Below are 57,130 nucleotides of genomic sequence, written 5' to 3' on the forward strand. Positions count from 1 at the left end.
GCCGTGAAGCGAAGCCTCAAGCAGATCCAGTACCGACCACACCTCGTCGACGGATGCCTCGCAGGAACCGGTCTGATCATGGACGACTGACCACGATCAACCCGACATCACCCAATCAAGTTCAGTAGCCACGTCTTCCGGCCATGGCTCCGGGTCCATCTGGTGCAGCTCCTTGACAATTCGAGGACTACGCCAATGACATTCAGGCCCGCCAAGTAAAGGGACGGAGCGTCGCACCGCCTGAACTCGGGGCACTCCACAGATGAAATTCAGCCATGATCACCAACCTCTCCGCGGCCTGGCATTCGCACCACTTCGCCAGAGATCCATTACATAGAAAGACTAGCCGCGCTGGAACCTTCACTTCGAAGACCCCCCTATCAGCCCTCCATCGATTCAATGGCCGGAAGTCGCGAACCCAGGCTTCGTTCCTCACGTCGAAGGTCGCACCCCGGGTCAACCTTCAGAAACGAGGCACGGGTGGGGTTTACCCTTTCGGTGCGTGCGCCGGGTTGCCGGAAATTCGCGACATTGGTCGACAAGCGGTCGATTCAATGACCTCGTATGCGACAGACCGTCATGTTAGCGTTCCAAGCGTTGATCATTCGTTATGACGACAAAGCGGCGAGTACAGGTACCGGCGGATCCACCACTTCCCCCGAGACTGGGTTTCCCGGACTGGTGCCCCAACAATGGAACCAGCCGTTCCGCCATGCGCGCCCTCATCCGCACTCGCCATCGCCGACGCATGGCCGAGCGGAACGCCATCAACCTTTTCCTCGATCTCGCCCAGCGTGCACCGTGGCAGCCCGACGGCGGAAAGCGCTGATCGTTTCATCTTCCAAAGAATCCGGACCTCGCATCCAGTTGACCCGTCACGGCGGTGACACAGAGGAGAATCGCATGGACTTTCGCCAGTCGAAAAAGCTCGACGACGTCTGCTACGAGATCCGAGGACCGGTCGTCGAGCGCGCCAACGCGTTGGAGGAGGCCGGCCACAGGGTGCTCCGGCTGAACACCGGCAACCCTGCACTGTTCGGCTTCGAGGCTCCTGAAGAAGTCGTTCAGGACGTGATCCGGATGCTGCCGCTCTCGCACGGCTACAGCGACTCGCGAGGAATTCTTTCCGCCCGCCGTGCGGTTGCTCAGCACTACCAGCAGCGGGGCTTCCTGGATATCGACGTGGACGACGTCTTCCTCGGCAACGGCGTCTCCGAGCTGGTGTCGATGGCGGTTCAGGCTCTTCTGGACGACGGTGACGAGGTGCTGATCCCAGCTCCTGACTTCCCGCTGTGGACGGCGGTCACCACGCTCGCCGGCGGCACGCCGGTCCACTACGTCTGCGACGAGCACGCCGACTGGCTCCCCGACCTCGCCGACATGGAATCGAAGATCACGGATCGCACCAAGGCGGTGGTGATCATCAATCCGAACAATCCCACCGGCGCCGTATACCCGCCGGACATTCTCGAGGGAATCCTCGAACTCGCCCGTCGCCACCACCTGATGGTGTTCGTCGACGAGATCTACGACAAGATCCTCTATGACGGCCTGGAACACACGAGCGCGGCGACGCTGGCGCCAGATGTGGTGTGTCTGACGTTCAGCGGTCTGTCCAAGGCATACCGAGTCGCAGGATTCCGGTCCGGATGGCTCGTCGTTTCCGGCCCCCGAGAGCACGCGAAGGGCTACCTCGAGGGTCTCTTCACTCTTGCCTCGATGCGACTGTGCCCCAACGTACCGGGCCAGCACGCCATCCAAGCCTCACTCGGGGGGCGCCAGAGCATCCAGGATCTCGTTCTGCCCGGCGGTCGCCTCCACGAACAACGCAACCGCGCATGGGAGAAGCTCAACGAGATTCCCGGCGTCTCCTGCGTCAAGCCCAAGGGGGCGCTCTACGCTTTCCCGCGCCTCGATCCCAAGGTGCACAAGATCCACGATGACGAGAAGTTCGTGCTCGACCTGCTGCTCCAGGAAAAGATTCAGGTCGTGCAGGGCAGCGGGTTCAACTTGGGCCGAACCGACCACTTTCGCATCCTCACGCTCCCCCGCGCCGATGTCCTCGAGGATGCGATCAGCCGCATCGGCCACTTCCTGGACGGATACCGTCAATGACCTTGAACTACGGCAGCACGACGTCGAGTTGGCACCGGTGACGGTGGTTCCTGAAGCAAGGAGGAGTGCGAACACTTTGTCCATGCGAATTGTGATCTTGTGCGGTGGAGAAAGCGCGGAGCGCGAAGTGTCGCTGGCCTCGGGGGGTTCGGTCGCCCGGGCCCTGTTGGAGCGCGGACACGAGGTGGTCCTGGTGGACCCCGCCGCCAGGTGCGGCGGGCGTCCGCTTCACCGGCGCGGGCAGCTCGGCCTGCGCGGCGGCCGGGCGCCGGCGGGGTCCCGGAGGAGGTGCGGCGGCTGGTGGCCGCGGGACCGGTGGTGACGAAGCCGGTGGCGGACGGGTCGAGCGTGTCGGTGACGCGGGTCGACTCCCCCGCCGAGCTGGCCCGCATGGCCGCCGGGGCGGGACCGGGCGGGGTCGAGCTCCTGGTGGAGCCGTTCCTGCCGGGGCGGGAGTTCACCGTCGCCGTGGTGGGTGACCAGGTGCTCCCCGTCGTTGAGATCGAGCTGACCACACCGCTGTTCGACTACACGGCCAAGTACCAGCCCGAGGCCGTGAGCGAGGTGTGTCCGGCGCGGGTTCCGGCCGATTCGCGTCCCGGCTGCAGGATCTGGCGCTGCGCGCGCACGAGGCGCTCGGCTTCGGGAGCGGCACCTACTCGCGTACCGACTTCCGCTGCGACGCCGCCGGCGAACCGATGTGCCTGGAGGTCAACGCGCTTCCGGGCCTGACGACGACGAGTCTGCTGCCCCTGGCGGCAGCCGGCGCGGAGTGGACCTACCCGGATCTGATCGAGCGCCTCGTGGAGCTCGCGGCGGCGAGCTGACGCACGGCGGCCGGGGGCGTCAGTCGTGGTCCCGGCACCCCCCATGGGCTTGTCCGACGGCAGGGCCCGCCCGGACCGGGGTGGCGGCCGGTCAGGTGTGCTCGGTCGGGACGCACAGGACCGGGACCGGGGAGAGGTGCAGGAGTTTGTGCGGGGTGGATCCGAGCAGGGCGCCGCGGATCGGGCTGTCGCCCCAGCTCCCCACGATGATCACCCGGGCACCGTGCCGCTCGGCGGCGTCGAGCAGCGCCTGGGCCGGTTTCGCGTCGGCCACCTCGACCGTGGACGGCACTCCCGCCTCGTCGGCGGCCTCCACCGCGCGGGAGAGCGCGCTGCGGCCGGCCTCCCGTACGGCCTCCCGGTGCGCGCGGTACTCCTCGCCGGTGGGGCCCGGGGCGGCGGCCCCGTAGACGAGGACGAGCGGCTCGCCGAAGGCGGCGGCCACCTCCAGGGCCACGCGCAGGGCGCGCTCGGCGCCGGGCGACTCGTCGTACCCGAGGACGACGGACATCGGGGCTCCTCTCCGGCTTCCGGTCAGCGCTGGGGACTACGGGACTGCGGGACTGCGGGACTGCGGGATCAGGGCTTCGGCTCTTCCGGCGTTCGGGGCTTCTTCGCCGCGTGGACGAGCGCCGGGTCGGCGACACCGCGCCGCTCCTGCCAGAAGCGGCCGTCCCTGATCCGCCAGAAGCACATGACGAGCACGCCGACGACGCCGATGCCGATGCCGATGACGAGCGGCGGGCCGAGGCCGAACCAGGAGACGCCGCTCGCCGAGTTCTCCGGGTCGGACATGTCGTCGACCGACTGCACGAGCAGCCAGGCCAGCAGGCCGGCGCCGAGGACCGGACCGAGGCCGATCAGCAGGAAGTTGTGGACGCTCTCCAGCAGGTGGCGGCGGTAGTAGACGGCGCAGGCCAGGCCGGTGAGCGCGTAGTAGAAGGAGATCAGCAGGGAGAGGGCGGTCAGGGAGTCCAGGAGGGCGTTCTCGCTGATCTGGTTGACGGCGAGGTACCAGGCGATGGCGATGCCGGCCACCCACCAGGTGCTCACGTCCGGGGTGCGGAACCGGGGGTGGATGTGCGAGAGGTTCGGCGGCAGCGCGTGCCGGCGGGCCATGGACAGGGCGGTTCGGGAGGCGGGGATGATCGTGGTCTGGGTGGACGCGAGCGCGGAGGTGCAGACGGCGAGCAGGACGACCCAGTCCCAGCCGCCCATGACCTCGTGCGCGAGGACCGCGAAGACGGCCTCCTCCTCCGCGGCGTTCTCGGAGAGGAACTTCGTCCCGGCGTAGCCGACGACCGCGAAGCCGACGGACAGGTACGTCACCAGCAGGACGACGGTGGACCAGATGCCGGCCTTGCCCGGTGCGGTGGCCGAGTTCTCGACCTCCTCGGTGAGGTTGACCGCCGACTCCCAGCCCCAGTAGATGAACACGCCGAGCAGCAGTCCGCCGGTGAGGGCGGCGCCGCCGGCGCCGAAGGGGTTGAGCCACTCGAGCGCCGGTCTGGTGCCGTCGAGGCTGCTGGTGCCGGCGTAGACGCGGTAGAGGGCGACGACGGCGAACACCAGGAGGAAGAAGACCTGGGCGAGGATCAGGACGTCCTGGAGCCGGGCCGACATCTCGGTGCCGATGACGCAGACGGCCGTCATGGCCAGGATCACGACGACGGTCAGGCTCTGGCGCAGTGCCTCGTTCGCCGCCCAGCTGTCGAGTCCGGCGGCGAGCAGCCCGAAGTGGACGGCCACGTCGGCCAGCGAGCCGATGACGAGGACGCCGGTCATCGCGATGGCCCAGCCGCCGAGCCAGCCCGCCCAGGGGCCCATGGCGCGCGTCACCCAGGAGAAGGTGGTTCCGCAGTCCTGGTCGACCTTGTTGAGGTAGTAGAAGGCGGCGGCGATCAGCAGCATCGGGACGAAGGAGGCGAGCATGACGCCGGGTGCGTAAATGCCGGCGAGCGCGACGATCGGCCCGATGACCGCGGCCAGGGAGTAGGCGGGCGACGTCGAGTTCAGGCCGATGACGAGCGCGTCGAGGAAGCCGATCGCGTTGGCCTTGAGCCCTGGTTCGGCGGCGGTGCCGGTGCCGGCCGGGTCCGTGACGGCCCTCGCTCCCGGTTTCGGCCCCGGAACGGGTTCCGGGGGCTCAGGGGGCACGCCGTCCGAGCCATGGTGGGCCATGTACGCATCGTCACGCAGACGGGGCCCGCGCGCGAGGCGGGAGCGTCACGGGAGCCTCAGGGGCGGGTGTTCCAGCCCGCGACGACGGGCAGGCCGTGCTCCGTGGACAGCATGCTGAAGGTGCCCGTACGGAGCAGGAAGAGGCGTCCGGCCTCGGGCGGCAGACCGAGGTAGCGGGCGGTCAGTACGCGCAGCAGGTGCGCGTGGGCCACCAGGACGACATTGCCCCGGTCGGCGCGCAGCACCTCGGCCGCCCGGGCGAGCACCCGGTCCGCGCGGGCGCCGACCTGGGCGGCGTTCTCGCCGGGGTGCTCCTCGTCGCCGGGCGGTACCCCGTCGGTCCACAGGGACCAGCCGGGTCGCTCGCGCAGGATCTCGGCGGTGGTGATGCCCTCGTAGCCGCCGTAGTCCCACTCGTACAGGTCGGGGTCGGTGACCGCGCCGGTCAGGCCGGCGAGCTCGGCGGTGGCGGCGGCCCTGCGCAGCGGGCTGGTCAGGACCAGGGCGGGGCTGCGGTCGCGGAAGTACGGGAAGAGCGAGATGGCCTCCTCGACACCGCGCGGGGCCAGCGGGACGTCGGTGCGCCCGGTGTGCCGTCCGGTCGCGCTCCACGCGGTCTCGCCGTGCCTCACCAGCAGCAGATCGCTCACTCTCCGGACCCTAGTCGCTGCGGCACCGGGCCGCAGGCCGGCGGTCCCTGCGGCGCTTCGGGGCCGGGGAGACCGTCAGGAAATCGATGCGCAAGCGGTGCAAGTTGGCCGGAGGGGCCGCCCTCGCGAGGCTCGGGGCATGGACGACCAGGACGACACCCGGCTGGCGGCGGGTTTCACGGCGGGCGACGAGGACTGCGTGGCAGCGGTCTACCGGCGCTGGCGGCCGCTGGTTCACGCGCTCGCGAGGCGCGCGCTCGGTGACGAGCGGGAGGCCGAGGACGTGACCCAGCAGGTCTTCCTCGCCGCGTGGCGGGGCCGCGCCGGGTACCGGCCCGGGCCGGGCGGCCTCGGGGCCTGGCTGACCGGCATCACCCGGCACAAGGTGGCCGACGCCCTGGAGGCCCGCACCCGGCGGGCCCGGGTGGTCGAGGCGGCCGCGCGCGTCTGCGCCCAGGGCCGGCCGGAACCGGAGCCGGGACCGGAGCGGGCCGTGGAACGGGTGGTGCTACTCGGCGAGTTGGCGCGGCTGCCGTCGGCGCAGCAGCGGGTGCTGCGGCTCGCGTTCTACGCGGACCTGACCCAGGCGCAGATCGCGGAACGCACCGGGCTCCCGCTCGGTACCGTCAAGAGCCACATGCGGCGGGCGCTGCACCTCCTGCGGCAGTCCCTGGAGCAGCCCCTGAAGCAGTCCTCGGAGCAGTCCTTGGAGCAGTCCTTGGAGCGCGGAGTGCCACAACCGATTCGATGACGGCCAGCCCCGAGCGGAGCCCGAACAGCCGCTCGGCGCGGGCGGGCGGGACCGCGGCTCCGGCGCCCCAGCCGGGCCCGGCGAGCAGCAGCGCCGAGTGGCCGCGGGCGCCGCGCGGGCCCCACTCGATGCCCGCCACCGACCTGGCGAGCGCGGCGTCGGCGGTCGTACGGGACTGCGCCCACAGGACGACGGCCCGCGGCCCCGTCCGCCGGACGGCCTCGCACAGCGCGTCGGCGGTCAGGGCCGCTCCGAACATCCGCACCGGCAGGGCCCGTTCGCCGAGGGCGGCGGCCAGCGCCTCCATCGGCAGGCTGTGCTGCTCCCCGGGTGCGCAGGCCAGCAGCACGGGCGGGGCCGGGATCGGCTCCGGGGCGGGCCGGATCCGGTGCAGGGCCGCGGAGACGTACCAGGACAGGAGGTGTTCGACCTCGACGTAACGCTCCCCGGCCGAGGCCCACTTGCGGCCCACCGCGTGCAGGGTCGGCGCGATGACCTCTTCCCAGGCGGTGACCGGGCCCAGCTCCGCGAGCACATTCGCCAGCAGGTCCTCCACGGCCGGCGCGTCCAGCCGTACGGCGGCCCGCGCGAGCCCCCTGCACTCCGGGCGGACGTCCCCGAGGTGCAGCGCGCGGGGCCCGCCGGGGGTCGCGGCCGCGGTGGGAGCCGCCGCGGCCGGGGTGTCCCTGGCGGCGCCCCGGGCCACCCGGGCGGCCTCGGACGGCGGTGCGCCCTGGGCGGTGAGCCGGCACATCAGCTCCAGCCGTGCGATGTCCCCGGGGGTCCAGCGCCGGTGCCGGCCCGCTTCGCGGCGGGCCGGGCCGATGGCGTAGCGGCGCTCCCAGGAGCGGAGCGTGGTCGGCGAGACCCCGAGGCGCCGGGCGACGGCGCCGGTGCCGAGCGCGACGGGCGGGGGCTGCGGGGGTTCGGGCTCCACCTCTCCACCGTACGGCGAGGCGGGCCGGCGGGCGGTCACCCGGATCCCCGGCCCGCCTCGCGGCCCCTGCGGAAGCGGTCGAGGCCGTCGGCGAGGCCGACCACCGGGTCGGGGTAGTCGTAGCGCGCCCGTTCCAGGCCGGGGAGCCGCCAGGGCTCGTGCACGCGTGGTGCGGGGAGTCCGGCCAGTTCGGGAACCCAGCGGTGGACGTATCCGCCGTCGGGGTCGTAACGCAGGCCCTGGCGCACCGGGTTGAGGACCCGGTTGGGGCGGGTGTCGGTGCCGGTGCCCGCCGCCCACTGCCAGTTGAGCTGGTTGTTGGCGAGGTCTCCGTCGACGAGGAGCTCCATGAAGTGGCGTGCTCCGACGCGCCAGTCGACGTCCAGGGTCTTGGTGAGGAAGCTCGCGGCCAGCAGCCGGCCGCGGTTGTGCATCCAGCCCTCGTGGGCCAGTTGGCGCATGGCCGCGTCGACGACCGGGTAGCCGGTGCGGCCCTCCTTCCAGGCCCGGGTCTCCTCCTCGGCGGCGGGGCCGGTGCGCCAGCGGTCGCCCCGGTCCCGGTAGTCCGCGGCGGCGGCCCCGGGCCTGGCCGCGAGCACCTGGTGGTGGAAGTCGCGCCAGCACAACTGCCGTACGAAGGCTTCCGCGCCGGGGCCGCCGGCGGCGCGGGCGCGGTGTACGGCCTCGGTGGGCGAGAGCGTGCCGAAGTGCAGGTGCGGGGAGAGCCGGGAGGTGGCGTCGCCGGCCAGGTCGTCGTGGGTCTCGGGGTAGCGGTCGATGCCGGAGCGCAGCCACCGGGCCGGCAGCCGGCGCGCCTCGGGCTCCCCGCCCGGGGCGAGGCCCGGGGAGGTGCCGGTGACGGCGGCGCGCTCGGGCAGGGGCTCGGAGCGGATCGCGTCGGGCACCGGGACGGCGCGGGGCGCGGGGGCGGCGGCCCGCAGGGGGTGCTCCGACCAGTGGCGGTGGTACGGGGTGAAGACGGCGAAGTGGTCGGACCCGGTGGCCCCGGAGGGAGTGACGGCCCCGGGGGCGACCGCGGTGATCACCGCGTCGTGGACGTGGAACCGCCGACCCTCGGCTTCGAGGGCCTCGCGCAGCCGTTCCTCCCGGGCGTGCGCGTAGGCGCTGACTCCGGCCGCCATGTGCACCTCGTCGGCGTCTGCCTCCCGTACGAGGGCCATGGTCGCGGCGACCGGATCGCCGGACCGTACGACGAGGCGGCCGCCGCGGGAGCGCAGCCCGGCGTCGAGGCCGGCGAGGCAGTCGGCGAGGAAGGCGAGCCGGTTGGGCGGGGCGGCGACGGCCGGGTCGCGCACGAAGAGCGGCACCACCTGCTCGGAGGAGGACAGGGCGGCCCGCAGCGGCGGATGGTCGTGCAGCCGGAGGTCGGAGGTGTAGAGGACCACCGCGACGTTCATGGGGTTCGCTCCGCGTGGGTGGGGATGTGGGGACGGGTGTCGTGAGGTACTTCGCCGCCGGACCCGCTCCCGGATGCGGGGGCGCTGCCGCGCGGGTGACGAAGCCCGTCCGAGACCCGCCCGAGACCCGCCCGACGGCCCGCCTGACGGCCTGGCCGACGGCCCGGCCGGGACGGCGGGCGCAGCCGGGTCGGATGGTCGAGTAGCCGGTAACTGGCCGGAACGGAATGGAATATGACATTCCGTCACAAACCTGTGACACGGAACGGACGCATCCATGCCATCCGCTTCCTAGATTCGTCACAGCAGCCCGCCCGGACTCGTGGCCCCGCACCGAGCACGCGGCATGCGGCCCTTTCCTTCCCAACAGGCCCACTAGGCCGTCCCCACTCCACGGAGTCGCTCATGTCCTTCCGCACGTCCGGCCGCACCTTCCTCCGCACCACCGCCGTCACCACCGCCCTCGCCGCAGCCGTACTCGCCCCGGCCGCCTCCGCCTCCGCCGACAGCACGTCGTCCCCTTCGAAGTGCGTGGTGGTCAAGGAAGCCTGGATCGGCGCCGGTACCGACGCGGTGATGACCATCGCCCCCTCCGGGCCGTCCGTCTCCTTCAAGGACGCGGGAAGCGGCAAGGCACTCTCCGAGCGGCTCGACCGCACGCACCCGAAGCTCCCCGCGAACGCCGGATTCCTCGCCGAGATCCTCGACCCGAACGGCCCCGCCCCGAAGCTCCGCACCAACATGGAGGGCGGCGGCCACAAGGCGAGCGTCAAGGACTTCCCCAAGCTCCCCAAGGGCTGCACCTTCAACTACGGCAAGGGCACGGGCCAGACCAAGGACGTGCCCAAGGGCGGCGTCGCCGCCGGAGCCGAATACGGGCAGGGCACCGACCCGGCGCTGATCGCGGCGGGCGGCGCACTGGCCGCGGTGGCCGCCGCGGGTCTGGGCTTCGCCGTCAAGCGCCGCCGGGCGGCACCGGCCGGCCGCTGATCCCCCGGCCACGGGGCTACGCCGCACCCTCGTCGGCATCGCCCGCGCGCTCCGCCGCGCGGGCGATGTTGCGTGCCATGCCGCCGAAGACGACGGCGTGGAACGGTGACACGCTCCACCAGTACAGATGGCCGAGCAGGCCGTGCGGATGGAACAGGGCCCGCTGGCGGTAGCGGGATCCGGCCTCCCCCGGGGACGGCGGATCGGCGTGCAGCTCCAGCCAGGCCAGCCCGGGCAGCCGCATTTCCGCGCGCAGCCGCAGCAGCCGGCCCGGTTCGATCTCCTCCACCCGCCAGAAGTCCAGCGAGTCCCCCACCCGCAGCCGGGCCGCGTCCCGGCGGCCGCGCCGGATGCCGACTCCGCCGACGAGCCGGTCCAGCCAGCCCCGTACGGCCCAGGCACGTGGGAAGGAGTACCAGCCGTTCTCCCCGCCGATGCCCTCCACCACCCGCCACAGCGCCTCGGCCGGGGCCTCGACGGTCAGCTCCCGGCGGTCGGTGTAGAGGCTGCCGCCCGCCCAGTCGGGGTCGGTGGGCAGCGGGTCGCTCGGCGCGCCCGGGACGGCGGCGGAGGACCAGCGGGTGGTCACCTTGGCCTCGCGGATCCGCCGCAGGGCCAGCGCGAGGGCCTCGTCGAAGCCGACGGGCGCGCCCGGCGGGTCCGGGACGTGGTCGGCGATGTCGTGCTCCGCGCACACCACCTCGTGCCGCAGGGATTCGGCGAGCGGCCGGGCCAGTGCCCTCGGCACGGGGGTGACCAGGCCGATCCAGTGGCTGGACAGCCTCGGGGTGAGCATCGGGACCCGCAGGATGAGCCGGGCGGGCAGCCGCGCGACGGCGGCGTAGCGGCGCATCATCTCCTCGTACGTGAGCACGTCGGGCCCGCCGATGTCGAAGGCCCGGTTCACCTCGGACGGCATGCCGGCGCTGCCGACGAGGTAGCGCAGCACGTCGCGGACGGCGATGGGCTGGCAGCGGGTGCCGACCCAGCTCGGGGTGACCATGACGGGCAGCCGTTCGGTCAGGTAGCGCAGCATCTCGAAGGAGGCGGACCCGGACCCGATGACGACGGCGGCGCGCAGCACCGTCGCCGGAACGGCCCCGGCGAGGAAGATCTCCCCGACTTCGGCGCGGGAGCGCAGGTGGGGCGAGAGGGACCGGACGGGGATGTCCCCGGGGGTGAGGCCGCCGAGGTAGACGATGCGGCGGACCCCGGCGGCGCGGGCCTCTTCCGCGAACGCCCGAGCGGCCTCCCGGTCGCGTTCCTCGAAGCCGGATCCGGTGCCGAGGGAGTGCACGAGGTAGTAGGCGACGTCGATGCCGGTCATCGCCCCGGCGAGGGACGAGGGGGCGGTGACGTCTCCCCGGACGATCTCGGCATCCCCGGCCCAGGGATGGTCGCGCAGTTTCTCCGGGGCGCGGGCCAGGCAGCGGACCCGGTGCCCGGCGTCCAGGAGTTCGGGTACGAGGCGTCCGCCGATGTATCCGGTGGCCCCGGTGACCAGGCAGTTCTTGCCCGTCATGGTTGTCTCCGCTCTTCGCGCCCTGTTCCTCGGTACCCCCACCCCCTCCCTCCCTCCGATTCTCCGCGGCGCGCCGGATCGGATGCGGGATTCCCCCGTACGGCACATCCAAGACCCCCCTCGGCTCCGAAGTAGGGGGTGACGGGGGCGCCCAGGGGCGACGGCTGCCCCGGGCGACGGAGTGCCCCGGGCTGCGGGGTGACGAGGGAGGAACACGATGACCGAGCGAGGGGCGCCGCGCCCGCGGACGGCCGTGATCGGCGGGGGCGTGTCGGGACTGACGGCGGCGTACGTCCTGGCGCGCTCGCACGAGGTGACCCTGTACGAGGCGGACGACCGGCTGGGCGGGCACGCGCACACCCACGAGCTGAAGGGGCCGGACGGGGTGGTGCGGGCGGTGGATTCGGGTTTCATCGTCCACAACGACCGTACCTACCCCCAACTGCCGCGCCTCTTCGACGAGTTGGGAGTGACCACTCGGCCGACGACGATGAGCCTGTCGGTCCGCTGCGAGGGATGCGGGCTGGAGTACGCGGGGGCGCGGGGGCCGGGCGGGCTCTTCGCCCGGCGCCGGTCCGCCGTGAACCCGCAGTACTTGCGGATGCTGGCACGGATCCCGGCGTTCCACCGGCGGGCCAGGCGGCTGCTGGCCGCTGCCGGCGCCGAGGGCGACACCCACGCGGACACTCGCGCCGGTACCCACGCAGACGCAGACGCCGCCGGGATCACCTTGGCCGAGTTCCTGGAACGGGGCCGCTTCGGGGCCTACTTCACCGCGCACTTCGCGATCCCGCTGGTGGCTTCGGTGTGGTCCTGCCCGCCGGACACGGCGCTCGGATACCCGGCCCGGTACCTGTTCCGGTTCCTGGAGCACCACGGCATGCTGTCGGTGGGCGGCTCGCCGCGCTGGCGTACGGTCGAGGGCGGCTCGGCCCGCTACGTGGAGCGGCTCCGCGAACGGCTGGACACCGTGTACCTGGCCGCTCCGGTACGGGCGCTCGCGCGCACCCCGCAGGGCGTGTCGGTCACCACCGCCGGCGGGGCCACCGCCCTCTACGACGCGGTGGTCGTCGCCGTCCACGCCGATCAGGCGCTGCGCCTGCTGGCCGATCCCACGGACGCGGAACGCACCGCGCTCGGCGCCTTCCGCTACTCCCGCAACCGGACCGTGCTGCACACCGACACCTCGGTGCTGCCGCGCACGCCGGGCGCCCGCGGCTGCTGGAACTACCGCCTGTCGGGGTGCCGGCCGGCCGACGCGGACGTACGGGTCAGCTACGACATGAACCGGCTCCAGGGACTGGACGGGCCGGAGCCTTACGTGGTCACGCTCAAGGCGGGCGATGCGGTCAGGCCGGAGCTGGTCCTGGCCGAGATGGAGTACGAACACCCCGTCTACACCACGGAGTCGGTGGCCGCCCAGCGGCTCCTGCCGGCACTGTCGGGGCCGGTGACGGCCTTCGCCGGCGCCTACCACGGGTGGGGGTTCCACGAGGACGGCTGCCGCTCGGGCGTGGCGGCGGCCGCCGCGCTGGGGGTGACGTGGTGAACCCCGGCCCTGCGGAGTCCGGCCCGGCGGCGCTCGGCCCGGCGGTTCCCCACCCGGCCGAGCCCCGCCTCTACCTGGCCGACATCCGGCACGTCCGGTCGGGCGGGAGCCGCTACCGGCTGCGGCACCGCACGTACCTGTGGCTGGTGGACCTCGACCGGCTCCCCCGCCTCCCCCGCCCGTTGCGGCCGCTCGCCCGGTTCGACGCGCGCGACCACTTCGGCGGCGGCGCCCCCTCGATCCGGGCCGGACTGGACGCGTTCCTCGCAGCGCGCGGCGCCGGACTCCCGCCGGGTTCACGGGTGTTGATGCTGGCGCACGCCCGGGTCCTCGGCCATGTCTTCAACCCGCTGACCGTCTACTGGTGTCACGGACCGGACGGCTCCCTGCGCCAGGTGGTCGCCGAGGTGCACAACACGTACGGCGAACGGCACTGCTACCTGCTCCCTCCGGAAACCGCCCGGGGCGACCGCGGCGACCTCGACGTCGCCCCGGTCCCCAAGGAGTTCTACGTCTCCCCCTTCCTCCGGGTGGAAGGGGCCTACCGCATGCAGCTGCCCGAGCCGGGCGAACACCTCGCGCTGACCGTCCGGCTGGCCGGCGGCAGCGACGGTGCCCGCCTGACCGCGACCGTCCGCGGCGAGCGCCGCCCCGCCGGAGTCCGCGGGCTGCTGCGCGCCGCGCTGCGCCGGCCCTGGTCCACCGCCGCCGTCAGCGTCGGCATCCGCTTCCACGGCGTCCGGCTGTGGCTGCGCGGCCTGCCGGTCCGGCCGCGCCCCCGACACGTACCCCAGGAGGGCCCGAAGTGAGCACGTCGACCACCACCACCGCCACCGCCCCGGCCGTGCCGCCCTGTTCCCGGGCCAGGGCGGCCGTCGGGCGGCTGCTGATCCGCCGGGCCCTGGACCGGCTGCCGCTCCAGGTCCGGATGGGTCCCGACGGGACCCTGGGGCGGGGCGGCCCCGCCATGGCGGTGTACTACCCGGACGCCTCCGAGCGCCGGATCGCGGCCGAGGGGCTGATCGGCTTCGGCGAGTCGTACCTGGCCGGGGAGTGGGACGCGCGCGACCCGGTCGCCGTCCTGACGGTGCTGGCCGGGCACGTGACGGGGCTGGTCCCGGCCCCGCTCCAGCGGCTGCGCGGCCTGTGGGCCGCCCGGCACCCCGCCTCGGACCGCAACACCCCCGACGGCTCGCGGACGAACATCCAACGCCACTACGACCTGTCGAACGAGCTCTTCGCCGAGTTCCTCGACCCGACGATGACCTACTCCTCGGCGGTGTTCCGCACCCTGCCCGCCGGCCGCGAGCAGCACGCCGAGGCCCAGCACCGCAAGATCGACATGCTGCTGGACCTGGCGGAGACCGGCCCCGGCACCCGGTTGCTGGAGATCGGCACGGGCTGGGGCGAGCTGGCCGTACGGGCCGCCCGGCGCGGTGCGCACGTGGTCACCCTGACGCTCTCGCGGGAGCAGCGGGAGCTGGCCCTGCGCCGGATCGCGGCCGCCGGGCTGTCCGACCGCGTCGAGGTGCGGCTGTGCGACTACCGGGAGGCCGAGGGGAGCTACGACGCCATCGTGAGCGTCGAGATGATCGAGGCGGTCGGCGCCGAGTACTGGCCGGTGTACTTCGCCACTCTGGACCGGCTGCTGGCGCCCGGCGGACGGGTGGCGCTCCAGGCGATCACCATGCCGCACGAGCGGATGCTGGCCACCAGGGACACGTACACCTGGATCCACAAGTACATCTTCCCCGGCGGGATGCTGCCGTCCGTGCGGGTGGTGGAGGAGATGGCGCGCTCGCACACCGGGCTGCGCGTGACCCGCTCCGAGGCCTACGGGGCCCACTACACGCAGACGCTGCGGCTGTGGCGGGAGCGCTTCGCCGAGCGGGCCGACCGGGTGGCGGAGCTGGGCTTCGACGCGACGTTCCGGCGGATGTGGACCTTCTAACTGGCGTACTGCGAGGCCGGTTTCGCCTCGGGCTACCTGGACGTGCACCAGTTCCTGCTGACCCGCACGGCCCCGGAGGGGCTCGCGGCGGGCGGCGGTCCCCGGTGAACTGGGGCGCCTTCGGACTCAACCTGGCCGTCTCGGCGGGGGCGGCCCTCGCCGTCATGCTGGCCGCCTTCGCCGTCGGGGTCCGGCTGCGCAGGCACCGCGGGGTGGACGTGGCCTGGGGCCTGGGCTTCGTCTCCGTCGCGGTGGCCACGTACGCGCTGTCGGGCGGCCGGCACCCGCTGCCCGCGGTCCTGGCGGTGCTGTGGGGCCTGCGGCTGGCCGGGCACATCGCGCGGCGCGGCCAGGGGCACGGCGAGGACCCGCGCTACGAGCGGATGTCGGCCAAGGCCCCGGGCAACCGGAACCTGTACGCGCTGCGCATGGTCTACCTGCTCCAGGCGGCCCTGGTCTGGCTGGTCTCGCTGCCCGTCCAGGCGGCGGCGTACGCGACCGGTCGCCCCGGGGCCCTGGCGGTGGCGGGTACGGCGCTGTGGCTGTGCGGGCTGCTCTTCGAGGCGGTCGGCGACCACCAGCTGGCCCGGTTCAAGGCCGATCCCGCGAACCGGGGACGGATCATGGACCGGGGCCTGTGGTCCTGGACCCGGCACCCGAACTACTTCGGCGACTTCTGCGTGTGGTGGGGGCTGTCGCTGACCGCCTGGACCTCGGGCGGCGCGGTGGCCGTCTCGGTGGTCTCGCCGCTGGTGATGTCGTACCTGCTGATCGGCGGGAGCGGGAAGCGGCTGCTGGAGCGGCACATGGCGGACCGCCCCGGCTACGCGGCGTACCGGGCCCGGACCAGCGGGTTCCTGCCCCGGCCGCCCCGGCGCCCCGGCCCGCGCCGCCGCAGGTCACGGGAGGTTTGATCGGGTACGAACCGATATCGGGTCGCGTTGATACAGTCGCGGCATGGCGGTGGACGAGCTCGACACACGGATCCTGCGCCTGCTGATCGAGCAGCCGCGCACCAGCATCCGGGAGTACGCCCGGATCCTCGGCGTCGCGCGCGGCACCCTCCAGGCCCGGCTCGACCGGCTGGAGCGCACCGGGGTGATCACCGGGACCGGGCCCGTGCTCTCCCCCGCCGCACTCGGGCATCCCGTCCTGGCCTTCGTGCACATCGAGGTGACCCAGGGACACCTGGACGAGGTCGGCGACGCGCTGGCGTCCGTACCGGAGATCATCGAGGCCTTCTCCATCACCGGCGGCGGGGACCTGCTGACCCGGGTGGCCGCGCGGGACAACGCACACCTGGAGGACGTCATCCAGCGGCTGATCCGGCTGCCCGGCGTGGTGCGCACCCGGACCGAGGTCGCGCTGCGCGAGCGGGTGCCGCACCGCCTCCTCCCCCTGGTCGAGTCAGTGGGACGGGCAGCACGCAAACCCTGACAAGATGGTCGGGACAGGAATGAGACAGGCACCGGCAGGACGGGCACTACGGATGATCTCCGTCATATTCGATCTCGACGGCACCCTCGTGGACAGCGAGCCGAACTACTACGAGTCCGGGCGGCGCACCCTGGAGCGCCACGGGGTCCCCGATTTCACCTGGGAGCAGCACTCCCGGTACATCGGCATCGGCACCCTGGAAACCCTGGAGATCCTCCGGGACGAGTACGGGATCCCCGCTCCGGTGGAGCAACTGCTCGCCGAGCAGAACGCCGCCTACCTGGAGCTCGCCCGGACCCACACCGAGGCCTACCCCGAGATGCGCGCGTTCGTGCGGCGGCTGCATTCCGAGGGCGTCCCGATGGCGGTGGCCTCGGGCTCCTCGCGCGAGGCGATCGACGCGGTCCTGGCCGGCACCGGGCTGGACGCACTGCTGACCACGGTGGTCTCCGCCGAGGAGGTCGCGCAGGGCAAGCCCGCGCCGGACGTGTTCCTGGAGGCGGCCCGCCGACTGGGCGCGGACCCCGCCGACTGCGTGGTCGTCGAGGACGCGGCGCCGGGCGCCCTGGCCGCGCAGGCGGCGGGCATGCGGTGCATGGCGGTCCCGTACGTGGCGGCCACCGCGGACGACCCGGCCTTCGCGGCCGCCGGGCTCCTCTTCCCCTCCGGGCAGACGGAGTTCAGCGCGGAGAGCGCCTACACCTGGCTCACCGCGGCGCAGGCGGCCTGAGCCGTCCGGGCACCCCGGGCTTCCGGGTGCTCCGCGGGCCACCGCGGCGGCCCGGGGTTGCCCGGATGGTCTGGCGTCCTGGGGGCGGCACTGTCACCATGCCGGGGTGACCGCCACCCTGCTGCCCCCGGGCTCCGAGCGCGGACCGCGCCGCTGGCCCCTGCTGGGGAACCTCCCCGCCTTCGCCCGCGATCCGCTGGCCTTCTTCGAGTCGCTGCGCGACGAGTACGGGGACTGGGTGCCCTGGGCGCTCGGCCCGCAGCGCAACGTCCTGGTCTCGCGACCGGAACACGCCGGTGAGCTGCTCGGCGCCGTGGAGTCCACTTTCAGCCCGACCGAACTGGGCTGGGCCTTCCGCCAGTTGCTGGGCAACGGCGTCGTCGTGGCCACCGGCGAGGACTGGCGGCGCAAGCGGGCACTGGTCCAGCCCTCGGTGCGCCCGCGGCAAGTGCGCTCGTACGCGGGCACGATGGTGGAGTGCGCCGGCGCGCTGGTCTCCGGCTGGAGCGACGGCACACGGATCGACGTGCACCGGGAGATGGCCGGGCTGACCCAACGCATCGCGGTGCGCACCCTGTTCGGGAGCGACGCGGCCGGCCGGGAGGCGCCCATCAGTGCCGCCATGGCCACCGCGCAGCGCGAACTCGGCGCCGAGTTCCGGGGCGTGACCATGTTCCTGCCGCCGTGGGTGCGCACTCCCGGCCGGCGCCGGATGCGGGCGGCCGTGGACGTCCTGGACCGTGAGATCGAGCACGTCATCCAGGAGCACGAGGCGGCCTCGGCGGCCGGTGAGGAGCGGGACGACCTGCTCAGCAGGCTCCTCTCCGCCCGCGACGAGGACGGCGGGCCGCTGTCGCGCACGGAGCTGCGGGACGAGTCGATCACCCTGTACATCGGCGGACACGAGACCACGTCGACCACCCTGACCTGGGCTTGGCAACTGCTCTCGGGTGCGCCGGAGGCCCGCGAACGACTGACGGAGGAGCTGGACCGGGTGCTCGGCGGCCGGCTTCCGGCCTACGAGGACTACGCGCGGCTGCCCTGGACCCAGCAGGTGGTCAAGGAAGCGCTGCGGATCTACCCGCCGATCTGGCTGATCTCCGCGGTGGCGAGAGAGGGTGCCACGCTCGGCGGGCGTCCGGTCCCGGCCGGCCTCTCGGTGTGGACCAGCCCGTGGTCGATGCACCGGGACGAGCGCTGGTTCCCGGAGCCGGAGGCCTTCCGCCCCGAGCGGTGGGATGCCGACGCGGCCCACCAGATCCCGGAACACGCCTGGTTCCCCTTCGGCGGCGGCCCGCGCGCCTGCCTGGGTGCCCGCTTCGCCCTGGTCGAGGCCGCCCTCGTCCTGGCCGTCGTGGCCCAGCGCTTCCACCTGGACAGCGGTCCGACCCGCGCGAGGGTCCTTCCGGGACTCACCCTCCAGCCCCGGGACCCGGTCCTGGCCACCCTCCGGGCGCACCGCGCCTGAGGATCGCGCCTGACGGATCGCGTCCCGACGGGGGAGACCTGGATCCCAGCGGGCGAGACGCCATTGACCGGGAGCGGGCGAATGGCCAAGTTTCGCCGCATGTTGCGTTCAGCCATGCTCACCACGCGCGGTCACATCGACCTGCTGCGGGTGGCCTCCGCCGCGTGTTGCCGCGGCTGCTGACGCCTTTTCACCTGCGGCACGAGCGCTCCGCGCTCCCCTTCCGCACGCCTTGAGCCTCTGATCCCCTGAGCCTCTGATCCCGTGAGCCCCGGACCGCCGCGGCTCCGGTCCTCCGCGGCTCCGGCTCTCCGAGCTCCGCAGCCCCCGAACTCCGCCTCCGTACCGGCGTGGGGTCTACGGGCGTGCGCTTCCCCCTGCCCCGCCCCCTCCCTTTCCGTGGAGCACCCATGACCCTCACCAGCCATGCGCGGCCGGACATATCGGTTAAGAGAGCATCCGTTCCCTCGGCCGGCGCCGCCCCCGCGCTCGTACCCGTCGTACCGGCCTCGGCGAAACGGCGGTCACCGCCCCGCTGGGCGCGGCGCACCACCGGACCCCTCCTGCTGCTCGCCGCCTGGCAACTCGCCAGCAGTCTCGGCTGGTTGCCCGCCGACACACTCGCTCCACCCTCGACCATCGCGAGCGCCGCGGCCGGCCTGATCGGGGACGGCACCCTGCCCGCCGCGATGGGGGTGTCGCTCCAGCGCGTGGCGATCGGCCTCGTCCTGGGCGGGACGGTGGGGACGGTGCTGGCGCTGCTGTCCGGGCTCTCCCGGCTGGGCGAGGACCTGATCGACGCGAGCGTGCAGATGCTGCGGACGGTGCCCTGGGTGGGGCTCATCCCGCTGTTCATCATCTGGATGGGCATCGGGGAGGCGCCGAAGGTGGCGCTCATCGCCCTCGGCACGGCCTTCCACCTGTACCTGAACGTGTACGCCGGGATCCGCGGGGTCGACGAGCAACTCATCGAAGCGGGCGGGGCCTTGGGGCTGGGCCGTTGGGGTCAGGTGCGGCACGTGGTGCTGCCGGGCGCGCTGCCCGGGTTCATGACAGGGCTCCGGTACTCGCTGGCCACCGGCTGGCTGGCGCTCGTGTTCGGGGAGTCCATCAACGCCGACGCCGGGATCGGTTTCCTGATGAACCAGGCCCGCGAGTTCTTCCGCACCGACGTCATCGTCGTCTGCCTGGTCGTCTACGCCTTCCTCGGTCTCACCGCCGACCTCATCGTCCGCGCTCTCGAAAGGCTGCTGCTGCAATGGCGACCGACCTTCACCGGCCAGTGACCGACACCGCCGCCACCGCCGCGGCCACCACCGCCGTCACCGCCACCGCCGTCACGGCGCATCCGGCCGACACCGCCGTACGGGTCCGGGGGCTCACCCGGGCCTTCGACGGCCGGGCCGTCATCGACGGACTCGATCTGACCTTGCGGGCGGGCCAGTTCACCGTGCTCCTGGGCCGCAGCGGCTGCGGGAAGTCCACGCTGCTGCGGGTGCTCGCCGGCCTGGACCGGGAGATCGAGGGCGAGGTCCTGGTGCCCGAGCGCCGTGCGGTGGCCTTCCAGGCGCCCCGGCTGATGCCCTGGAAGCGGGTCTGGCGCAACGTGCTGCTCGGGCTGCCCGGGCGCCCGGAACGCGACCGTGCGGAGAGCGCGTTGGCCGAAGTCGGGCTGGAGCACCGCACCGACGCCTGGCCGAAGACGCTGTCCGGCGGCGAGGCACAGCGGGCCTCCCTGGCCCGCGCCCTGGTCCGCGAGCCCGACCTGCTGTTGCTGGACGAGCCGTTCGGCGCGCTCGACGCGCTGACCCGTATCAACGCCCAGCGTCTGGTCGCCGAGCTGTGGCAACGGCGCGGCTGCGCGGTGCTGCTGGTCACGCACGACGTCGACGAGGCGGTGCTGCTGGCCGACCGCGTGCTCGTGATGGACGAGGGCCGCATCGCCCACGACACCGAGGTGCCGCTGGAGCGTCCGCGCTCGGTCGGCGACCCCGGTTTCGCCGCGTTGCGCGCCCGGCTGCTGGCCGAGCTCGGCGTCGGCTGAGCTCCGCGCGCCCCTCCCGTTCCGCCCGCCCCTCCCGTTCTGCCCGCCCCTCCCGTTCCGCCCGCCCCTCCACTTCCCCCTGCCCTGGTTCCCGTACGAGAGATCGAAGAGAAGCGACATGAGACGTCATACCCTGCCCCTGCTCGCCGCGCTGCTTCCGCTGTCGCTGGTCCTGACCGCCTGCGGCGGCAGTTCGGCCGCCGACAGCGGCTCCGCCGCGAAGGACGGCGCCAAGAGCGGCGCCAAGGTCACCCTCAACGTGGGTGACCAGAAGGGCGGTTACGAGTCGCTGCTGCGGGCCGCCGGCGAGCTGGACAAGCTCGACTACGAGATCAAGTGGTCCACCTTCACCTCGGGTCCGCCGCTGCTGGAGGCCGTCAACGCCAAGGCCGTCGACATCGGCGGCGTCGGCAACACCCCGCCCGTCTTCGCAGCCGCGGCCAAGTCGAAGATCACGGTGGTGGCGGCCACGCACGGCTCCTCCACCGGCGAGGCGATCCTGGTGCCCAAGGACTCCGCCCTCCAGTCCCCCGCCGAGCTGCGCGGCAAGAAGGTCGCCGTGGCACAGGGAAGTTCGGCTCATTTCCAGCTGATCGCGAGCCTCCAGCAGGCCGGCCTGACGCCGGCCGACGTGCAGATCACGCTGCTCCAGCCGGCCGACGCGCTGGCCGCCTTCAACAGCGGCAAGGTCGACGCCTGGGCGGTCTGGGACCCGTACACCTCCCAGGTGCTGCGCTCCGGCGCCCGCGTCCTGACCAGCGGCGAGGGGGTCGTCAACGGGCTCGGCTTCCAGGTGGCGGCGCCCGGGGCGCTCGCGGACGAGGGCAAGAGCAAGGCCATCGGGGACTACCTGGTCCGCCTCCAGCGCGCCCAGGACTGGGTTTTCAAGCACCCGGAGGAGTGGGCCGAGGTCTGGTCGAAGGAGACCGGGCTGCCGTACGAGGTGGCCTTCGACGCGGTGAAGCGGAGCAACGGCACCCGGGTGCCGGTGGCCGTGGACGAGGCGGCCGTGGCCTCCGAGCAGAAGATCGCCGACACCTTCGCCGAGTTAAAGCTGATCCCGGGCAAGGTCGTCTTCAAGGACTTCGTGGACACCCGTTTCAACGGGAACCTGCCGCCCTCCACCACCCCCGCGCGCACGTACGGGAAGGACTCCTGATGACGGTACGACTGCACTGGTTCCTGCCGACCGGCGGCGACGGCCGCACCCTGGTCGACCGGCACGCCTACGCCAACAACCACGCCGCCGCCGGGGTCCGCGAGCCCGACATCGAGTACCTCGCACAGATCGCGAAGGCGGCCGAGCGGCTCGGCTTCGAAGCAGTGCTGACCCCGACCGGCACCTGGTGCGAGGACGCCTGGCTGACCACGGTGGCGCTCGCGCAGCACACCGAGCGGCTGAAGTTCCTGGTGGCCTTCCGACCCGGGGTGATCTCGCCGACGCTGGCCGCGCAGATGGCGGCGACGTACCAGCGGATCACACGCGGCCGGCTGCTGCTCAACGTAGTGACGGGCGGCGACTCGGCGGAGCAGCGGCGGTTCGGCGACCACCTCGGCCACGATCTCCGCTACGCGCGCACGGCGGAGTTCCTCTCGGTCGTGCGGGGGGTCTGGGGCGGGCAGCCCTTCGACTTCCACGGCGAGCACTACCGGATCGACGGCGGGCTGACGGCGCTGCCGCCCGACCCGCTGCCGGAGATCTTCTTCGGCGGCTCCTCGGCCGCGGCGGGTCCGGTGGCCGCCGAGCACGCGGACGTGTACCTGACGTGGGGCGAGCGGCCGCAGGAGGTGAAGGAGAAGATCGACTGGATCCGTTCGCTGGCCGAGGAGCGGGGCCGGACGGTGAAGTTCGGCATCCGGCTGCACACCATCTCCCGGGATTCGGCGAAGGAGGCCTGGGCGGCGGCGGACCGGCTGCTCGGGGATCTGGACGACGCGTCCATCGCCACCGCGCAGGCGGCGCTGGGCGCGAGCGAGTCGGTCGGACAGCAGCGGATGCTGGCCCTGCACGGCGGCTCGCGCGACAAGCTGGAGATCTCCCCGAACCTGTGGGCCGGGGTCGGCCTGGTGCGCGGGGGTGCCGGTACGGCCCTGGTGGGCAGCCACGGGGACGTGGCGGACCGGATCGAGGAGTACCACGCGCTCGGGATCAAGAACTTCGTCCTGTCGGGCTATCCGCACCTGGAGGAGGCGTACTGGTTCGGCGAGGGGGTGACTCCGGAGCTCGCGGCGCGCGGCCTGCTCGCGCGCTGAGGCCGGGACCGGCGGGCTCCGGGAAGATCTCGGCGCCGCCCTCAGTTGGTAGAACCGTGAACGAATTCGCGGTGCAGGACGTGGACGTGGTCGTCGTGGGCGCGGGACAGGCGGGACTGTCCGGCGCCTACCACCTGGCGCGGGCGGGCATCGGCCACGTGGTCCTGGACCACGCGCCGCGCCCGGGCGGTGCCTGGCAGTTCCGCTGGCCCTCGCTCACCTACGGCAAGGTCCACGGCATGCACGCGCTGCCCGGGATGGAACTCACCGGCGCCGATCCGCTGCGGCCGTCCTCCGAGGTGATCGCCGAGTACTTCGCCGCCTATGAGGGCCGCTTCGGCCTGCGTGTACGCCGGCCCGTGGACGTCACCGCCGTACGCGACGGGGCGGACCGCCGACTGCTGGTGGAATCCCGGTCCGGCACCTGGTCGGCGCGGGCGCTGATCAACGCCACCGGGACCTGGGACCGGCCGTTCTGGCCGCGCTACCCGGGGCAGGAGCTCTTCCGGGGACGCCAGCTGCACACGGCGAACTACCCGGGGCCGGCGGAGTTCGCCGGAGCCCGGGTCGTCGTGGTGGGCGGCGGCACCTCGGCGGTGCAGCACCTGCTGGAGATCGCCGGGGTGGCGGCGGAGACCACGTGGGTCACCCGTCGGCCCCCGGTGTTCCGCGACGGGAGCTTCGGCGAGGCGCAGGGCCGCGCCGCGGTGGCCCTGGTGGAGGAAAGGGTGCGGCAGGGGCTGCCGCCCCGGAGCGTGGTCAGCGTCACCGGGCTGCCGCTGAACGAGGCGGTTCGGGGCGGGCTGGAGTCGGGCGTCCTGGATCGGCGGCCGATGTTCGACCACCTCACGAGGACCGGGGCGGCCTGGCCGGACGGCAGCCGGGTGGAAGCGGACGTGATCCTGTGGGCCACCGGTTTCCGTCCCGCCATCGACCACCTGGCTCCGCTGCGCCTGCGCGAGCCGGGCGGCGGCATCCGCCTCGACGGCACCCGCTCGGTCCGCGACGAGCGGATCCACTTGGTCGGCTACGGCCCGTCCGCGTCCACCATCGGAGCCAACCGCGCCGGTGGCGTCGCCGTCCGCGAGATCCACCGCCTGCTCACCCGTTTCCGGGCCGGCATCCGCTGAGCCGTACCCGGTCGCAGAGTGCTTCAGGTCGCGCGCGAGGCCGCTCGGAGCCGGTTGAACTCGGCCACGTGCCGCTTGTGTTCCTCGTACGTCGCCGAGAAGCGGGTGTCCCCCTGCTTCACGGTGACGAAGAAGAGCCAGTCTCCGGGTGTGGGGGCCACCGCGGCCGCCATGGCCTGCAGGCCGGGGCTGTCGATCGGGGTGGGCGGCAGGCCCTGGCGCTCGTACGTGTTGAAGGGGCTGTCGATCTTCGTCTCGCTCAGCTTGGTGTCCACCGTGGAGCGGTTCAGCGCGTAGTTGATGGTGGAGTCCATCTGGAGCGGCATCGATCTCGCCAGCCGGTTGTGCACCACCCGGGCGACCTTGCCCATGTCCGCGCGGGTCTCGGCCTCCGCCTCGATGATGCTCGCGAGGGTGGCCGTCTGGTACGGGGTCATCCCGTGGGTCTTGCCGCCGTCCGCGACGGCCTTGGTGGCGAGGCTCTTGTTGGCCGTCTCCACCATGTACGTGAGGAGGGCGGCCGGGGTGGACTTCGAGGTCACCGGATAGGTGGCCGGGAAGAGGTACCCCTCCGGATTGCCCTTCGCCTCGGCGGGCAGGGGCAGGGCGGCCGTGGCGGCCGCGGCCTTGGCGGAGCCTGCCGGGAGCTTCAGTTCGCGGTCGATGGCGGCGTAGACCTGCGGGGCCCGCCAGCCCTCGGGGATCAGCAACTGGCGCGGCTTCTCGGGCGGTTCCTCGCCGGGAATCAGGGGGATGAGGAGGGCTGCCCCGAGTCCCAGGACGGTTCCGAGGAAGAGCGCCAGCCTGCCCCGGCGGGTGAGCCGGGAACGGCGCGGTGACGGCGGCCGGTTCTCATGACGCATGCGGGCACGCTAACCCGCGAACCGTCGGATTCCCGGCATCCGGCCCGTGTGCCGGTCATACGATCACACGTTCACCGGGGTCGGCTCGCTGCCGCGCAGGGTGTCCGGCTTGAAGGTCCCGGGCTTGAGCAGATCCGCCGCTCGCATCTCGGAACCGAGCGCCCCGGACAGCAGTCCCCCGGACGCCGGAGCCTCCGGCTTGAGGGCGCTCTCCCGGTCGCGCCGGACGAGGGCGGCGTACCGGCCGTCGGCCTTCAGCAGTTCCTCGTGGGTGCCGCGCTCCGCGATCCGGCCTCCGTCGAGCACCACGATCTGGTCGGCGTCACGGACGGTGGAGAGGCGGTGGGCGATGGTGATGGTGGTGCGGCCCTGGGAGAGGTTGTCGATGGCCCGCTGCACGGCGTGCTCGGTGCGGGTGTCCAGCGCGCTGGTGGCCTCGTCGAGGATGAGCACCGGCGGGTCGCGCAGGATGGTGCGCGCGATGGCCAGGCGCTGCTTCTCTCCGCCGGAGAACCGGTAGCCGCGCTCGCCGACCAGGGTGTCGTACCCGTCGGGCAGGGACTCGATGTGATCGTGGATCTGGGCCGCGCGGGCCGCCTCCGCGATCTCCTCGTCGGTGGCGTCCGGCTTGGCGAAGCGCAGGTTGTCGGCGACGGAGGCGTGGAAGAGGTAGGTCTCCTGGGAGACCACGCCGATGGAGCGGGCCAGGGAGTCGAAGTCGAGGTCGCGCACATCCACGCCGTCGAGGGCGACCCTGCCGCCAGTGACGTCGTAGAGGCGGGGCACGAGGTAGCTCAGCGTGCTCTTGCCGGATCCCGTCGGGCCGACCACCGCGAGGGAACCGCCGGCCGGGACGGTGATGTCGATGCCCGTCAGGGTGGGGCCGCTCTTCGCGTCGTAGGCGAAGTGGACGTCCTCCAGGCGGACCTCGCCCTTGGCGCGGTCGAGGCGGACGGGGTCCTCGCGCTCGGTGATGTCCACCGGCAGGTCGAGGTACTCGAAGATGCGGGCGAAGAGCGCCAGGGAGGTCTGGATCTGGACGCCGGTCGACAACAGGCTCACGGCGGGCCGGAACAGGCCCTGCTGGAGGGTGACGAAGGCGACGAGGGTGCCGACCGAGAGCGAGGGGGCTCCGGTCTGCAGGGCTATGCCGGCCGCCCAGTAGATGAGCGCGGGCATGGCGGCCATGACGATGCCGATGGTGGACATCCGCCAGCGCCCGGCCATGCTGGAGCGCACTTCGAGGTCGACGAGCTTCTCGGACTCCTCGGCGAAGGAGGTGGTGAGCGAATCGGCGCGGCCCATCGTGCGGCCGAGGAGGATGCCGCTGACCGACAGGGACTCGGTGACCGTCGCCGCCATCGCGGCCATCTGCTTCTGGCGCTGCGCGGTGATCTTCTTGCGCTCGCCGCCGACGCGGCGGCTGATCCACACGAAGACGGGCAGCAGGGCGAGCGAGACGAGCGTGAGCCGCCAGTCGAGCGCGAGCATGGCGACCACGGAGGCGATGACGGCCGTCGCGTTCGAGACGAGGGAGGTCGCCGTGGAGGTGACCGTGGCCTGCATGCCGCCGATGTCATTGGCTATGCGGGACTGCACCTCACCGGTCCGCGTCCGGGTGAAGAAGGCCAGCGGCATCCGCTGGAGCTGTGCGTAGACGGCGGTGCGCAGATCGTGCATGACGCGCTGGCCGACGGTGGTGGATATCAGGGTCTGGAGCACGCCGAAGATGCTCGTGACGACCGCGGTCGCGATCATGCCGAGGGCGAGCAGGCTGAGCAGCCCGGTACGACCCTGCGGGATCGCGACGTCGAGGACCTCCTTCAGCAGGAAGGGGGTGGCGACTCCGACCAGCGAGGAGGCGGCGACCAGCACGCCGACGACGGCGAGGCGGCCCCGGTAGGGCCGGAAGAGGCCGACGATGCGGCGCAGCTCGCGCGGCCGCTCGTCCGGAGCGGGGCCGCTGGGGTCCAGTGATTCTTTCGAGGGTTCCCACTCGGGTTCTTTGGGGCGCATGGGCCTCCTTCATGACAGGTGACGAGACTCGAATGAGCATAGCTCATTGTTACCTATGCTCACAATGAATCTGGTCCTGATATCGTTCCCATTATGAGGACCGCAGCATGAGCACCGCTTCCGAGACCGACAGCGCCGCGATGGCGGATCCGGCCGAGCCGGCCGAGAACACCGACGGCGCCGACACCACCGACGGTGTTCTCGCCGAGCAGCTCCTCCGCCTGACGCGGCGGCTCCACCGCATCCAGAAGCGCCATCTGGAGCCGCTCGGCATCACCCCGGCCCAGTCCCGGCTGCTGCGCACGGTCGCCCACCTCTCCACGGCTCGGCCGCCCCGGATGGCGGACCTCGCCGCCCGCCTGGAAGTGGTGCCCCGCGCCGTGACCACGCTGGTCGACGGTCTGGAGAGCGCCGACTGCGTCCGCCGCGTGCCCGACCCGGCGAACCGCCGCGTCATAAGGATCGAGCTCACCGACACCGGCCGCGCCACGCTGCGCCGCCTGCGCAACGCGCGAACCGGCGCCGCAGAGGAGATCCTGGCTCCATTGACCGCCGATCAGCGCGAGGTGCTCGGCGGTCTGCTGAACGCTCTGGCGGACGCTCCGGCGGAGCACGGCTGCTGACGGGCGACGGTCCGGCCGGGACCGGGCCGGGGCTGCGCCGAACGAGTGAGAACGACCGACACGGCGCGAGTTGAGGGGCTGCAGATGCCACTGCTGGAACCGAAGCCGGGGGCCCTGCGCCCGCGCACCATCAGCGGCCCCGCCCCCGACCGGGTGCCCGACCGCAGGTCCACGGGCACCCCCGAGCCGCTGCGGAGCGAGCTGAGCGAGCTGCTGGGCGCCGACAAAGTGCTCTCCGGCGTCTCCGACCTGGTCCGCTACGCCTCCGACGCCTCCCCGTACCGGTTCCTTCCGCAGGTCGTCGTGGTCGCCGAGGACATCGACGACGTCTCCGCCGTCCTGTCCTACGCCCACGGCAAGCAGCGCGAGGTGGTCTTCCGAGCCGCCGGGACCTCGCTCAACGGCCAGGCCCAGGGCGAGGACATCCTCGTCGACGTCCGCCGCCACTGGGCCGGGGTCGAGGTGCTGGAGGGGGGCCTGCGGGCCCGGATCCGGCCCGGCACCACCGTCGTGCGCGCCAACGCCGCACTCGCCCGGCACGGCCGCGTCCTCGGCCCGGACCCGGCCAGCGCCATCGCCTGCACCCTCGGCGGAGTCGTCGCCAACAACGCCTCCGGCATGACGGCGGGCACCACGAGGAACTCGTACCGCACCCTGTCCTCCCTCACCTTCGTCCTGCCGAGCGGCACCGTCGTGGACACCGCCGACCCGCTCGCCGACGAGGAGCTGGAGCGGGCCGAGCCGGGCCTGTGCCACGGCCTGATGGAGATCAAGAAGGAGATCGAGGCCGATCCCGAGCTCGTGGCCCGCATCCGGGCCAAGTACGAGATCAAGAACACCACCGGCTACCGCCTCGACGCCTACCTCGACGGCGCCACCCCGGTGGAGATCCTGCGCGGGCTGATGGTCGGCTCCGAGGGCACCCTCGGCTTCATCGCCGAGGTCGTCTTCGACACCCTGCCGCTGGACCGCGAGCTCACCAGCGCCCTGCTCTTCTTCCCCTCGCTGCCCGCCGCGGCGGCCGCCGTACCGCTCTTCAACGAGGCCGGGGCGCTGGCCGTCGAGCTGATGGACGGCAACACGCTGCGCGCCTCGGTGAGCGTCGCGGGCGTCCCCGCCGACTGGGCCGGGCTGCCCAAGGACACCACCGCGCTGCTGGTGGAGTTCCGGGCCCCCGACGAGGCCGGCCGCGCGGAGTACGAGCGGCGCGCCGCCGAAGTGCTGGCCGGGCTGGACCTGGTGACCCCGGTGGCCTCGGTGACCAACGCCTTCACCCGCGACGCCAAGACCATCTCGGGCTACTGGAAGGCCCGCAAGGCATTCGTCACCGCCGTCGGCGGCGCCCGCGCCTCCGGCACCACCCTGATCACCGAGGACTTCGCGGTCCCTCCGTCCCGGCTGGCCGAGGCCTGCGAGGCCCTCCTCGAACTCCAGGCGGAGCACGGCTTCGACTCCGCCGTCGCCGGCCACGCCGCCCACGGCAACCTGCACTTCCTGCTCGCCTTCGACGCCGCCCGGCCCGCCGACGTGGAGCGGTACGCCGCCTTCATGGAGGCCTTCTGCCGGCTCACCGTCGAGCGCTTCGACGGCTCCCTGAAGGCCGAGCACTCCACCGGCCGCAACATGGCCCCCTTCCTGGAACTGGAGTGGGGACCCCGGGCCACCGAGATGATGTGGCGCACCAAGCGGGTCGTCGACCCCGACCTGGTGCTCGCCCCGCGGATCCTCCTGGACCGCGACCCGAAGGCGCACTTGCGCGGTCTCAAGACCATCCCGCAGGTGGAGGCCGTCGCCGACCCCTGCATCGAGTGCGGGTTCTGCGAACCGACCTGCCCCAGCGAGGACCTGACGACCACCCCGCGCCAGCGGATCGTGCTGCGCCGGGAGATGATGCGCCAACAGCCCGGCTCCCCCGTGCTCGACGGTCTGCTCGACGCGTACGGGTACGACGCCGTGGACACCTGCGCCGGCGACTCCACCTGCAAACTCGCCTGCCCCGTCGGCATCGACACCGGCGCCCTGATGAAGGACTTCCGCCACCGCCGGCACAGCCCGCGCGAGGAGCGCGCGGCCGAGCTCGCCGCCCTGCGGTTCGGCGCGGTCGAAGTGGCCGCGCGGCTGGCCGTGGCCGCCGCCGACAAGATCACCGACGCCGTCGGGGACCGGATCCTGCAGGCCGTGACGGGGGCCGCGCGCAAGGCCGTACGGCCCGACCTGGTTCCGGAGTGGCTGCCGCAGGTCCCCGGCGCCGCGGCCCGCAAGCTCCCTGCCACCCGGCGCGGGGGCGCCGCCGCGGTGTACTACCCGGCCTGCGTCAACCGGATCTTCGGCGGTCCCGACGGCCGGTCCGGCCCCTCCCTTCCGGAGGCCGTGGTCGCGGTGTCGGAGCGGGCCGGGAAGCCGGTCTGGATCCCCGGGGACGTCAGGGGCACCTGCTGCGCGACGATCTGGCACTCCAAGGGGTACGACGCCGGCAACCGCGTGATGGCCAACCGGATCGTGGAGGCCGCCTGGGGCTGGACGGCCGGCGGGCGGCTGCCGCTCGTGGTCGACGCCTCCTCCTGCACCCTGGGCATCGCGCACGAGGTGGTCCCGTACCTCACGGACGACAACCGGGCGCTCCATGCCGAGTTGCGGATCGTCGACTCCATCGTCTGGGCCGCCGAGGAGCTGCTGCCGCACCTGGAGGTCCGGCGCACGGTGGGCTCGGCGGTGCTCCACCCCACCTGTTCGATGCGGCACCTGGACGACGAGGCGCAGCTGCGGGCGGTGGCCGAGGCCTGCGCCGACGAGGTGGTGGTCCCGTACGACGCGGGGTGCTGCGCCTTCGCGGGCGACCGCGGCATGCTGCACCCGGAGCTGACGGAGTCGGCGACGGCGCGCGAGGCCGCCGAGGTGACGGCCCGGGAGTTCGACGCGCACCTGTCGGCGAACCGGATGTGCGAGGTGGGCATGGACCGGGCCACGGGCCGCAGCTACCACTCCGCGCTGCTGGAACTGGAGCGCGCCACCCGGCCCTGAGGCCGCCGCCCCTCCGGCCACTCGGGCCACAAGCCTGCCCGCGCAGAGCTTTGGCCAACGGAAAATCGATTGCCCCGGACCGGTCCCGAACGCGAACCTTGCACGGTTTGGAACACTCGACCAGTCATGGGGCGTCATGCAGATCAGCGATCTTCCGTATCCGGACCCAGGGGTACCCGATGCTCGCTCCGGCCCCCGGTTCCTCTGGTGGCTGGGTCGGGGCCAACTCGGCGGACAGGTCAAAAGCCTGTGCTGGGGGCTGCTCCACTTCGGCGGCGTCGCGGGGCTGCCGTACACCGTGGGCCTGGGCATCGACGCGGTCGTGGACGGCGACGGCGCCCGGCTGCTGTGGGTCGGCGGCCTGATCGCGCTGCTCGGCGTCGCGATCTCGCTCGGCGACGCGATGCTGCACCGCACGGCCGTCACCAACTGGATCACCGCCGCCGCGCGGGTCCAGCAGTTGCTCGCCCGCAAGACCGCCGAACTGGGCTCCGCCCTGACCCGGCGGGTCGCGGCGGGCGAGGTGGTGGCCGTCTCCACGGGCGACGTGGAGAAGATCGGCTGGTTCGTCGAGGGGGTCTCCCGCTTCCTGGCCGCCGCCGTGACCCTGGTCATCGGCTGTGTCGTCCTGCTGTTCTACGCGCCCACGATCGGCGTGGTCGTGGCCCTCGGCATGCCGGTGCTCGCGCTGGCCGTCCTGCCGCTGCTGCCGCGCGCCACCCAACGCGCCGACGTCCAGCGGGAGAAGGCGGGCAAGGCCACCGAACTGGCCTCGGACACCGTGGCGGGGCTGCGCGTCCTGCGCGGCATCGGCGGCGAGGAACTCTTCCTGAGCCGCTACCGCGAGGCCTCGCAGGAGGTCCGCGAAGCGGCCGTGCACAGTGCCCGGATGTGGGCGCTGATCTCCGCGATCCAGGTGCTGCTGCCGGGCGCGCTGCTGATCACGGTGGTCTGGTACGGGGCCGCGCTCGTGCTGGACGGCCGGCTGGACGTCGGCGAACTCGTCGCCGCCTTCAGCGCGGTGGCGACCATGCTCTACCCGCTGCGGCACTTCGAGGAGATCGCGATGGCGTACTCCTTCTCGCGCCCGTCGGCCAAGCGGGCCGCCCGGGTGCTGTCACTGACCCGGACCGACACGGAGGCGGAGGCCGGCGCGGACGGCGGCGCGGAGAGCGGCGCGGACCCGGTGGTCTCCACCGAGGTCGCGCGGACCCCCGCCCCCGGCGGTGACCTGTACGACCCGGAGACCGGGCTGCTCGTCCCGGCGGGCCGGTTCACCGCCGTGGTGTGCGGGGACCCGGACCTGGCGGGCCGGCTCGCGGAGCGCCTGGGCGGGCACCCGATGGACGCCGCGGCCGGGCCCTCCGTCCTGCTGGGCGGGGTCGCGCTGGACGAGCTCGCGCTGGACACCGCGCGCACGCTGGTCCTCGTACAGGACAAGGATCCGGTCCTGCTGTCCGGGACGCTGCGCGCGCTGTTCGACGTACCGGCGTCCGGGGCGGTCGAAGCGCCTGCGGCCCTCGCGGCGGCCCAGTGCGCAGACGTGCTGGACGCCCTGCTGCAGTCCGCGCCGGAGGGGGTGAGCGACCCGATGGACGCCCGGATCACCGAGCGCGGGCGCTCGCTGTCCGGCGGGCAGCGACAACGGCTGGCGCTGGCCCGGTCCCTGGTGACCGATCCCGAGGTACTCGTGCTGGACGAGCCGACCTCGGCGGTCGACGCGCACACCGAGGCCCGGATCGCGGAGGGGATCTCGGCCCTGCGCGCCGGTCGCACGACGGTGGTACTGGCTTCCTCGCCGCTGCTGCTGGACCGCGCCGACCGGGTCGTCCTGATCCACGAGGGCAAGGCGGCGGCGAGCGGCACGCACCGCGAGCTGCTGCACGGCGACCCGCTCTACCGGGCGGTCGTCACCCGCGAGACCGAGGAAGAACAGCGGACCGAGGAAGAACAGCGGCTCCCGCGGCTGGAATCCGTACTCACAGAGATCGAGGAATCCGCATGATCGGCGTGGCGCCGCCGCCCTACGATCCGGCCGCCCCGGAAACGGCCGCGACACTGCCCGTGGGCAGCTCCGACACGGTACGGGGCTACGTGCGCGGCCTGTTCCGCCGCCACCGGCGGGCCTTCCTGGTGCTGGTCGGGGTCAACACCGTCGCGGTGATCGCCTCCATGGTCGGCCCGTACCTGCTGGGCCAGGTCGTGGACCGGCTCTCGGAAGGGGCCCGCGAACTCCATCTGGGGCAGGTCGGCCTGCTGTTCGCCCTGGCGCTCGGCGTCCAGACCGTGTTCGTGCGGCTGGTCCGGCTGCGCGGGGCGATGCTCGGCGAGGAGATGCTGGCCGATCTGCGCGAGGACTTCCTCGTGCGGTCGGTGGGCCTGCCGCCGGGCGTGCTGGAGCGCGCGGGAACCGGCGACCTGCTGTCCCGGATCACCACGGACATCGACCGGCTGGCCAACGCGATGCGCGAGGCCGTGCCGCAGCTCGCCATCGGCGTGGTGTGGGCGGGGCTCCTCTACGGTGCGCTCGCCGTGACCGCGCCGCCGCTGGCACTGGCCGCGCTGGTGGCGCTGCCGGTGCTGGTGATCGGCTGCCGCTGGTACTTCAAACGGGCGCCCCGGGCCTACCGTTCGGAGGCCGCCGGGTACGCGGCGGTCGCCGCCGTGCTCACCGAGACGGTGGACGCGGGCCGCACCATCGAGGCGCACCGCCTCGGCGGACGGCGGATCGAGCTGTCGGAGCGGCGGATCAAGGAGTGGACGGCTTGGGAGCGCTACACGCTGTTCCTGCGGACGGTCCTCTTCCCGGTCGTCAACGTCACCTACGTGACGATCCTCGGCTCGGTGCTGATGATCGGCGGGTACTGCGTGATCCAGGGCTGGATGTCGGTGGGGCAGCTCACCACGGGCGCCCTGCTCGCGCAGATGATGGTCGACCCGATCGGCCTGATCCTGCGCTGGTACGACGAACTGCAGATCGCGCAGGTCTCGCTGGCCCGGCTGGTGGGCGTGCGGGAGATCGAGCCGGACGCGGGCGACGCGGGCGTCTCCCCGGACGGCAGGGACGTCCGGGCGGACCAGGTGCACTTCGGGTACCGCGAGGGCGTCGACGTCCTGCACCAGGTGTCGATGTCGGTGCCGCCGGGCACCCGAATGGCCCTGGTCGGGCCCTCGGGCGCCGGCAAATCCACGCTGGGCCGGCTCCTGGCGGGCATCTACGCGCCGCGGACCGGTGAGATCACCCTCGGCGGGGCGCGGCTTTCGCGGATGCCGGCGGAGCGGGTGCGCGAGCACGTGGCCCTGGTGAACCAGGAGCACCACGTGTTCGTGGGCTCCCTGCGGGACAACCTGCGCCTGGCGCGTACGGAGGCCGGTGACGCCGAGCTGTGGGCGGCGCTCGACGCCGTCGACGCGGAGGACTGGGCGCGGGCGCTGGACGCCGGTCTGGACACCGAGGTCGGCTCGGGATCCGTGGCGCTGACCCCGGCGCAGGCGCAGCAGATCGCGCTGGCCCGGCTGGTCCTGGCTGATCCGCACACGCTGGTCCTGGACGAGGCCACCTCGCTGCTGGACCCGCGCGCGGCCCGGCACTTGGAGCGCTCACTGGCCCGGGTGCTGGACGGCCGCACCGTGATCGCGATCGCGCACCGGCTGCACACCGCGCACGACGCGGACGTGATCGCGGTGGTCGAGGCCGGCCGCATCACCGAGCTCGGCTCGCACGACGCCCTGGTCGAGGCCGACGGCGCGTACGCCGCCCTGTGGCGCTCCTGGCACGGGTGACCGGCACCGCGGCGCCTGACCCTGGACCCGCCTACGTGGTCCAGGGCAGGCGGACGGCCTCGATCACCGGGTCGCGGAGCAGCGCTTCGACCAGGCGCTCGGGTCCGGAGACCTTGGTGGCCCACAGGTCGTAGTCGGTGTACAGGACCCAGGAGCGGTCTTCGGCCCACAGGTTGGAGGGGCTGAAGTCCGCTTCCGGGTTGTCGTAGAGGGCGTGCGCGTCTCCGAGCCGGCCCGCACGGACGTGCAGTGCGTCGAAGTCGCAGGCGGCGAGCATCAGCGGGTTGTAGTACGCCAGGCAACGGGTGTGCGCGCCGTCGGGGGCATGTGCGGTGAGCAGGTCGACCAGCCGGTCCCACGTCGGTCGGTCGAGGCTGCCTTCCGTGGGCGGCCGGATGCCGACGGGCCAGCTGTCATCCAGTTTCACGGACGGGAAGCAGTGCAGCGATGGGTAGCTCCCTTCCGGGACCAGGGGGTCCCCGCAGCGGGCGGCCAGCTCGGCCCAGCGCAGGCGGCGGTACTGCGGCCCCGGGTGTTCCGTGCGTCCCAGTGCGCCGCCCGTGGCAATCCCTATTTCCAGGTCGATGTCGCCGAATCGGCTGGGTGCGACGGCGCCGGCGGCGATGGCCGCCTGCCGCGCCTCGTGGTGGGAGATGCCCAGGATCCCGCCGCTGTGCTCGTACATCGCGTTCAGCACCCAGGCCGCGTCCGGCCTGCGGGGCGGGGAGAAACCGAGGGTCCCGTCCCCGCAGAGCTCCGTCAGCCAGTCGGTCTCGGAGGAAGGCGCCAGGGGCCAGAGCTCATGGATTTCAGGCATCGCGCCAGGCTACGGGCCCGGCCGGGCCCGGCCCGCCGCGAAGGACTTCCGGGGAGGCGGCGTCCGGACGGGGCTGGTTCGACGGCCTCAGAAGAAGCCGAGGGCGGAGGCTCCGCCTACTCCGCCGAGGAGCATGAAGACGGGCATGAGGACCTTGAGCTCCACCCAGCTTCCGGCGCGGAAGCGCATCATCTTCGGCGGGCCGATCGGGTACCAGCGCTTGCCCGCGATGGGCAGCGGCCACAGGATCGGGCAGCCCGAGACGGTCAGGGCGTCGCCGATGTCGTGGACCAGGGCGCCGAGGACGATCGGCAGGCCGAGCCACAGGTATTCCTGGCCGGGGGCGGTGAAGAGCCAGCCGGAGCCGTTGCCGGGCTGGTCGAGCACGCCGGCCAGTATCCAGGCGCTGGTCGCGCCGAGCAGCCAGACCAGGACGTCGCTGGACATGCGTGCGGCCTTCCACAGCAGGCCTTCGACGGCGAGGACCAGGTGGATGAAGAGGAGGGCGAGCACGCCCCAGCGGTCCGCGGTGACGGCGAGCGCGGAGGAGCCGGCGCCGATCAGGACGGCCCAGACCCAGGTGTGGGTCAGGGTGCGGTGGCCTCCGGTGCGGCGGGCGTCGCGCGGGGCCCTGGTGGCTTTGTAGACGCCGTAGGAGATCTTGTCGACCACCTCGCACAGGCCCCGGGAGAGCGGGCCGAAGGCGCGGGAGATCGTCGCCGACTTGTGGTCCAGGTCGGGGGCGAGGGCGGCTCCGGCGCAGATGAGCGCGCCGATGACGAGGACGGGCCAGGGCATCGGGTGTCCGGCGGCTGCCGCCGCGGCACCCACCCCCAGCCAGGCCGCTGCCCCGGACAGTGAGTGCGCCGGACCCATCATGGTCGTTTCCCGCCCCGGTGGTGTGCTGGTCGGGCCCTGTTGACGGTGTCGTTCGGGCCGCATCGACGGCACAGCGTACCGCCGATGATCTTCCTTCTGTCCGCCGGTTCCCTGATCCGGGGGGAAGCCAGGCAAGATGGGGGGTGTGACCCTCATTGATCAGCTCCCGCCGAACGCCGACCCCGACGCCCTCTTCGAGGCTTTCTCCTCGTGGGCGGAGGACCAGGGCATCACCCTGTACCCGGCTCAGGAGGAAGCGCTGATCGAGGTCGTCTCGGGCGCGAACGTGGTCCTGTCCACCCCGACCGGCTCCGGCAAGAGCCTGGTGGCCGCGGGCGCGCACTTCACGGCCCTGGCCCAGGACAAGGTCACCTTCTACACCGCGCCGATCAAGGCGCTGGTCTCGGAGAAGTTCTTCGACCTGTGCAAGCTCTTCGGCACCGAGAACGTCGGCATGCTGACCGGCGACGCCTCGGTGAACTCGGACGCGCCGGTGATCTGCTGCACCGCCGAGGTGCTGGCCTCGATCGCCCTGCGCGACGGCAAGTACGCCGACATCGGCCAGGTCGTGATGGACGAGTTCCACTTCTACGCGGAGCCGGACCGCGGCTGGGCCTGGCAGATCCCGATCCTGGAGCTGCCGCAGGCGCAGTTCGTGCTGATGTCCGCGACGCTCGGCGACATGAAGCGGTTCGAGGAGGACCTGACCCGGCGCACCGGCCGGCCCACCTCGGTGGTCCGCTCCGCGACCCGGCCCGTCCCGCTGTCCTACGAGTACGTCACGACGCCGATCACCGACACCATCACCGAGCTGCTGGAGACCCGGCAGGCACCGGTGTACATCGTGCACTTCACTCAGGCCCAGGCGGTCGAGCGGGCGCAGTCGCTGATGAGCATCAACATGTGCACCCGCGAGGAGAAGGACAAGATCGCCGAGCTGATCGGCAACTTCCGCTTCACCACCAAGTTCGGCCAGAACCTCTCCCGGTACGTCCGCCACGGCATCGGCGTGCACCACGCGGGCATGCTGCCCAAGTACCGCCGCCTGGTGGAGAAGCTGGCCCAGGCCGGTCTGCTGAAGGTCATCTGCGGCACCGACACCCTCGGCGTCGGCGTCAACGTCCCGATCCGCACGGTGCTGTTCACCGCGCTGACCAAGTACGACGGGACCCGGGTCCGCACGCTGCGCGCCCGCGAGTTCCACCAGATCGCCGGCCGCGCCGGCCGGGCCGGCTTCGACACCGCCGGCTATGTGGTGGCCCAGGCGCCCGAGCACGTCATCGAGAACGAGAAGGCCCTGGCGAAGGCGGGCGACGACCCGAAGAAGCGCCGCAAGGTGGTCCGCAAGAAGGCCCCCGAGGGCTTCGTGGCCTGGTCGGACATCACCTTCGAGAAGCTCATCGCCGCCGACCCCGAGGCGCTGACCTCGCGCTTCAAGGTCACCAACATCATGCTCCTGTCGGTCATCGCCCGGCCCGGCGACGCCTTCAAGGCGATGCGCCACCTGCTCGAGGACAACCACGAGCCGCGCAAAGCCCAACTGCGCCACATCCGGCGGGCCATCGCCATCTACCGCTCGCTGCTGGACGGCGGTGTCGTCGAGAAGCTCGACACCCCGGACGCCGAGGGCCGCACGATCCGGCTGACCGTCGACCTCCAGCAGGACTTCGCGCTGAACCAGCCGCTGTCCACCTTCGCGCTGGCCTCGTTCGACCTGCTGGACCCGGAGTCCCCTTCCTACGCGCTGGACATGGTCTCGGTGGTGGAGTCCACGCTGGACGACCCGCGCCAGATCCTCGCCGCCCAGCAGAACAAGGAACGCGGCATGGCCGTGGGCGCGATGAAGGCCGACGGGGTCGAGTACGAGGAGCGGATGGAGCGGCTCCAGGAGATCACCTATCCCAAGCCCCTCGAAGAGCTGCTCCTGCACGCCTACGACGTGTACAGCAAGAGCCACCCGTGGGTCCGCGACCACCCGGTCTCCCCGAAGTCGATCATCCGCGACATGTACGAACGCGCGATGACCTTCACCGAGTTCACCTCGTACTACGAACTGGCCCGCACCGAGGGCATCGTGCTGCGCTACCTGGCGAGCGCCTTCAAGGCGCTGGACCACACCATCCCCGACGACCTCAAGTCCGAGGACCTCCAGGACCTGATCGAGTGGCTCGGCGAGCTGGTCCGCCAGGTCGACTCCAGCCTGCTCGACGAGTGGGAGCAGCTGGCGAACCCGGAGGTGGAGACGGCGGAGCAGGCCCAGGAGAAGGCCGACCAGGTCAAGCCGGTCACCGCGAACGCCCGCGCCTTCCGCGTCCTGGTCCGCAACGCCATGTTCCGCCGGGTGGAGCTGGCCGCCCTGGACCACGTCAACGTGCTGGGCGAGCTGGACGGCGACTCCGGCTGGGACGCCGACACCTGGGGCGAGGCCATGGACGGCTACTGGGACGAGTACGACGACCTGGGCACGGGCCCCGACGCGCGCGGCCCCAAGCTGCTCCAGATCGAGGAGGACCCGGCGCACGGCCTGTGGCGCGTCCGGCAGACCTTCGCCGACCCGAACGGCGACCATGGCTGGGGCATCAGCGCCGAGGTGGACCTCGCCGCCTCCGACGAGGAGGGCCGGGCGGTCCTGCGCGTCACCTCGGTCGGCGAACTCGGCCAGCTCTGACCTTCCCCCGGCTCCGCCCGGCCGGGCACGCGACCGGCAACCGACCCCCGACCCGCAACCGACCGGCGCCGCCACGGCCGCCGGGCCCGACAGTGGAGATCCTCTGATGACGAACCCCGCCGAGAGGCTGGTCGATCTGCTCGACCTGGAGCAGATCGAGGTCAACATCTTCCGGGGCGCCAGCCCCCAGGAGTCCCTCCAGCGCGTCTTCGGCGGCCAGGTCGCCGGCCAGGCGCTGGTGGCGGCCGGCCGCACCACGGAGGGCGACCGGCCGGTCCACTCCCTCCATTCGTACTTCCTGCGCCCCGGCATCCCCGGAGTGCCGATCGTGTACCAGGTGGAGCGGGTGCGCGACGGGCGCTCCTTCACCACCCGCCGGGTCACCGCGGTCCAGCAGGGCAAGACCATCTTCAATCTGACCGCTTCCTTCCATCACCCGGAGGAGGGCAGCATCGAGCATCAGCTGCGTCCTCGCCATTTCCCGCACCCGGACACGCTCCCGAAGGTCGTGGACGAGATCCGCGAGCACCTGGGCACGCTGCCGGAGGCGCTGGAGCGGATGGCCCGCCGCCAGCCCTTCGACATCCGCTACGTGGACCGGCTCCGCTGGACCCCCGCGGAGCTCAAGGGCGCCGATCCGCGCAGCGCGGTGTGGATGCGCGCCGTCGGCCCGCTGGGCGACGACCCGCTCGTGCACACCTGCGCGCTCACCTACGCCAGTGACATGACCCTCCTCGACGCCGTGCGCATCCCCGTGGAACCCCTGTGGGGCATGCGCGGTTTCGACATGGCCTCCCTCGACCACGCCATGTGGTTCCACCGGCCGTTCCGGGCGGACGAGTGGTTCCTGTACGACCAGGAGTCGCCCATCGCGCACGGCGGCCGGGGCCTGGCCCGCGGCCGCATCTACGACCTCGAAGGCAGGCTGCTGGTGTCGGTGGTCCAGGAGGGGCTCTTCCGTCCCTACGGCGCCAAGGCCTCCAAGCCCGCCGTGTCGCCCCAGTAGTCCCCCCATCCTCGAAAGAACCGAGCGAGTTCCCATGCCCACCCCGGCTCTGCCCTGCCCCTGCGGGCTGCCCGCCGCCTACCCGGAGTGCTGCGGCCGCTTCCACTCCGGCGAGCGTCAGGCGCCCACCGCCGAGCTGCTGATGCGCTCCCGCTTCAGCGCCTTCGCCGTCGGGGACACCGCCTACCTCCTGCGCTCATGGCACCCGTCGACCCGGCCGGGCGTGCTCGACCTGGATCCCGGGCAGCGCTGGGAACGCCTGGAGATCCTGGCCACCGAGCGCGGCGGGATGTTCGAGACGGAGGGCTCGGTGGAGTTCCGGGCGCACTACCGCGAGGGCCGGCACACCGGCTCCCTGCACGAGCACAGTTCCTTCGCCCGGGAGAACGGGGCCTGGGTCTACGTCGGCCCCCTCTCCCCCGTCGACTTCGACTGACACCCCTGACCCCTCTGACCCCTGGCGCCGGTCAGGGCGAAGTCGAGGCTGGTGCGGTACCAGCCGATCTCGTCCGGTGGCCCGGCCCGCAGCAGCCGGGCCGCCACCTCGGAGGCCGCCGGAACCTGCGGGTGCCCGTAGGGCGGGGGCGGGGCGAGTGCCCCGAGCAGGATGCGCTCCGCCGCGTCGGGCACGGTCGCGCGCAGGTCGTCTTCGGGGAGCACGGATGCCAGTACGGCAGCCCGTTCCCAGGGGTCGGCGGTCCGTCTCAGCAGTAGCCCGACGTGCCGCTCGCGCCACTTCCGGGGGCGCAGGTCCGCCTTGGCCGCCATCAGCTCCCGGTCCCCCGGCGGCGCGCTCCCGCGCAGCATCCCCGGCTCACGGGCCGCGAAGTCCCGCAGCTCCGCGGTCAGGTAGAGCCACACCACCAACCGGTAGCGGTTGATCCGGTATCCCACCGGAGCGAGGTGTCCGCAGCGTGCGAGCCGGGTGAACCTGCTCGGGCCGACCCCCAGGGCGGCGGCCCCGGCCTCCGCTCCCGCGACCGTCGCCACACGCTCGCGCAGCGTGTCCGGGAACCCCTCGGCGGACCGGACCCGGTCGAGCTCGGTCCGGGTGTACCGCGCGGCCCCGGCGGCCCCTCGGGGTCCGGCCCGTACGATGCCCAACTGGACGGCGCGGGCGAACTCACCACGGCTCAGCCCCAGTTCCCCGGCGGCCCGACCGCCGCCCAGCAGTCCGGCGACCTCGCCGCACCCCGCCACCACGGACTCCGCGGACCCAGCGGACCCCACGGACTCCACCTTGGCCGTCCGCGCCATCGGAGCCATCCGCACCGTCGGCGTCGCCCGCACCACCTGAGCCATGTCCGTCACGTGCGCCGTGTGTGCCATGTACGCCATGTGCGTCACCTGCGGCGCCTGAACCGTCTGCATCATCACGATCTCCCCACCAGAGTGATTACTGTGTGTGAAGAACGTAACTCAGAGCAACGACGCCCCGCAGAGCCTGTGGACAACTCCGAAAGGGCGGAACGCGCCGCCCGCCGGCCTCAACCGCCCGTGATCCGCCGCTCCGCGACACCCAGGTGCTCCCCCACCCGGTTGACCAGCAGCGTCATCTCGTACGCCACGTGCCCGATGTCGGCCTCGGAGGCGCTCAGCACGCACAGGCAGCTGCCCGCACCCGCCGCCATGACGAAGAGGACTCCGTCGTCGTATTCGACCATCGTCTGACGGACCTCACCCGCCCTGAAGTGCCGCCCCGAGCCCTTCGCCAGGCTCTGCAGCCCCGCCGCGACGGCCGCCAGGTGCTCCGCGTCCTCCCGTGCCAGCCCCGCGCTCGCGCCCGTCACCAGGCCGTCGTTGGAGAGCACCACCGCGTGCCGCACCTGCTGCACCCGCCGTGTCAAGTCGTCCAGCAGCCAGTCCAGCTGCTTGTCCAGCGCCATCTACAGTCCCTCCCCGTCGACGCGGCCCGTCCGGCCGCGCCCCACCCCGTGTACTCGTGCCGCCAGCCTTCCCCACCAGCGGCTTTCCGGCAAGGAGGATGGACCCATGGTGAAGAAGATGACTCAAGAGGAATGGCGGGAGTTCGTCTCCCGCTCCACCCGCACCGGGAAACTGTCCACCGTCCGTGAGGACGGAAGCCCTCACATCGCTCCCATCTGGTTCGTTCTCGACGGAGAATCCTTCGTGTTCAACACCGGGAAGGACACCGTCAAGGGGCGCAATCTGGCCCGCGACGGCCGCGTCGCCCTCTGCGTGGACGACGACCGGCCGCCCTTCTCCTACGTGATCCTCCAGGGCCGGGCAGAGCTCAGCGAGGACCTGGACGCGATGCTCCCCTGGTCGACCAGGATCGGCGCCCGCTACATGGGAGCCGAGAACGGCGAGGCCTTCGGCCGTCGCAACGCCGTCCCCGGCGAGCTCCTCGTGCGCGTCACCATCGACAAGGTGATCTCGGCCGCCGGCGTGGCCGACTGACGGCGTCGCCCATACCGTCCGAACCCGTACCAGCCCAACCCGTACCGCCCGAGCCCTCACCACACCTTCGCCGCGGGCCGGTTCACACCGAATCGGCCCGCGGTTCCACCGATTCCAGCAGCCGCGCCGTGTGCACCCGTCCCGCGTACTCCACCAGCCGGATCAGCACTTCCTTCCCGGAGTCCTTGTCCCGTGCGTCGCACAGCACCACCGGCGTCCCCTGATCCAGGTCCAGTGCCCGCGCGACCTCGTTCGAGGCGTACCGCCGCGCGTTCGCGAAGCAGTTGACGGCCACGACGAACGGGATCTTGCGGTGCTCGAAGTAGTCGACCGCCGGGAAGCAGTCCTCCAGCCGCCGCGTGTCGGCGAGGACCACCGCGCCCAGCGCCCCCTGCGACAGCTCGTCCCACAGGAACCAGAACCGGTCCTGCCCCGGGGTCCCGAACAGGTACAGCGACAGCCCCGACCTGATCGTGATCCGCCCGAAGTCCATGGCCACGGTGGTCGTCGTCTTCTGGTCGACCCCGCCCGTGTCGTCGACCAGTTCCCCGGCCTCGCTGAGCAGTTCCTCCGTACGCAGCGGCCGGATCTCGCTGACCGCGCCGACCAGGGTCGTCTTCCCGACGCCGAAGCCGCCCGCCACGAGTATCTTCAGCGCGAGCGCGGCCAGTTCCTCGCCGCCCTCGGCGGCCGGTGCCGACCCGTTGTCGTGCAGTCCCATCACAGCGCTCGCAATCCCTCGATGACTTCACGCAGAATCCGCTCGTCCGGCAACTGTGCGGGCGGCACCGGCCGGCTGACCTTGACGTGTCCGGCCTCCAGCAGGTCCCCGAGCAGCACGCGCACCACGCCCACGGGCAGGTCCGCGTCCGCCGCGAGCTCCGCCACCGACTGGGTCTCGTCCCGGCACAGGCCGAGCAGCGCCCGGTGCTCCGGGCCCAGCAGGGACTCGGCCGCCTCGTCCGTTCCCGCCGGGTCCACGACGACCAGCGCGATCAGGTCGAACCGGACCCCGTGGGGTCCCGGCTTCGTGCGCCCGCCGGTCATGGCGTACGGACGGACGAGCGGGCCCGCGTCGGCGTCGTACCACCGCCCGTTCGTGCTCAAGGCCGCCGCCCTCAACCGGCGGCCGGCGGCCGCGCCGCGAACCGCGCCGGGGTGTACAGGTGCTCGCCGACCCGCTTGACCAGCCGGGCCATCTCGTAGGCGATCAGTCCCATGTCGGCTCCGGCCCCGCTGAGCACGGCCAGGCATGATCCGTCTCCGGCAGCCGCCACGAAGAGGAAGCCCTCGTCCATCTCCACCATCGTCTGGCGCACGCCACCGGCGTGGAAGTGCCGGCCCGCGCCCTTGGCCAGGCTGTGGAAACCGGAGGCCACGGCCGCCAGGTGCTCGGCGTCCTCCCGGCTGAGCGCGCTGGAAGCCCCCACCGCCAGGCCGTCGTTGGACAGGACCACGGCGTGCCGGACCTCGCGCACCCGGACCACGAGGTCGTCCAGGAGCCAGTCGAGTTCGCCCGACCTGCGGACGCCGTCGAGGTCGATCCTCTGATGTTCGATCATCATCGTGCTCCTTCGCCTTCGCCAGTACTGCCTGTGCCGCCGCCTGTGCCGCCCGCACTGCCCGGGCCGTCCGCGCCGGCCTCGCCGGTCGCCTGCGTGCCCCGCACCCAGCCCGCCCGGTACGCCGCCATCCGCTCGCGCGCCTGCTCGGGGCTGCGTCCGGGCGCCGCCTCCGCACCCCGGACACCGGCCGGTGCCTTGGGGGCGGGGGCCTCCCGCAGCTGCGGGACGAGGCTCGCCTGCCGCACCCGGCGCGGCAGTTCGGTGACCGAGGCGGCCGGGCCCGAGGGGGCCGCCGCGACCGCCGGGGCGGGCGTACGGGGAACCGCGCCCGCGGAGCCGCGCGGCCGGAGCGGGGCCACCGGGGAGGGGCGGGGCTCCTCCCGTACGGGGCTCCGGTCCGGGACCGGGACCCCGCGCACGTCGTCCCGTACGACGCTGACGGCCTGGGACGACTCCCTGAACCGCTCCCTGACCGGCTCGGGGACCGGCTCTGGCGCCGGCGCCGCAGGGCTCGCCTCCTCGGGCTGCGGGGCGGCGGCCGTGAGGGCGCCTTGGAGCAGGGAGTTCGGGAGCAGCACCACCGCGGTGGTGCCGCCGTACGGTGACATGCGCAGGTGCACCTTCACACCGTGGCGGGCCGAGAGCCGGCTGACCACGAAGAGCCCGAGCCGGTCGCTGTCGAAGAGGTCGAGCGCCTCGGACTGCTCGATGCGCCGGTTGGCCTCCTGGAGGGACTCGCGGCCCATGCCGAGCCCCCGGTCCTCGACCTCCAGGACGTAGCCGGCGCCGACGGGCTCTCCGCTGACCCGGACCTTGGTGTGGGGCGGGGAGAACTGGGTGGCGTTCTCGATGAGTTCGGCCAGCAGGTGGGTGAGGTCGGCGACGGCTCCGCCGACGACCGCGGCCTCGGCGAGCTGGCGGACCTCGACGCGCGGGTAGTCCTCGATCTCGGAGACGGCGGCCCGTACGACGTTCGTCAGCGGGATCGGCATCCGCCAGGCGCGCCCGGGGGCGGCGCCCGACAGGATGATCAGGCTCTCCGCGTGCCGCCGCATCCGGGTGGTGAGGTGGTCGAGGCGGAAGAGGTCGCCGAGCTCGTTCGGGTCGTCGGCGCGCCGCTCCATCGAGTCGAGCAGGGTGAGCTGCTTGTGCACGAGGACCTGGCTGCGCCGGGCGAGGTTGACGAAGACCCCGCTGACGCCGCTGGCCAGTTCGGCGCGTTCGACGGCGGCGCTGAGCGCGGCCCGGTGGACCGTGGCCAGGGCCTCGCCGACCTGGGCGATCTCGTCGTCGGCGGCCGGGGCCCGCGGGGTTTCGGCTGACACGTCGATGTCCTGGCCGGCCCGCAACCGGTCCATGGCCTGGGGGAGTTTGCGGTGCGCGATCTCCAGCGCGGTGTTGCGCAGCGAGACCAGCTCGACGACGAGGGCCCGGCCGATGCGGACGGAGATGACGAGCGAGGCGGCCACGGCGGCCAGGCCCAGGACGACGGCGGCTCCGGCGGGACTCAGCGCGCCCGCGCCGAACGGGTCCGCGCGGTCCGCCGATGCCGCGTGGGCGGCGTCCGTGATCTCCCGCATCGAGCCGGCGACGGAGGTGTACGCCGCCTCCCAGCCGGAGGGCGGGCCGGCGGCCCCGGCACCGGCCGCGGCGGCCAGCGCCCGGTCCTCGGCCCCGGTGAGATCGGCGTAGGCGGCGCTCTTGGCCACGGACTGCCAGGCGTCCTGCTGGGCGGCCGGAAGGTCCCGGGCGGCGGAGGCGGTCAGGGCCCGTCGGGTCTCGACCGCGCCGGTCAGCCGGCGAAGCGTTTCGGCGGTGCGCGGCCCGGGCGCCGTCAGCAGGGCGTCCTCCCGCGAAAGTTGCTCCCCGGCCCGTGCGAACTCCAGCAGGACCCGGGCGTCGACGCCCAGTTCGGCGCCCTGGCCTCCTCCGGAAAGGGCGCCGCCGACCTCCAGCGCCGCGTCGATCACCCGGGTGTAGGTCTCGTACGCCGCTTCCGGGGTCGCCCGGTGCTCGGCGACGTCCTTGCGCGCCGGGCCCAGGCCCTCGGAGGCGGCGACGAAGGCGCGCAGCCGGATGACGATGTCGGTGCGGTAGTCGCCGGAGTCGGCGACGGTGTTGCGGTCGCCGAGCCGCAGGGCCCGTACGGCCCCGTCGGTGCGGCGGGCCTGTTCGTCCAGGGCGGCGGCCTGACCGGGGGCCTGGGCCGCGGCCGCCTGGCCGCCGGTGGGGTCGGCCAGCAGCCGTACGGCCGTGCGCCGTTCGGCCTGCAGCGCGGTGACGGCGGTCTCCACCGGCGCCCGCAGTTCCCGGTCGACGCGCTGGGCGCGGCTGAGGCGGGCGACGTCCTGGGCCGCGTCGACGGTCGCGAAGGCCCAGAGGGCGAGCAGGGAGACCACCGGCACCATCAGCAGCGAGACGATCTTCGCTCGGACGGTGGCGGGACGCAGCCGCAGCCGCGGACCGCGGCCACCGCCCCCGGCCGCGCCGGGTATCGCCGCGAGCACGCCGGAGGCCTCGTGCTCCGCCGGCTCCTCGGCGGGCGGTCCGGCGTGTGCCCGGCGGCCCGGCCCCTTGCCGCGGCCGCCCGCCGGCGCGGGCGCGGGCGGCCGCGACGCCGCCGCTTCCGGTGTTCTGCGGGGTCTGCGCATGGGCTCCTCGTTCCGGGCGGTGCGTACGTACGTGACGGTCGCGGGGGCGGTGGCGGTGGCGGTGGCAGGGGTGGCGCGGAGGTGACGGCGGCGACGGCCGGGGGCTGGGGCCGCCTCAGCCCGCAGGCGCGGTGGCGCCCCGCTCTCCCAGGCGCAGGTCGGCGGAGGCCATTGCGGAGGCCTCCCGCTCGTCTGCGGTCGGTGAGAGGGCGACGAACGCGGAGGTGATGAAGAGGTAGGAGCCGAGGCCGACGGCGAGCGGGAAGATGAACTGCATGGCGGTGGCCCCCGGCAGGGCCGCGTCCGAGGGGGTGACCTCGACGGCGACCGCGAGCATGCCGGTGTAGTGCATGCTGCTGACGGCGCCGCCCATGACGAGCGAGGCGACGGCGACGGCTACCGGGGATTTGATGTTGAGGGCCGCCCACAGGGCGGCCGTGGCCGCGACGACCGCGATGGCGACGGAGAGCCCGACCGTGAGCGGCTCGTAGGAGACCGAGCCGTGCAGGCGCAGGGCCGCCATGCCGAGGTAGTGCATGCTGGCGACGCCGAGGCCGGTGGTGAGGCCGCCGAGGACGAGGGCCCGGCCGCGGTCCTTCCCGTAGCCGACGGCGAAGACTCCGGCGCCGACGACGACCATCGCGACGAGGAGGCTGAGGATGGTCAGCGGCACGTTGTAGCGGATCTCGGTCCCGGTGACGTGGAAGCCGAGCATGGCGACGAAGTGCATCGTCCAGATCCCGGTGCCGATGGCCGAGGCCGCCGTGAGGAGCCAGTTGCGGCGGGAGGCGCCGGTCGTCGCGGCGAGCGCGCGAACGGTGCAGCGCAGGCCGAGGGCGGCGCCGATCGAAGCCATCACGTATGACAGCGCGGGGGTAAGCCAGCCGTAGGCGGCGTGGTCCAGGTGTCCCATGGCCACGGAAGCTAGTCCGGGTGAGGGAGCGAACACGGGCCGCATTTCGAAAGCCACTGGAACTGCTGGAATATGACAGAGATACGTTCATCTTCGATCACGCCACGTACCACCTTGCACACGTTCCGCAGGCATGTGCCGGAGCCCCGGTGGGGGATCATGGGCACATGAGCGAAGACCGCACACAGGACCACACCGGGGACCGGTCGCAGGACCCGGCTCAGGGCCGGCCGCAGGACCCGGCTCAGGACCCGGCTCAGGATCCGGCGCAGGAGCCGGCGCAGGAGCCCCGCGGGGACCTGTCTCAGGACCGCGCTCGGGACCGGCCCCGGGACCAGACCCGGGACCGCGGCCACGTCCAGGAGTTCTTCGGGGCGCGCGCGGCCGGCTGGGACCTCAAGTTCCCCGGGGACGGGCCGGCCTTCGCGACCGCCGTGGGCGAGTTCGGGCTGCGTCCCGGGGACCGGGTGCTCGACGCGGGCTGCGGCACCGGGCGGGCCCTGACCGCGCTCCGCGCGGCCGTCGGCCCGTCGGGCACGGTGCTCGGCGCCGATGTCACCCCGCAGATGCTGGCCGCCGCGCACGAGGCCGGCCGCGACGCGGAGGGTGCCCTGCTGCTGGCGGACGTGGCCCGGCTGCCGCTGCGCGACGGCGCGCTGGACGCGGTGTTCGCCGCCGGCCTCATCGCCCATCTGCCCGACCCCGGGGCCAACTTGCGCGAGCTCGCCCGGGTGGTCCGCCCGGGTGGCCGGCTCGCGCTGTTCCACCCGATCGGCAGGGCGGCCCTCGCGGCCCGCCACGGCCGCGAGCTGACCGCGGACGACATGCGCGCCGAGCACAACCTCGGCCCGCTGCTGGCCGGTTCGGGCTGGCGGCTGACCTCGTACGCCGACGAGGACTCCCGCTTCCTCGCGCTGGCGGTCCGTACGCCCTGACCAACGAACCCCCTGACCAACGAATCTCCTGACCAACGGACGTCCTACGTCGGCCACTTGCCCTGGACACGAAGTCGCGGTCGTTGACCGTGGTGACCTTGATCGTGATCGTGACCTGGTCGCCGGACGCCGGCCGCGCGGGGGTTGTCTCCACGGACATGCGCTCGCTGGAGATGACGGCCGTGTCCGCGCGTGCGGGCGAGGACGACCCGAACAGCACCGCCGCCAGGAGGCGGGTGGTCCCGCCGGGTCGATGCGCGCGACCGTGCGACCGCCACCGTGGCGGGCGGTCAGTCCTCCGTGCAGGTGGCGGGCGTGGAAATCGGCTCCCGCCAGCTCTCGACGCGGTGGTTACCCGCTGGTTAGGGTGCGCCGACGAGAGAACGACCGGGAGGCCACGTGTCCGAAGAGGAGGACGGCGGTTCGCTGTACGTACTGACCGCCGTGCTGCTGACCCCCGCGCAGTTCCCGAGCATCCTGGGTGACGACTACCCCGAGGCCTGCTCGCTGCTGGGCGTGCCGCCGGCGGCCGCCGGGTACGGGCTGGTGCTGGGACAGGACGAGGAGGGCGCGCGCTGGACGGTGGTGGTCGACGACGTCTCGCTCGTGGCCATGGCCATCGCCTCGTGGGACTGCGGGATGGAATACGACCTGTCCCCCGACGAACGGTCCATCGTGGTCTCGCTGGCGGGCTGGCCGGTGGCGCTCGCGGTGTCCACGGCCGGGATCCCCGATCCGCACGATCCCGAGCAGGGCGCGGACGGCACGGGGCGGGTGCCGCTGGCCCCGCCGTCGGCCGAGGCCTGGGGTCCGGTGCAACGGCGGATGGGCGCCGACCAGATCGCCCGGGAGTGGGCCGACTGGAGCGAGCGCGTGGCCACGGACGGCGGGGCCGCGGCCGCCGCGCACCCGGGGCTGGCGCGGGCTCTGGAGGAAGCGCTGGGATACACGCAGAACCCGCCGCCGCCCGGCAGGGTGCGGTCGTCCTTCGCGGGCGACGAGGCGCGGACGCTGCGCGTCGACGGGCCGGGATGGTCTCTGGTGGCCCGCACCGGCGGGGCCGCGTTCGTCCTGCTGGACGAGGAGCCGAGCGAGGTGCTGTCCGTACCGCAGGAGGCGCACGGGGAGGTTCCGGAGCTGTCGGAGCTGCTCGCGGCGCTGGACAGGGTCGCCGTACGGCCGGTCTGAACAGGGCTGGCGTGCGGTGCGGTGCGGTGAGCGAGTGGGGCGCGTGCGGCGGGTGACTGCCGTGCGGGATGTGTGGGATGCGGTGTCTGGTCCGGTCGTGAGGGGGAGGATGCGCTGATGGATCCGGTGGAACTGGTCCCGGTGGGCGTGGTGGTGGGTGGTCGCTCGGAGGTCGTCGACGACGACTGGGGGCGGGAGACGGCGGTGATCCGCCTGGACCCCGAGTGGTTCGGTCCGCAAGCCCTGTACGGGCTGGAGGACTTCTCGCACGTCGAGGTGGTCTTCCACTTCGACCGGGTTCCGGAGGACAAGATCGAGACGGGCGCGCGGCACCCCCGGGGCAATGCGGACTGGCCGCTCGTCGGCATCTTCGCCCAGCGCGGAAAGAACCGGCCCAACCGGCTGGGCCTTTCGCGCTGCCGTGTCCTGAAGGTGGACGTACTGGCGGCGGACGGCCCCGAGTTGCACGTGGAGGGTCTGGACGCGGTCGCGGGCACTCCGGTGCTCGACCTCAAGCCGTACATGACGGAGTTCGGCCCGCGCGGTGAGCACCGCCAGCCGGAGTGGGCGACGGAGCTGATGCGGGACTACTACTGAGTCGCGCGGGGTGGGAGCGGGCTGTGTAGGGTCCACGATTCTGTGAGCAATATCGGCTGATCATGAGCACTTGATGAGCAATATCGGCACTTGGTGTGCAACGCTCCGGGCAACTTCAGGCAGTTGGGGTCTACATTTGATCCTTCCTGCCTGGGGTGCCTGCGGCGCTCCTACCGTCGAAGGTATGGCTGGACAGAGTGCAAGGCGGGGGCGTTTAGGTACTGGGGAACCGGTTGCCTGGGTTCGGTACGAAGACGGTGGAGCGCTGGCGTATCCGGTGGACCGGCTCCGACTGAAGGACTTCCGTGGTTCAGTGCCCTGGCGGCAGGTCCGGTCCCGGCACGGTGACCTGCATTTTTCCGGGTCGTACGCGTCGGCGACCACGGGTGCGTTCGTGGTGCACGAGAGCCGGTTGGAGCTCGCCCGCCTGCTGCTGGCCGACTTCGACCCTTCGGTGCAGCGGATCTACGCTCAGCCGTTTCGTCTGGTGGCTCGGGTCGAAACGCGGACGCGTCACCACGTACCGGACTACCTGCTGGTCTCCGCGTCGGGCACGGCCCGGTTGGTGAACGTAAAGCCGGCTGAGCGGCTGACCGACCCGAAGATCGCGGAGGTGTTGGCCTGGCCCCGTGAGATCACCGAGCGTCACGGCTGGGAGTACGAGATCTGGTCCGGGGCCGACGTCGTGTTCCTGGAGAACGTCCGCTTCCTGGCGGCCTACCGGCGCCCGGGAGTCGTGCCAGAGGAGGAAGTGGCGCGGGCCTGGGCGAGCGTGCACGACGAGGACACCTTGGCGGATGCCGAGCGGAGGCTCGCTGGCGCTGGGCCGCGGCACGAAGCCCGGCCCCCGCTGATGGCCCTGCTGTGGATGGGGAAATTGACCACAGATCTGACGCGTCCGCTGTCGGGCGACTCAGTGCTACGGAGGACGGCATGAGCGCCTGGACGACGACACTGCGGCCCGGGCTGCCGTTGGCCTTCGATGGCGAGCAGTTCACCGTCGCGGAGATCGAGGGACGCCGGGTGCTGCTGCAGCAGCTGGGAGTCCTGGGGCAGCCGAAATGGCGCCAGATAGACACCGCGGTGCTGCTGTCGCACCCCACCACCCGGATCCTGGTCGACGCGCCCGAGCCCGAGACTGCGCTGGCGACCGTACTGGGCACGCTGAGTGGGGATGAGGACGACGCGCTGACGGTCAAATACCAGCATGTCCAGGAGGTACTCACGGGCTATCGGTTGGGCTGCGCGGAGTTGGCCCTGGAGGGCGAACCGCGACCGCAATACGCGCCAAGTGTTCCGGTGATGCACCGGTACGCCGCCAAGGCTGCCGAGCTCGGGGTGGGCGAGAGCACGATTCGCCGTTGGGCGGTCCAGGCCGAGGCCGGTCCGGCGGGGCTGCTGAAGGAACGGCGCACACGCGACGTCCTGGACCGGGCCGACCCGCGCTGGGTCGACGCGGCACGCGATGCGGTGACCCGGCACGTGAAGGCCAGCCGCCCGGTTCGCGACCTATTGCTGCTGGAGATCGAGGAACGCCTGGCGGAGGTCCACGGCCGGGACACGGTCCCGTCCCCCGCCAGGACGACGGGCTATGCGATTCTCCGTGAGCTGGACCGGGGCACGAACGCGTTCACCGGCAGCACGAAGGGCAAGCGGTCGATTGCGAACCGGCCGCAGGGCACCTACGGCCGTCTGCGGGCGACCCGGCCGGGCGAGTACATCGTGCTGGACACCAACCGCTTGGACGTCTTCGCGATGGAGCCGGTGACCTGCCGTTGGGTGCAGTGCGAGCTGACCGTGGCTATGGACCTTTACAGCCGCTGCATCACGGGCCTGAGGCTGACGCCGGTGTCGACGAAGTCCGTGGATGTGGCCGGGGTGCTGTTCGAAACGGTCCGTGCACACAGCCCGGCCGCTGCCGGCGAGGTCGAGCCGTTGCCCTACTGCGGCATCCCCGCCACCGTGGTGGTGGACGCGGAGAAGCTGGTGGACGCCGCTGTCGACGGTCGGCCGCTGCTGCCGAGCGTCGCGGCGGAGGCCATCGTCTTCGACCACGGCAAGGTCTACCTGTCGAACCACATCCGCAGTGTCTGCGCGAAGTTCAGCATCTCGCTGCAGCCAGCCCGGCCGTACACACCCACCGACAAGCCGATCGAGCGCTGGTTCAGGACCCTGGGTGAGGGCCTGCTGGCCGCGCTGCCCGGCTACAAGGGGCCGGACGTGCACAGTCGCGGCGAGAAGGTCGAGGAGGAGGCGTTCTTCTTCATCGACGAACTCGAAGCAATCATCCGTGAGTGGATCGTCCTGATCTACCACCGGCGCCACCACCGCGGTCTGACCGTCCCCGAGTTCCCCAAACTGAAGCTGAGCCCACTGGAGATGCTCGAACACGGCATCAACCGGGCCGGACCGCTGACCATCCCGGCGCGCGCGGACATGGTCTTCGAGTTCCTCGAAGAGGCCCATGTCACCATCCAGCACTACGGGGTGGAGTACGACACTTTGCGCTACAACGGGGACGCCCTCAACGGCTACCGCAACACTCCCAGCTCGCTGCGCGGGCCGAACGCGGGCAAGTGGCCGATCGCGGTCGACACCGCAGACATCACCCGCGTCTACTTCCAGCATCCGCGAGACAAGACCTGGCACGCGCTCCCGTGGGAGCACGCCCCGGCCATGAACGGCCCTGTCAGCCGTGAGGCCGTCGGCTACGCACGTAGGCTCGCCGCGAAGACCCACCGCTTCCCCGACACCCGACGCGCCCTGGTCGAACTGCTGGAGCGTTGGGGCGCGGGGCTGGCCGCCGACCGAGTCGAGCGGCGGATGGCCGTGCGACTGTCCCAGCAGCGCCTGCGTCTGCTCGGCGAGGACGAGACCGTCGACGAGGCTGCGGGACTGCCCACGGCCAAGCGGATCACCGCCCTGCACACCGACGCCGCACCCTCCGCCGAGCCTGACGAAGGCGCCGCCGCACCGGATCTGCACCTGGTGGACACAGATCTGGGCGGGGACGACGACGAGGACGGGGAATGCGACGCGGCATTCCCCGGGGAGGAGAACGCGGCCATCGACGAGGACGACTTCTACGCCGGTGCCTGGGAATCACGTTGACGGGCCCGGTCAGGCAGGAGCCGTTCGAGGGCGACGACCGACTGTATTCCCCGACGCGTCTGGCGGGCTGGCTCCAAGAGGTCAACGGTCCCGAGCGTGTACCACCGCTGTTCTTGTCGAGAGCCGGGATCGAGGCCCTGTCCGCGGGTGACCTCTTGCGGTACAACGACCGTCGAGCGGTCTGGCACGCCAACATCGGTCCGATCAGGACCCCTCAACTCCTGGCTCTGCACGAGGACCTGCGTGAAGTCGTCGAGTCCAACCGGCAGGACAGCGACAAGGCGAAGCCGGCGGTGCTGGTGGACGCCTACCCAGGGCTGGGCAAGAGCACAGCGGTGCGCGAGTTCGGGCGCGATTACTATCGCGAGCAGATCGTCCTGCGCGGCGAGACCACTCCTGCCGGGGACCGGCGAGTTCCGCTGATCTATATCGCGCTAACCGGCAACACGCAGATCCGTGGCCTGAACGCGGCGATCTGCCGCTTCTACGGCCTGCCGGACTCGGGAGACGCCGACACCCTTGCTGAGCGGGCCAAGGACGCGGTCTTGAGCATGAGAACGGCCGTCTTCGTGATCGACGACATTCACTTTTTGGTCCCCACCAAGGCCAACGCGAGCTCAGTGCGGATGGCCAACCATCTGAAGTTCCTGGCCAACACCTTCCCGGTCACCTTGATCTACGTCGGCGTCGGGGTCCGCGACCGCGGCATCCTCAGCGAAGGCGAGTCCCCCGATCAGATGCTGAACGCGCAGTTCGGCCGCCGTACCACGCCCCTCACGATCCTGCCGTTCCAGATCGATGACGACGAGGGCCGCCACGAGTTCCGCAACCTCCTGCTGACGATCGAACGCAAAGTCGTCCTGGCCGAGAAATATCCCGGCATGCTCGCCAACGATCTGGCTGGCTATCTCTTCGCCCGGTCCAGTGGACACTTCGCCTCTCTCATGACATTGATCAACCGCGGCTGCCTGCGTGCGATCCGCACCGGACAGGAACGCCTGGACGAGGGCCTGATGGACAAGGTGAAGAATGACGCAGCTGCAGAGCACGCCCGCGAGGAGTACGTCGCGGCGCTCAGTGCCGGATTGATCACCGCAAAGCCCGTCACTTCGGCCCGTCGCAGGAAACCGGCCTGATGAACTGGACCGCCAACCGGATCCCGATCAGCGTGAGTCCGCTGCCCGGGGAGGCCCTCGACAGCTGGCTGGAGGCGTACGCGCGACGCCTGGCGGTATCGACTCAGGAACTCCTGCGATTCCTCACACTGCCCTCAGGTAGCCCGACCAAGCTGGTCTGCCGACTCTCCGACCACGAGCGGGCAATGCTCAGTGAGCGCACCGGCATCGGACCGGCCAGGCTCACTTCCATGACCCTTGAGCCGTGGGACGGCCTGGTGGTCTCCATCAGCCCAGACAACCGCACAATGAGGCGTCCGCCAGCCTGGCGCTTCGCCGGCACCCACACCCGCTACTGTCCGGCCTGCTTGGAAGAAGACCAAGGCCGATGGCAACTGATCTGGCGTCTGCCGTGGTCCTTCGCCTGCACCCGTCATGACGTCCTGCTGTGGGATCTCTGCCCAAAGTGCGGACGACCGCCGCCCGTTCACAGCGGCCGACGACCCGGACGGTCAGTGCCCGGCGTATGCCTTACAGGAATCGGCACCGGCCAGATTGTCCGATGCGGCTTCCCGCTCGCGCAATCCTCTCGTTTGACACTGCCGGGCGATGGGCTGGTGATGACAGCTCAGCATGAAGTCGATCGGAGTGTGCTCGGGCTGAACAGCGAGGCTCAGCCTGACCACAGGCATGGTCAAGAACTGTCGCTCCTTGCTCGCCGGGCGCTCTACGGGGTCCGCTATCGCTGGGAGTCGGCTCCAGCCGTAGCTCACACCGTTCTGGCTGAGTGCGGCAGCGCACCCACCCCCTTGAGTCTCCAGCAGACAGCCGACAGTCACAACACCGCCGTCGGCACAGCGCTGGCCAGGATCGCCCTCGACACCGGGCACGGCGACCACGAGGGTGTCTTCAACTGGTTGCTGGCTTCCGGGGCGACCGGTCGTCCGCAGTCGGCCTACATCACCGCGTGGGCTCAGAGCTGGATGCCCGCGGGCCCGCGGGTCGTTGCGCGGGCACTCGCTGCAGCCGACCCGGAGCTGAACATAATGGCACGGCTTCGCTACGGAAGTGCGACCCGCACGCCGGCGCTGCCGACCCTGACCGAGGAGGACGTCCGCCACCGAGCGGCCAAGCTACCGGCCATGCTCTGGCCAGCTTGGGCAATGCGGCTCCTGCCCAGGGACGTGACCAGTGCCAGCAGACAGCCGGGCTTCCGCAGGGCCTGCGCCTCCATGCTGTTGCTCCCCGGATCAACCTACGACTACGAGCAGGCAGCCATCCTGCTAGGGAACAAGAAGCACAAGGGGAACCGAGCAGCGCTCGGCCACGCTATGGGCCGACACGAACAGACCTCACTGCCCATCCCGCTGGGCCTGCTGGCCAGCGCCCTTGACCAGCACCAGTCACCCGTCGACTACCAGCGGCGACGGGCCACATTCACCGACACCACGATCAGCTTCGACCTGGCCGGCTACCGCAAGATCTGCCTTCACCACGGACACCAGCTCTCACCTCGTCGCATCGAGCGCGCGAGGTGGGCACTGCTCGGCCTCCTCCTCGGCGCCGACCCTGGAGCCGATTCCAACACCCCCCTTTGGCCCGACGAGTACCACTTCCGGCTCCCCCACGACCTCAAAGGATTCCTCCACGACCAAGCTCGCGCTAACCTCCAATACCACGGCATCGACGAAGCCGTCCGCTGGGAACCACCCGAATCCTGGGTGGACAACGTTGATTGGCCTGGCGTCAACCCCGACGCGGTTGACGCCGCCATATTCAGGGAGCTGGCTGCGGCCGGCCGCTCCGCCACAGATATGGCGCATGCCCTGGGGATCACGGGATCCCATGTCAACCTCTACGCCGAAGCAAATGGGGTCACAGCGCCCGAGCCGCTGCTAGAAGGCCGCCCCGGACCTGGTCGCCTCTACCCACGCCGTGGCCTTCTGGCGCCCGATCAACTGCGCGCGCTCTACGAGGAACAACGCTTGCACCAGAAGCAGATCGCGGAGCTGGCGGGATGCAACAACCACACGGTCCACCGTGCCCTCAAAGACGCAGGGATCCCCCTACGCAAGTCCAGTCCGCCCTTCTCCCTCGAACGGTCCATCTCCAAGGAGTGGCTCGAGGATCAGTACCTGAGAAGGGGGAGAGGCTCCTTCGAAATCGCCCAAGAGCTGGGCGCCCACAAAAACGGGATTCTGCACCTTCTCCAGAAATGGAACATCCCTCGACGACCCCGCGAGCGGTTCGTCAACCCCTTCGGCACACTCGACACGCCCTTGTCGGCAGCCATGCGCTCGCTGAGCGTCACCAGGAACTGCCTCCAACGGCTCCGTTACCTCAAGGAACTCCCAGGACACCGCAACCTCTCAGCAGCGGCGTCGCACCTGCATGTTTCGGCCGGCACCCTCAGTTACCAACTCCGAGGGATCGAGAGGATCGTTGAGTTCCCAGTGATCAACCGCTCCACCCCTCTCACTGCGACCGTCGATGGGCACCAACTCATCACCGAGGCAGTGCATCTTCTAGCGCTCTTGGACAACGGCCATCCAGCTTGAACCACTGGACGCGCTCGGCAGCCCGTGATGCCCCCAACCCAGCGAACGTCCGTTCACGCGACGGTTCAGTGACAGACAGCGGGATGGCGGGCGTATGTCCGGTCAGGCGTCGCGCGCGGCGAGCAGGTCAAGGGCGATGTCGGCGGCCATGTCGCCCTGGCCTTCGACCAGTCCGCACTGTCCGACTGCGATCAGGAGGCTTCGGGGGTCGACGCCGGGCTCGGGGTGATCGTGGCCGTGGTGCGGGCGGCGCCGGCGATGCGGACGTAAAGTGCAGAGGACCCGAGAAGCAGAATGTATGGGAGGAAGCTCGTGCCTGACGGACTGCAGTGGATTGCCAATGCAGATTTCGACAACTATTGCCTAACCTTCGCGAAAGGCTTGACTGCGGAGGAGCTCGTCCGGCGTATGGGAGGTGATCCGACCGCCATTACAGAACCGATGCAT

The 57,130-nt window shown here is 72.0% G+C and carries 49 protein-coding genes and 4 pseudogenes (1 of these 53 cut by a window edge); 35 read left to right on the top strand and 18 right to left on the bottom strand.

All coding sequences use genetic code 11. The features are described 5' to 3' along the window. Positions 1–903 precede the first annotated feature (903 nt). From AC061S_RS23540 to AC061S_RS23550, 3 genes and pseudogenes are all read left to right on the top strand, one after another. Positions 904–2,115 carry a pyridoxal phosphate-dependent aminotransferase gene (locus AC061S_RS23540; RefSeq protein WP_478687903.1) on the top strand — a complete coding sequence of 404 codons (1,212 nt, stop codon included), beginning with the start codon at positions 904–906 and terminating at the stop codon, positions 2,113–2,115. A gap of 354 nt (positions 2,116–2,469) precedes the next feature. Further along, positions 2,470–2,646 (top strand): annotated as a pseudogene (locus AC061S_RS23545) (D-alanine--D-alanine ligase); the annotation flags it as partial. Positions 2,647–2,681: 35 nt separating this feature from the next. Beyond that, entirely contained in the window at positions 2,682–2,942 is a 261-nt protein-coding gene (locus tag AC061S_RS23550; RefSeq protein ID WP_478687904.1) for a hypothetical protein, read from the top strand. Between the two features lie 91 nt (positions 2,943–3,033). On the opposite strand, the gene AC061S_RS23555 is transcribed toward AC061S_RS23550, so the two are convergent. The 3 genes from AC061S_RS23555 to AC061S_RS23565 form a co-directional block, all read right to left on the bottom strand. Next, positions 3,034–3,453, bottom strand: a complete 420-nt coding sequence (locus AC061S_RS23555) for a universal stress protein (protein ID WP_478687905.1) — start codon at positions 3,451–3,453, stop codon at positions 3,034–3,036. Positions 3,454–3,521: 68 nt separating this feature from the next. Further along, positions 3,522–5,123 carry an APC family permease gene (locus AC061S_RS23560; RefSeq protein ID WP_478687906.1) on the bottom strand — a complete coding sequence of 534 codons (1,602 nt, stop codon included), beginning with the start codon at positions 5,121–5,123 and terminating at the stop codon, positions 3,522–3,524. 56 nt (positions 5,124–5,179) lie between these two features. Next, positions 5,180–5,773 (bottom strand): histidine phosphatase family protein, encoded by a 594-nt coding sequence (locus tag AC061S_RS23565; RefSeq protein WP_478687907.1) that lies wholly within the window; start codon positions 5,771–5,773, stop codon positions 5,180–5,182. 139 nt (positions 5,774–5,912) lie between these two features. Here AC061S_RS23565 and AC061S_RS23570 point away from each other — a divergent pair. After that, positions 5,913–6,386, top strand: a pseudogene (locus AC061S_RS23570) (RNA polymerase sigma factor); the annotation flags it as partial. 13 nt (positions 6,387–6,399) lie between these two features. Here AC061S_RS23570 and AC061S_RS23575 read toward each other — a convergent pair. Both AC061S_RS23575 and AC061S_RS23580 read right to left on the bottom strand, forming a co-directional pair. Next, positions 6,400–7,461, bottom strand: coding sequence for a MerR family transcriptional regulator (locus tag AC061S_RS23575; RefSeq protein WP_478687908.1), 1,062 nt, complete (start codon positions 7,459–7,461; stop codon positions 6,400–6,402). A 35-nt stretch (positions 7,462–7,496) separates the two neighbouring features. Beyond that, positions 7,497–8,879: a cryptochrome/photolyase family protein gene (locus tag AC061S_RS23580; RefSeq protein WP_478687909.1), complete on the bottom strand. Its 1,383-nt coding sequence runs from the start codon at positions 8,877–8,879 to the stop codon at positions 7,497–7,499. A gap of 405 nt (positions 8,880–9,284) precedes the next feature. On the opposite strand from AC061S_RS23580, the gene AC061S_RS23585 reads away from it, so the two are divergent. Further along, positions 9,285–9,869, top strand: coding sequence for a hypothetical protein (locus tag AC061S_RS23585; RefSeq protein ID WP_478687910.1), 585 nt, complete (start codon positions 9,285–9,287; stop codon positions 9,867–9,869). A 16-nt stretch (positions 9,870–9,885) separates the two neighbouring features. On the opposite strand, the gene AC061S_RS23590 is transcribed toward AC061S_RS23585, so the two are convergent. Next, entirely contained in the window at positions 9,886–11,391 is a 1,506-nt protein-coding gene (locus tag AC061S_RS23590) for an SDR family oxidoreductase (RefSeq protein WP_478687911.1), read from the bottom strand. Positions 11,392–11,608: 217 nt separating this feature from the next. Between AC061S_RS23590 and AC061S_RS23595 the strand changes: the two genes are divergently transcribed. The 13 genes and pseudogenes from AC061S_RS23595 to AC061S_RS23655 all read left to right on the top strand — a co-directional run bounded on the left by AC061S_RS23595 (position 11,609) and on the right by AC061S_RS23655 (position 23,953). Continuing rightward, on the top strand, positions 11,609–12,940 hold the full coding sequence (locus AC061S_RS23595) for an NAD(P)/FAD-dependent oxidoreductase (protein ID WP_478687912.1): 1,332 nt from the start codon (positions 11,609–11,611) through the stop codon (positions 12,938–12,940). Continuing rightward, positions 12,937–13,749: a DUF1365 domain-containing protein gene (locus AC061S_RS23600; protein ID WP_478687913.1), complete on the top strand. Its 813-nt coding sequence runs from the start codon at positions 12,937–12,939 to the stop codon at positions 13,747–13,749. Before AC061S_RS23595 ends, AC061S_RS23600 begins: the two co-directional genes overlap by 4 nt. Further along, positions 13,686–14,999, top strand: a pseudogene (locus AC061S_RS23605) (class I SAM-dependent methyltransferase). Before AC061S_RS23600 ends, AC061S_RS23605 begins: the two are co-directional and overlap by 64 nt. A gap of 56 nt (positions 15,000–15,055) precedes the next feature. Then, positions 15,056–15,805 carry a DUF1295 domain-containing protein gene (locus tag AC061S_RS23610; protein ID WP_478687967.1) on the top strand — a complete coding sequence of 250 codons (750 nt, stop codon included), beginning with the start codon at positions 15,056–15,058 and terminating at the stop codon, positions 15,803–15,805. 43 nt (positions 15,806–15,848) lie between these two features. Then, positions 15,849–16,328 (top strand): Lrp/AsnC family transcriptional regulator, encoded by a 480-nt coding sequence (locus AC061S_RS23615; protein ID WP_243340573.1) that lies wholly within the window; start codon positions 15,849–15,851, stop codon positions 16,326–16,328. A 52-nt stretch (positions 16,329–16,380) separates the two neighbouring features. Continuing rightward, positions 16,381–17,058, top strand: a complete 678-nt coding sequence (locus tag AC061S_RS23620) for an HAD family hydrolase (protein ID WP_478687914.1) — start codon at positions 16,381–16,383, stop codon at positions 17,056–17,058. A gap of 106 nt (positions 17,059–17,164) precedes the next feature. After that, complete coding sequence (locus tag AC061S_RS23625; protein ID WP_478687915.1) at positions 17,165–18,526, top strand: cytochrome P450; 1,362 nt, start codon at positions 17,165–17,167, stop codon at positions 18,524–18,526. Between the two features lie 114 nt (positions 18,527–18,640). After that, positions 18,641–18,709 carry a putative leader peptide gene (locus AC061S_RS23630; RefSeq protein WP_328303517.1) on the top strand — a complete coding sequence of 23 codons (69 nt, stop codon included), beginning with the start codon at positions 18,641–18,643 and terminating at the stop codon, positions 18,707–18,709. Between the two features lie 227 nt (positions 18,710–18,936). Then, positions 18,937–19,812: an ABC transporter permease gene (locus AC061S_RS23635; RefSeq protein ID WP_478687916.1), complete on the top strand. Its 876-nt coding sequence runs from the start codon at positions 18,937–18,939 to the stop codon at positions 19,810–19,812. Further along, positions 19,785–20,570, top strand: coding sequence for an ABC transporter ATP-binding protein (locus tag AC061S_RS23640; RefSeq protein WP_478687917.1), 786 nt, complete (start codon positions 19,785–19,787; stop codon positions 20,568–20,570). Before AC061S_RS23635 ends, AC061S_RS23640 begins: the two co-directional genes overlap by 28 nt. A gap of 118 nt (positions 20,571–20,688) precedes the next feature. Continuing rightward, the gene (locus AC061S_RS23645; RefSeq protein WP_478687918.1) at positions 20,689–21,729 is read left to right on the top strand and encodes an ABC transporter substrate-binding protein; all 1,041 of its coding nucleotides are present in this window, start codon (positions 20,689–20,691) and stop codon (positions 21,727–21,729) included. Beyond that, the gene (locus AC061S_RS23650) at positions 21,729–22,823 is read left to right on the top strand and encodes an LLM class flavin-dependent oxidoreductase (RefSeq protein ID WP_478687919.1); all 1,095 of its coding nucleotides are present in this window, start codon (positions 21,729–21,731) and stop codon (positions 22,821–22,823) included. Before AC061S_RS23645 ends, AC061S_RS23650 begins: the two co-directional genes overlap by 1 nt. 56 nt (positions 22,824–22,879) lie before the next feature. After that, the gene (locus AC061S_RS23655) at positions 22,880–23,953 is read left to right on the top strand and encodes an NAD(P)-binding domain-containing protein (protein WP_478687920.1); all 1,074 of its coding nucleotides are present in this window, start codon (positions 22,880–22,882) and stop codon (positions 23,951–23,953) included. 23 nt (positions 23,954–23,976) lie between these two features. Here the strand turns inward: AC061S_RS23655 and mltG are convergent, their stop codons facing one another. Together mltG and AC061S_RS23665 are read right to left on the bottom strand one after the other, a co-directional pair. Next, a complete protein-coding gene (gene mltG, locus AC061S_RS23660; RefSeq protein ID WP_478687921.1) occupies positions 23,977–24,816 on the bottom strand; it encodes an endolytic transglycosylase MltG in 840 nt (279 codons plus the stop codon). A gap of 63 nt (positions 24,817–24,879) precedes the next feature. Further along, positions 24,880–26,832 (bottom strand): ABC transporter ATP-binding protein, encoded by a 1,953-nt coding sequence (locus AC061S_RS23665; protein WP_478687922.1) that lies wholly within the window; start codon positions 26,830–26,832, stop codon positions 24,880–24,882. A gap of 140 nt (positions 26,833–26,972) precedes the next feature. Between AC061S_RS23665 and AC061S_RS23670 the strand changes: the two genes are divergently transcribed. From AC061S_RS23670 to AC061S_RS23685, 4 genes are all read left to right on the top strand, one after another. Next, on the top strand, positions 26,973–27,455 hold the full coding sequence (locus AC061S_RS23670; RefSeq protein WP_478687968.1) for a MarR family winged helix-turn-helix transcriptional regulator: 483 nt from the start codon (positions 26,973–26,975) through the stop codon (positions 27,453–27,455). An 84-nt stretch (positions 27,456–27,539) separates the two neighbouring features. After that, positions 27,540–30,476 carry an FAD-binding and (Fe-S)-binding domain-containing protein gene (locus tag AC061S_RS23675; RefSeq protein WP_478687923.1) on the top strand — a complete coding sequence of 979 codons (2,937 nt, stop codon included), beginning with the start codon at positions 27,540–27,542 and terminating at the stop codon, positions 30,474–30,476. Between the two features lie 136 nt (positions 30,477–30,612). Continuing rightward, positions 30,613–32,481 (top strand): ABC transporter transmembrane domain-containing protein, encoded by a 1,869-nt coding sequence (locus AC061S_RS23680; RefSeq protein WP_478687924.1) that lies wholly within the window; start codon positions 30,613–30,615, stop codon positions 32,479–32,481. Beyond that, entirely contained in the window at positions 32,478–34,259 is a 1,782-nt protein-coding gene (locus AC061S_RS23685) for an ABC transporter ATP-binding protein (protein ID WP_478687925.1), read from the top strand. Before AC061S_RS23680 ends, AC061S_RS23685 begins: the two co-directional genes overlap by 4 nt. A 31-nt stretch (positions 34,260–34,290) precedes the next feature. Here the strand turns inward: AC061S_RS23685 and AC061S_RS23690 are convergent, their stop codons facing one another. Together AC061S_RS23690 and AC061S_RS23695 are read right to left on the bottom strand one after the other, a co-directional pair. Continuing rightward, a complete protein-coding gene (locus AC061S_RS23690) occupies positions 34,291–35,076 on the bottom strand; it encodes a hypothetical protein (protein WP_478687926.1) in 786 nt (261 codons plus the stop codon). Positions 35,077–35,163: 87 nt separating this feature from the next. Further along, positions 35,164–35,955: a metal-dependent hydrolase gene (locus AC061S_RS23695; protein WP_478687927.1), complete on the bottom strand. Its 792-nt coding sequence runs from the start codon at positions 35,953–35,955 to the stop codon at positions 35,164–35,166. A gap of 145 nt (positions 35,956–36,100) precedes the next feature. Between AC061S_RS23695 and AC061S_RS23700 the strand changes: the two genes are divergently transcribed. The 3 genes from AC061S_RS23700 (at position 36,101) to AC061S_RS23710 (ending at position 40,065) form a co-directional block, all read left to right on the top strand. Beyond that, positions 36,101–38,623 (top strand): DEAD/DEAH box helicase, encoded by a 2,523-nt coding sequence (locus AC061S_RS23700; protein WP_478687928.1) that lies wholly within the window; start codon positions 36,101–36,103, stop codon positions 38,621–38,623. Between the two features lie 106 nt (positions 38,624–38,729). Further along, complete coding sequence (locus tag AC061S_RS23705) at positions 38,730–39,629, top strand: acyl-CoA thioesterase (RefSeq protein WP_478687929.1); 900 nt, start codon at positions 38,730–38,732, stop codon at positions 39,627–39,629. Positions 39,630–39,663: 34 nt separating this feature from the next. Next, positions 39,664–40,065 (top strand): YchJ family protein, encoded by a 402-nt coding sequence (locus AC061S_RS23710; protein WP_254381317.1) that lies wholly within the window; start codon positions 39,664–39,666, stop codon positions 40,063–40,065. Here the strand turns inward: AC061S_RS23710 and AC061S_RS23715 are convergent. After that, complete coding sequence (locus AC061S_RS23715) at positions 40,029–41,003, bottom strand: DUF6397 family protein (protein WP_478687930.1); 975 nt, start codon at positions 41,001–41,003, stop codon at positions 40,029–40,031. The two genes, AC061S_RS23710 and AC061S_RS23715, sit on opposite strands and share 37 nt — an antisense overlap. A gap of 113 nt (positions 41,004–41,116) precedes the next feature. After that, positions 41,117–41,515 carry a roadblock/LC7 domain-containing protein gene (locus AC061S_RS23720; RefSeq protein WP_243340556.1) on the bottom strand — a complete coding sequence of 133 codons (399 nt, stop codon included), beginning with the start codon at positions 41,513–41,515 and terminating at the stop codon, positions 41,117–41,119. Between the two features lie 106 nt (positions 41,516–41,621). On the opposite strand from AC061S_RS23720, the gene AC061S_RS23725 reads away from it, so the two are divergent. After that, positions 41,622–42,050 carry a PPOX class F420-dependent oxidoreductase gene (locus AC061S_RS23725; protein ID WP_478687931.1) on the top strand — a complete coding sequence of 143 codons (429 nt, stop codon included), beginning with the start codon at positions 41,622–41,624 and terminating at the stop codon, positions 42,048–42,050. A gap of 82 nt (positions 42,051–42,132) precedes the next feature. Here AC061S_RS23725 and AC061S_RS23730 read toward each other — a convergent pair whose 3' ends face one another. The 5 genes from AC061S_RS23730 to AC061S_RS23750 all read right to left on the bottom strand — a co-directional run bounded on the left by AC061S_RS23730 (position 42,133) and on the right by AC061S_RS23750 (position 47,179). Beyond that, positions 42,133–42,771, bottom strand: coding sequence for a GTP-binding protein (locus AC061S_RS23730; RefSeq protein ID WP_478687932.1), 639 nt, complete (start codon positions 42,769–42,771; stop codon positions 42,133–42,135). Next, a complete protein-coding gene (locus AC061S_RS23735; protein WP_267757296.1) occupies positions 42,771–43,157 on the bottom strand; it encodes a DUF742 domain-containing protein in 387 nt (128 codons plus the stop codon). Before AC061S_RS23735 ends, AC061S_RS23730 begins: the two co-directional genes overlap by 1 nt. Before the next feature lie 11 nt (positions 43,158–43,168). Further along, positions 43,169–43,612 (bottom strand): roadblock/LC7 domain-containing protein, encoded by a 444-nt coding sequence (locus AC061S_RS23740; protein ID WP_243340590.1) that lies wholly within the window; start codon positions 43,610–43,612, stop codon positions 43,169–43,171. Further along, the gene (locus AC061S_RS23745; RefSeq protein WP_478687933.1) at positions 43,612–46,266 is read right to left on the bottom strand and encodes a sensor histidine kinase; all 2,655 of its coding nucleotides are present in this window, start codon (positions 46,264–46,266) and stop codon (positions 43,612–43,614) included. The genes AC061S_RS23740 and AC061S_RS23745 overlap by 1 nt, the downstream gene beginning before the upstream one ends. Before the next feature lie 115 nt (positions 46,267–46,381). Next, the gene (locus AC061S_RS23750) at positions 46,382–47,179 is read right to left on the bottom strand and encodes an MHYT domain-containing protein (RefSeq protein WP_478687934.1); all 798 of its coding nucleotides are present in this window, start codon (positions 47,177–47,179) and stop codon (positions 46,382–46,384) included. A gap of 299 nt (positions 47,180–47,478) precedes the next feature. Here AC061S_RS23750 and AC061S_RS23755 point away from each other — a divergent pair, with 299 nt between their 5' ends. The 8 genes and pseudogenes from AC061S_RS23755 to AC061S_RS23790 all read left to right on the top strand — a co-directional run bounded on the left by AC061S_RS23755 (position 47,479) and on the right by AC061S_RS23790 (position 56,683). Then, on the top strand, positions 47,479–48,114 hold the full coding sequence (locus tag AC061S_RS23755; RefSeq protein WP_478687969.1) for a class I SAM-dependent methyltransferase: 636 nt from the start codon (positions 47,479–47,481) through the stop codon (positions 48,112–48,114). A gap of 399 nt (positions 48,115–48,513) precedes the next feature. Further along, positions 48,514–49,302 (top strand): hypothetical protein, encoded by a 789-nt coding sequence (locus tag AC061S_RS23760; protein ID WP_478687935.1) that lies wholly within the window; start codon positions 48,514–48,516, stop codon positions 49,300–49,302. A 117-nt stretch (positions 49,303–49,419) separates the two neighbouring features. After that, a complete protein-coding gene (locus AC061S_RS23765) occupies positions 49,420–49,899 on the top strand; it encodes an SAM-dependent methyltransferase (protein ID WP_478687936.1) in 480 nt (159 codons plus the stop codon). 277 nt (positions 49,900–50,176) lie between these two features. Then, complete coding sequence (locus tag AC061S_RS23770; protein WP_478687937.1) at positions 50,177–50,836, top strand: TnsA-like heteromeric transposase endonuclease subunit; 660 nt, start codon at positions 50,177–50,179, stop codon at positions 50,834–50,836. Continuing rightward, positions 50,833–53,010 (top strand): transposase, encoded by a 2,178-nt coding sequence (locus AC061S_RS23775; protein WP_478687938.1) that lies wholly within the window; start codon positions 50,833–50,835, stop codon positions 53,008–53,010. Before AC061S_RS23770 ends, AC061S_RS23775 begins: the two co-directional genes overlap by 4 nt. Next, the gene (locus AC061S_RS23780) at positions 53,007–54,146 is read left to right on the top strand and encodes an ATP-binding protein (RefSeq protein WP_478687939.1); all 1,140 of its coding nucleotides are present in this window, start codon (positions 53,007–53,009) and stop codon (positions 54,144–54,146) included. The genes AC061S_RS23775 and AC061S_RS23780 overlap by 4 nt, the downstream gene beginning before the upstream one ends. Then, positions 54,146–54,562: pseudogene (locus AC061S_RS23785) on the top strand (TniQ family protein); the annotation flags it as partial. The gene AC061S_RS23780 and the pseudogene AC061S_RS23785, both read left to right, overlap by 1 nt. A 372-nt stretch (positions 54,563–54,934) precedes the next feature. After that, complete coding sequence (locus AC061S_RS23790) at positions 54,935–56,683, top strand: LysR family transcriptional regulator (RefSeq protein ID WP_478687970.1); 1,749 nt, start codon at positions 54,935–54,937, stop codon at positions 56,681–56,683. Between the two features lie 102 nt (positions 56,684–56,785). On the opposite strand, the gene AC061S_RS23795 is transcribed toward AC061S_RS23790, so the two are convergent. Further along, the gene (locus AC061S_RS23795; RefSeq protein ID WP_478687971.1) at positions 56,786–57,043 is read right to left on the bottom strand and encodes a hypothetical protein; all 258 of its coding nucleotides are present in this window, start codon (positions 57,041–57,043) and stop codon (positions 56,786–56,788) included. On the opposite strand from AC061S_RS23795, the gene AC061S_RS23800 reads away from it, so the two are divergent. Further along, on the top strand, positions 56,996–57,130 hold the start of the coding sequence (locus AC061S_RS23800) for a DUF6461 domain-containing protein (protein ID WP_478687940.1). It continues 456 nt past the right edge of the window; only the first 135 of its 591 coding nucleotides appear in the window; the start codon lies at positions 56,996–56,998; its stop codon lies off the right edge, out of view. The two genes, AC061S_RS23795 and AC061S_RS23800, sit on opposite strands and share 48 nt — an antisense overlap.

Source organism: Streptomyces sp. CA189 (assembly GCF_056428985.1).

Excerpts from the sequence above, each read along its gene's own strand:
- AC061S_RS23710 (WP_254381317.1), top strand. The coding sequence starts at position 39,664 with ATGCCCACCCCGGCTCTGCCCTGCCCCTGCGGGCTGCCCGCCGCCTAC.
- AC061S_RS23740 (WP_243340590.1), bottom strand. The coding sequence starts at position 43,612 with ATGATCGAACATCAGAGGATCGACCTCGACGGCGTCCGCAGGTCGGGC.
- AC061S_RS23765 (WP_478687936.1), top strand. The coding sequence starts at position 49,420 with ATGGATCCGGTGGAACTGGTCCCGGTGGGCGTGGTGGTGGGTGGTCGC.
- AC061S_RS23540 (WP_478687903.1), top strand. The coding sequence starts at position 904 with ATGGACTTTCGCCAGTCGAAAAAGCTCGACGACGTCTGCTACGAGATC.
- AC061S_RS23670 (WP_478687968.1), top strand. The coding sequence starts at position 26,973 with ATGGCGGATCCGGCCGAGCCGGCCGAGAACACCGACGGCGCCGACACC.
- AC061S_RS23750 (WP_478687934.1), bottom strand. The coding sequence starts at position 47,179 with ATGGGACACCTGGACCACGCCGCCTACGGCTGGCTTACCCCCGCGCTG.
- AC061S_RS23580 (WP_478687909.1), bottom strand. The coding sequence starts at position 8,879 with ATGAACGTCGCGGTGGTCCTCTACACCTCCGACCTCCGGCTGCACGAC.
- AC061S_RS23635 (WP_478687916.1), top strand. The coding sequence starts at position 18,937 with ATGACCCTCACCAGCCATGCGCGGCCGGACATATCGGTTAAGAGAGCA.
- AC061S_RS23715 (WP_478687930.1), bottom strand. The coding sequence starts at position 41,003 with ATGATGCAGACGGTTCAGGCGCCGCAGGTGACGCACATGGCGTACATG.
- AC061S_RS23620 (WP_478687914.1), top strand. The coding sequence starts at position 16,381 with ATGATCTCCGTCATATTCGATCTCGACGGCACCCTCGTGGACAGCGAG.
- AC061S_RS23590 (WP_478687911.1), bottom strand. The coding sequence starts at position 11,391 with ATGACGGGCAAGAACTGCCTGGTCACCGGGGCCACCGGATACATCGGC.
- AC061S_RS23675 (WP_478687923.1), top strand. The coding sequence starts at position 27,540 with ATGCCACTGCTGGAACCGAAGCCGGGGGCCCTGCGCCCGCGCACCATC.
- AC061S_RS23555 (WP_478687905.1), bottom strand. The coding sequence starts at position 3,453 with ATGTCCGTCGTCCTCGGGTACGACGAGTCGCCCGGCGCCGAGCGCGCC.
- AC061S_RS23685 (WP_478687925.1), top strand. The coding sequence starts at position 32,478 with ATGATCGGCGTGGCGCCGCCGCCCTACGATCCGGCCGCCCCGGAAACG.
- AC061S_RS23615 (WP_243340573.1), top strand. The coding sequence starts at position 15,849 with ATGGCGGTGGACGAGCTCGACACACGGATCCTGCGCCTGCTGATCGAG.
- AC061S_RS23680 (WP_478687924.1), top strand. The coding sequence starts at position 30,613 with ATGCAGATCAGCGATCTTCCGTATCCGGACCCAGGGGTACCCGATGCT.
- AC061S_RS23665 (WP_478687922.1), bottom strand. The coding sequence starts at position 26,832 with ATGCGCCCCAAAGAACCCGAGTGGGAACCCTCGAAAGAATCACTGGAC.
- AC061S_RS23720 (WP_243340556.1), bottom strand. The coding sequence starts at position 41,515 with ATGGCGCTGGACAAGCAGCTGGACTGGCTGCTGGACGACTTGACACGG.
- AC061S_RS23650 (WP_478687919.1), top strand. The coding sequence starts at position 21,729 with ATGACGGTACGACTGCACTGGTTCCTGCCGACCGGCGGCGACGGCCGC.
- AC061S_RS23585 (WP_478687910.1), top strand. The coding sequence starts at position 9,285 with ATGTCCTTCCGCACGTCCGGCCGCACCTTCCTCCGCACCACCGCCGTC.
- AC061S_RS23775 (WP_478687938.1), top strand. The coding sequence starts at position 50,833 with ATGAGCGCCTGGACGACGACACTGCGGCCCGGGCTGCCGTTGGCCTTC.
- AC061S_RS23695 (WP_478687927.1), bottom strand. The coding sequence starts at position 35,955 with ATGATGGGTCCGGCGCACTCACTGTCCGGGGCAGCGGCCTGGCTGGGG.
- AC061S_RS23595 (WP_478687912.1), top strand. The coding sequence starts at position 11,609 with ATGACCGAGCGAGGGGCGCCGCGCCCGCGGACGGCCGTGATCGGCGGG.
- AC061S_RS23730 (WP_478687932.1), bottom strand. The coding sequence starts at position 42,771 with ATGGGACTGCACGACAACGGGTCGGCACCGGCCGCCGAGGGCGGCGAG.
- AC061S_RS23725 (WP_478687931.1), top strand. The coding sequence starts at position 41,622 with ATGGTGAAGAAGATGACTCAAGAGGAATGGCGGGAGTTCGTCTCCCGC.
- AC061S_RS23640 (WP_478687917.1), top strand. The coding sequence starts at position 19,785 with ATGGCGACCGACCTTCACCGGCCAGTGACCGACACCGCCGCCACCGCC.
- AC061S_RS23645 (WP_478687918.1), top strand. The coding sequence starts at position 20,689 with ATGAGACGTCATACCCTGCCCCTGCTCGCCGCGCTGCTTCCGCTGTCG.
- AC061S_RS23560 (WP_478687906.1), bottom strand. The coding sequence starts at position 5,123 with ATGGCCCACCATGGCTCGGACGGCGTGCCCCCTGAGCCCCCGGAACCC.
- AC061S_RS23705 (WP_478687929.1), top strand. The coding sequence starts at position 38,730 with ATGACGAACCCCGCCGAGAGGCTGGTCGATCTGCTCGACCTGGAGCAG.
- AC061S_RS23745 (WP_478687933.1), bottom strand. The coding sequence starts at position 46,266 with ATGCGCAGACCCCGCAGAACACCGGAAGCGGCGGCGTCGCGGCCGCCC.
- mltG (WP_478687921.1), bottom strand. The coding sequence starts at position 24,816 with ATGCGTCATGAGAACCGGCCGCCGTCACCGCGCCGTTCCCGGCTCACC.
- AC061S_RS23610 (WP_478687967.1), top strand. The coding sequence starts at position 15,056 with ATGCTGGCCGCCTTCGCCGTCGGGGTCCGGCTGCGCAGGCACCGCGGG.
- AC061S_RS23690 (WP_478687926.1), bottom strand. The coding sequence starts at position 35,076 with ATGCCTGAAATCCATGAGCTCTGGCCCCTGGCGCCTTCCTCCGAGACC.